The sequence below is a fragment of the Streptococcus sp. HMSC061D10 genome, from assembly GCF_001808865.1.
Classification (GTDB): Bacteria; Bacillota; Bacilli; order Lactobacillales; family Streptococcaceae; genus Streptococcus.
In genome coordinates this window covers 66,290-123,960 of the sequence record NZ_KV794997.1, presented here as the reverse complement: position 1 = coordinate 123,960, position 57,671 = coordinate 66,290, and the positions used below count along the sequence as shown (strand labels likewise).

Sequence of the window (57,671 nt, the reverse complement as noted above, 5' to 3'; positions counted from 1 at the left end):
TGTGATTCTCCTATTTTCGTATAGATGAAAGGAGTGAGTATGGAAGTAATGCAATTATTGGCTATGTTTCGTGGAACAATTCCAAAAGATAGGGAGAAAATGGACCTATTTCTTCGTTATCAAGCTCAACATTTTGATGAGAAATGGCAGGATTTGGTAGTGAATTTTTTGACTGAAGAGGGCAAGATAGAAGAGATTCCTCACGTATATTCTTTTGATCAAGATATTGTTTCTTTCCTAGAGGCCAGTTCTGAAAATAATGACCAAGATTTAGAAAGTTACACAAGAAATTTTGGACAAGCAGGTCTAAGTAAATTATCTCAATTAAGTAATTTTGAGAAAAACTTGGTGCTAGAAGTCGCAACCTATAATCTTTTCACTCGATTTTACATCCAATCTGAAAAAGAGAAGCTAACACCATTAAGTGAGCTTGTATTTCATCAGAATCAGGATGTCAATTTAGTCAATGTCTATCGGGTTGCGAATAATCTATCTGATCGCATTAGTAGAGATATAGAGGAGTTTCTTCTAATGGTTGATTCCAAAGAACTAAAAAAAGAAGTTCTTGAGATTCATTTTGAAGAAAAAGAAGGAGATGTTCTAGCCTATTTGGGCTCAGAATTGACGGCTACTTTAGATATCGTTACGGATCTTGTCCATCATGAAGAAAACTACACACAACTCCCACTGACACAAAAGCTGAAGATTATTACTTATTTTGATGAAGTAAAGGCTATAAGAGAAAAGTCTAAGCAAGTAGAGGAAGCAGTCTTACCTTTAGATAATATTGACCAGGTAGAAGAAAATGTGGAAGTTCATTCCCTAACTAAAGTAGATAAAATTGTAGAAGAAGCTTTGAGGGAATATCCGATTGGTTCACAAGTAAGTTATAAAGGACAAGTATTTCAGTTGGTTTCAATTGAAAATGCACAGATAAATGACTTAGTTCGCCTAGAGCTATTCAATGATTCCAACCAGTTATTTGAAGAAAATCCTATTTTATATTTGAACAGTTTGGAAGAGATTGAACAAGTATTGTCTCTGGTAGAACTTGAAAAAGAAAATTCAGAGATTGAGATGGATTCATCAAGTGAAAGTCTGGAAATAGATTTGTATTCCTATCTGGAAGAAGAAAATGAAAATGAAAAGGAAAAAGATAAGGAAACAGAAACGCTTATTTCAGATATAGAAGAGACGGATGTCCCCGTTAAAGATTTTGTTTTTCCAGATGATTTAGAGGACTTTTACCCTAAGACAAATCGAGAAAAAATTGAAACGAATATCGCCGCAATTGAAATTGTTAAAAGATTAGAAAAAGATGGACGACAAGCGAATCCAGAAGAACAAGAGCTACTAGCCAAGTATGTCGGCTGGGGCGGTCTTGCCAATGAATTTTTTGATGAACTCAATCCAAAGTATGAAGCAGAACGTTTAACTCTTAGGAGCTTAGTAAGTAAGTCAGAATACTCCACCATGAAACAAAGTTCCCTCACAGCCTATTATACAGACCCAATGATTATTCGCCAGATTTGGCAAAAATTACTGGATGATGGTTTTGAGGGAGGAAGGATACTAGATCCTTCTATGGGGACTGGGAACTTCTTTGCGGCTATGCCTAGAAGTATACGAGAGAGGTCAGAACTCTATGGAGTTGAATTAGACAGCGTGACAGGCGCAATCGCAAAACAACTCCACCCCAATACCCATATTGAAGTGCGAGGATTTGAAGAAGTGCCCTATCAAAATAATAGTTTTGATTTAGTCTTAACGAATGTTCCATTTGGAAATTTTCGCATTGCAGATAAAAACTATGATAAACCTTATATGATTCATGATTACTTTGTCAAACACTCACTTGATTTAGTAAGAGATGGAGGACAAGTTTCGATTATCTCTTCTATTGGCACAATGGATAAACGGACAGATAATGTCTTACAAGAGATTAAATCCAACACTCATTTTTTAGGGGGAGTTCGTTTGCCGGATACGGCTTTTAAAAAGATTGCAGGTACCCGAGTAACTACAGATCTCCTCTTCTTTCAAAAGGACCAAGCAAAGAATCTTAATGAAGATGAGCTTGTCTTTAGTGGCTCTATTCCCTTTGAGGAGGATAAGCGTGTCTGGATCAATCCTTATTTTGATGGGAAATACAATACACAAGTTTTGGGTGAATATGAGGTACGTAATTTTAATGGAGGAACCCTCAATGTTAAGGGGGTATCAGAAACATTAGCTACTGACATTATGGAAGCGTTAGAAAATGTGGAAGAACCTAAACCAATTGACAATTCTTTGAAAGCACCTGTTTTTATCCAAGAAGAAGTGGATAATTCGATCCCAAGTCGTATACGTGAGGACTTAGCGCTCTATTCTTTTGGATATGAGAGAAATCAAATTTATTACCGAGATACGCATGGCATTCGGAAAAGTTCAAAAGTAGACGAAATTAGTTATTATGTAGATGAAAAGGGAGATTTTAAAGCTTGGGACAGTTCTTTGTCTGAACATAAAATAGACCGATTCGTGCAACTTCATTTGACAGATGAGGAAGCACTAGATGTTTACAAGTCAGAAGAAGCGAGTAAAAGAGGGAAATATAAGGGACTGTTCAAAAAAACTGTCTTTTATGAAAGTCCCTTATCGGATAAGGATATTAGTCGCATTAAGGGCATGGTTGATTTGAGAGAGACCTATCAATCCTTAATTGAAATTCAACGTCATCAAGATTATAGTCGGGCTGATTTTCAGGTGTTACTTAGTAAACTCAATCATGACTATGACCGCTTTGTAAGTCAATTTGGATACTTGAATGCCTCAGTCAATCGGAACTTATTTGATAGTGACGATAAGTATTCTTTACTAGCAAGTTTAGAAGATGAATACATTGATTCTAAAAGTCAGAAAGTAAAATATAAAAAATCTTTAGCCTTTGAGAAAGCATTGGTTAGGCCGGAGAGAGAGATTACAAGAGTTTCAACGGCTTTAGATGCCTTAAATTCCAGTTTATCGGATGGTAGAGGGGTTGATTTAGACTATATGGTATCAATTTATCCCGAACATAGCCAAGCTGCTATTTTAGATGAGTTAGGAGACCAGATTTTAATGGATCCAGAAAGCTATTTAAGAGGAGAAAGAAAATATCTTTCTAAGAATCAGTTTTTATCAGGAGACATTCTCAACAAGATAGAAGTAGTTCAACTATTAGTGGAGGAAAACAACCAAGAATATGATTGGAACCATGCTTTAGATTTGTTAGAATCTGTTCGCCCTCCGAGGATTCATCTGGCAGATATTGAGTTTAAAATAGGGTCACGTTGGATTCCTCAATCCGTTTATGGTAAATTTGCCTTTGAATGTTTTACCAATCGTGAATTTGAATTGTCTTCGCCTGATGTTGAACAAGTCATTGAAGTGAATCCTGTCGATGGCCAAGTTCATTTAAGGACATCATTTGCTTATCGCTATCCAAGTGCTAAAGATAGTAGTCTTGGAGTCAGTGGGTCACGTTATGATACAGGAAGAAAGATTTTTGAGAATTTACTAAATTCAAACCAACCGACGATTACCATGACTGTTACGGAAGGAGAAAAGAAAAAGACCATCACAGATTTGGAAAAAACCTCTGTTCTAAGAGCAAAAGAGCAGCATTTACAAGAGCTCTTTCAAGAATTTGTCTCACGGTATCCAGAAGTCCAACAAGTCATTGAGGAAAGCTATAATCGTCTTTATAATCGAACGGTTAGTCGAGAGTATGACGGTAGTCATCTAGTCATTGATGGCTTGGCACAAAATATCAGTCTTCGTCCTCATCAAGAGAATGCCATTCAAAGAATCGTAGAAGAAAAAAGAGCCCTATTAGCTCATGAGGTAGGTTCAGGAAAGACCTTGACCATGCTTGGTGCTGGGTTTAAATTAAAGGAGTTAGGGATGGTTCATAAGCCCTTGTATGTAGTGCCCTCTAGTTTGTCTGCTCAATTTGGCCAAGAGATCATGAAATTTTTCCCTACTAAAAAAGTCTTTGTGACCACTAAAAAAGATTTTGTGAAGGCGAGAAGAAAACAATTTGTGTCACGTATTATTACAGGAGATTACGATGCCATTGTCATTGGGGATTCTCAATTTGAAAAAATACCTGTCAGTAAAGAAAGACAGATGAATTATATCGAGGATAAACTCAATGAACTACGAGAGATTAAAACATATTCTGAAAATAAGTATACTGTTAAAGAAGCAGAACAATCAATAAGTGGTCTAGAGAAACAATTGGAAGAACTCCAACGCTTTAATCGTGATAGTTTTATTGATTTTGAGAACTTAGGAATTGATTTTCTCTTTGTGGATGAAGCACATCACTTTAAAAATATACGTCCAATTACTGGACTTGGAAATGTAGCAGGGATTACCAATACAACTTCTAAGAAGAATGTGGATATGGAAATGAAGGTTCGACAGATTCAGGAAGAACATGATTTTAAAAATATTGTCTTTGCGACAGGAACTCCTGTTTCCAATTCTATTAGTGAGTTATATACTATGATGAACTATATTCAACCAGATATTTTAAAACGCTATCAAGTTGATTATTTTGACTCTTGGGTAGGTGCTTTTGGAGAAATTCAAAACTCTATGGAATTAGCTCCTACAGGGGATAAGTACCAGCCTAAGAAACGATTTAAAAAGTTTGTCAATCTACCTGAGTTGATGAAAATCTATAAAGAAACAGCCGACATTCAAACACAAGATATGTTGGATTTACCTGTTCCAGAAGCTCATATTATCCCTATTGAGAGTGAGTTAACTGAAAACCAGAAACTCTATTTAGAAGAATTAGTTATGAGGTCAGATATGGTCAAATGTGGAACAGTTGATCCGAGTCAGGATAACATGTTAAAGATAACAGGTGAGGCACGGAAACTAGCAATTGATATGCGTTTGTTGGACTCTAGTTATAGTCTAGCAGACAATCATAAACTGCTTCAGGTAGTGGATAATGTTGAAAGAATTTATCGTGAAGGAATGGAAAATAAGGCTACTCAGATGATTTTTTCAGATATTGGAACACCTAAGAAAAAGGACAATGGCTTTGATGTTTATTCTGAGATTAAGGCTTTATTAGTTGATAGAGGAGTCCCTAGTAAGGAAATTGCCTTTGTACATGATGCCAATAGTGATGAAAAGAAGAATAGTTTGTCTCGAAAGGTCAATGCAGGAGAGGTGCGGATCTTACTTGCCTCAACTGAAAAAGGAGGAACAGGTTTAAATGTTCAGAGCAAGATGAAAGCAGTTCATCACCTGGATGTACCGTGGAGACCAAGTGACATTCAGCAACGTAATGGACGGATTATCCGACAGGGAAATGAAAACAAGGAAGTGGATATTTACCACTACATTACCAAAGGTTCATTTGATAATTATCTATGGGCAACTCAGGAGAACAAACTTCGTTATATTAAGCAGATTATGACTTCTAAGGAGCCGATTCGTGCTGCGGAAGACATTGATGAACAGACCATGACAGCTTCTGATTTTAAGGCACTAGCAACAGGTAATCCTTATCTCAAATATAAGATGGAACTAGAGAATGATCTAACTCTATTAGAAAATCAAAGACGCGCCTTTCAACGCAGTAAGGATCACTATCGTCATACAATCTCTTACTGTGAAGAAAATATGCCCATTCTTGAGAAACGATTAAGCAAGTATGAAGGCGATATTCAACAGTCTGAAATATCGAAAGACCAGGCATTTTCTATGACAGTAGGCAAGCAAGTTTTTGAGCAACGAGCTGAAGCAGGTGAATCTCTACACCGTCTTATCCGTCATAATCAAGCTGACATCAAAGAATTCCGTACCCTAGCAAGCTATCGAGGATTTGACATTAAAATGCTTAGTCTTCCAATAAATCAGCCTCTTCCTGAAACCTTCTCTGTTAAGATTGTAGGAGAAAATCAATATTCTGTCAGTTTAGATTTGTATTCTCCTTTGGGGACAATTCAAAGGCTCCAGCATACGATTGATTACATTAAAGAGGACCAAGTGAAAACTCAGAACTTATTGGATGAATTAAAGGATAAATGGACTACTGCTAAGGTAGAAATTGAGAAAAATTTTCCAAAGGAAGAGGAGTATCAAACTAAAAAGGCCGAATACGATGTACTCGCACCATTGATTGAAACAGAAACGGATTTAGATATTATTGATCAGGCATTAAGGCAATTCCACGAAAAAGGAAACGAAAAGCAGGAACAACTTTCTTTTGAATTAGATTAAAAAATATATAAAAATAGCGGACAAGAAAAGAAAAGCGCGGTAGAATAAAGATAGAAAGAAACGAGGTAACGATTATGATGGAAGATACCTATTATCAATTAGAAGAGGCCTTGGTACAGGGATTTCAAACACCTGAAGAATACCAAGCCTACAAGGAACTAAAGGAACATTATGAGGAAGTTACTGGGGATTACAGTTTTTCTAAACGAGAACTCACTAGTCAATTGGAAATCTCTCTTCAGAATCATCGAGGTGTGGATTTTGAAGAACATGAAAAAGAGGAGTATTTGGACTTAGTTCAAAAATTAGAAGAGTTTGATTCCTCTCTTGCCACCCATTATCGTCAATTGATTAACTAGAAAGGAGAAAGTTATGAATGATTTACTCCTTATCCCAGTAATTTTTTTAGCAGTTGGAGGAATTCTCATTCTTTTATGGAGACTCTTTCTTATTGCCAGTGGACTTTTCCTGATTGGTTTTGTCAGTTTTCTTATTTTCGTGGAGGTTTATGGAATTTATTTGTTCTTTACTGAACCTACTTTATATTTTGATGATATCAGACAACATGGTTTAACTAGTTTTACAGCTGTGTACCTTTTCATCAATCTGATGTTGGTTCTAGGATTTAGTTGGCGCTTCATTAACTCCATAAATAAGAATAAAATGTGAACTTTTTAGATAGTTAAAAGACTTTATTCAAAGGTAAGTTTGAATAGAGTTTTTTTTATTGATGTGCTTATAATCCCGTCCTAGTACTTAGTGTGAGAAATAAAAAGAGATGAATTAAAATTAAAGTGTACAGAATGCTTTAGAGTTTCTATTTTTCTTATAATATATAGTAATTTCGGTACAAATTAACTTGTATATTCTATCTGGTTTAGTGTGATATATTCATTGTTAAATAAAAATATGAGTTCTCCTCTTATTTTAAAAAATAATTATTTTATAATTTTTTTTTATATTTAGTGTAAACCATTCATTGCGTCCCAAATACGGGAGGTTTGTTTCTGATTTTCATATTTGGATTATAATATTCTCATCAGAGTTACTTAAGGAGTAAGATATGAACCAGATTATGAAACAATATAAATTACTATATTTCTTGATTATTTTATTAAGTTTGACAAGTGCTCTTTTAATGACATTCTTCTCTATTCAATTAGGAAGAATACTTGATAGTATATCTAATTCAAATAGTGGATTACTCTTTCATATCACTATTTCTGTAGGTTCTATTTTACTGTGGTTCTTTATCTCTTGTTCTTATTCCTATCTTAAAAATCAATATGTAAAAAAAGTTATTATAGATCTAAAAAAGGGTCTCTTATTACATTATTTATCGCGTGAATTTAACCAAATTGACAACCGTAACCATTCAGATTTCTTAAATAATATCACCAAAAATAGTGACCTTATTCAAGAAAATTTATTGATTCCTAGAATCTCTCTAATTGCAAATTTAGGGACCCTTATCATGAGTGTGGTTGCTATTATCTATATAGAATGGCGATTAGCATTAGTCTTTCTTTTATTGTCAAGTATAACGATTTTTCTATCTCAAATTCCTGGAAAGTTAATGACTAAAGCAACTAATAATTATTCCCTACAAAATAGTGACTATTTATCAAAAATGACAAACTTTATTGATGGTTTTGAACAAATTAAGTTATTAAATGTTCAAAGCTGGATTCAAGAAAAAATTCAAGGAATCAGTTTAGAATTTGAAGAGTCCAGAAAAACTTATCAATTTTTAAAAGACATAGCTTCAACTACTGGAACCTTACTAAGTTTTTGCTCTCAACTATCCTGTATGGTTGCTGGTATCTTTTTTGTAAGAAATAACTTACTGACTATTGGATTACTCGTAGCAAGTATTCAATTATTAAACGGTGTCTTTGCTCCTTTACAATCTATTCTTTACAATAAAAATTTAATCAACAGTTGTAAGTCCATTATTGATAATATCCAAGAAAATCTATATGAGACGAATCATGAAATTTTTCATAAAACAACTACAATTAATTGTGATAATATTTCGACCATTTCTATTAGCCAATTATATTATGAAATTGAAAATAGAATATTATTTGATTGTTTTTCCTATGAATTTAAAAAAGGCAAGCGCTATGCTATTATCGGTGCTTCAGGAGCTGGGAAAACAACTTTAGTAAAATTAATACTAAATTATTATCCAAAAAATCTTTATGATGGAGAAATAAAAATCAACGGAAAACAGAATATTGATATTCCCTCAGAGGAGTTATATAAAGATATTGCGTTTGTGCAAAAAAATGACTTTCTGATTGAAGGCAATATTCTAGAGAATATCAAATTGGCTAGAAACCTTCATTTAACTGAAAAATTAAGAAAATCCTTAGGTTTTAATGAAGACTTCCTTCGTAAAAACCTAGCTCAATCAAACCAAATCATTTCAGAAGGAGAAAAGCAACGAATTGATTTAGCTAGGTTTTTAGTCAAAACATATTCAGTTTATATATTTGACGAACCTACAAGTAACCTTGATCCAATAAAAGCAAAAGAAATAATGGACTACATTCTATCCATTAAAGATGCAATTGTTATTGTCATTACTCATGATCAAAATCCAGAAATATTGGAAGAGTTTGATCAGATAATTGTTTTATAATAGAAAGGAGGTGATGATCATGATTATGGAAGATTTCAACATTTTGGAGTTAGAATTTGAAGAAATTCGTGAAGAAGATACAACTAATTGGTACTTTATCTAAGATAATTTTAGATTTAGTTAATTTAAACTCTTAAAAAGAGAGTTTAAATTAGTTTGTATTAATAAAAAAGAAGTCAATAATATTAATTGACTTCTCGTGTATAACAAAAGCATGCATGTTCATCTTGCATGCTTTTATCAAATAGTTGAGGATATAAAATGGATAATTATTTCCCAAAATGGAACCAGGATAGAATCGTTTACCAATGGAAGAACGATAGATTAAGAATTGGAGCTGACGATGTTGATGTATTAGAAATTACAGGATACTCAGATTTTTGGTTAGATTTAATTTCTTGTTGCAATGGAATTAATAGCTTTGAAGAAATTAAAGATTTATTAAGAAAAAAATATGATATATCCGAAAATATTATAGAAAAATATATATCTAAATTTTCTGATCGTAATTTATTAGAAATATTAGATAGACCTGTAAATCAAATTGATCACTATTTAATTAATGAATCACTGGAAACTTATTATTCTAGTGAAGGTATTGGTGGGATTAAATTACTTGAAAAATTGAGTAATTTAAAAGTTACCATACTAGGATGTGGAGCCGGTGGTTCTCATATCGCATTACAATTAGCCCAATTAGGGGTAGGGCGACTTCATTTAGTCGATGATGATATTGTTAAAGAAAATAATATAAATAGGCAATCTATGTTTACCTTTAACGATATTGGTAAATATAAAGTTGACTGTGTAAAAGATTGTATTCTAAAACGTAATTATCAGTGTGTAGTCACAAAAAGAAAGTTAAAAATGAGCACTGTTGATGCTGTAAAAAAAGAAATTTCTGAAAGTGACTGGGTATTTTGTTGTATGGATGAACCTCCTTATATAGCACAAAGATTAGTAAATAGAGCATGCTATTTATTTAATATCCCTAGTATATACTGTTTTAGCCAACGTAGCGCAGGTAAACTCTTATTTTGTAATCCTAATATTCAAAATATAGGCTGTGTTGATTGTTTACTTTATGAACAAGATAGTGATAACTTTCAAAATTTAGTTAAAAAATTTTCAAACTATGATGGAAAATTAATAACTGCAAATATTTTAACTAATATTCTATTATTGTCATCATGGGTTGTGAAGAAATGGTTAGATTGTGTAACAGAGAAAAATAGTAATGTTTGGAATACTTTATTTAGATTTGATTTTTATAGTTTTAGGGAAGATGAATTCAAGCACTTCTCTAAGCAATCTCATTGTCCTACATGTGGTCATGATTTCAATAAAAGTAAACTCTGGGAGATTCTAAAAATTGATGAATAAGAAAATTATATTTAAAAAAAATCAAGCAAGTAAATTTGCATATTTTTCATTGATGTTTGTTGCAGGTACTAGTATTGAGCAAGTAAATGAATTAGGATTTTCACATCTTATTGAACATTTACTAATACGAGCAGGGAATGAACAATCACTAAATGAATTGTTTGATATGAATGGTGCAGCTATTAAAGGAGAGACATCTAGAGATTATATTAATTTAAGTGGTTACTGTCTAGCTGAAGATTTCTATAAAATTTTTAAAATACTGATAAGTAGGATTTTCAATCTTTCTATTACTGAAGATGAACTATTGAGGGAAAAGAAAATAGTCTTAATTGAATTAAATCAGTATGAAAATAGTAAAAAATCTATTAATGATAATCGAGTAATTTTTAAAAATAGTTCTTGGTCAATAGATATTATTGGTACTAGAGGTAATATTGAGTCTGTTACTTTAGAAACTATATATAAATTTTATAAAAATAAAATTCAAGCAGGAGAATTCCAGATTGCTATTTCTGGTCCAAGTTTTCTACAAAGTGAAATCATATATATTGAAAATATGTTACCTTTAAGTGGATCATCTGTAGAAATTAACTTTCCGACATTTTCAAGTGGTTTAACAGAATTAGATAAAATACAAGAACTCTCTGAAATTTCTATGTATCTTGATATATCTGGTATGGTAGCATCATCTCATGATATGGCAATGTTAAGTATCTTAAACTCGATGTTAACTGGTATTAAAGATTCATTATTAGGCCATAAGTTAAGGACACAAAAGCAATGGATATATAATATTGTATCATACCCAATATTTTATAGTAATATGACTTTACTAAAAATCGTAACTATAACACCTACAATCTATAAGAAAAAATTGATTAAAACACTAGAGAACAATCTTGTTAATGAATCCGATTTATCTGATGAACTATTATTTTATAAGGCTAAAAAAAGAGTAATCAATGAATTGTACATAAATTGTGAAGTTAATAAAAATGAATATTTAAAAACAATTTGTAGAGAAAAATTATTTGATATTCCAAGTTGGGATAGTATTGCTGAAGAGCTAGAGTTGATTTCTTTAGATGAGTTCAAGAGATTTTCAAAAAAAGCAATTATTCAAAATAGGAATTACCACATTGTATTAAATTGATAATATTTTTTTCGAAGTATTCTTTATAATTTTTGTATATTGTTTTATTGAATAATTCAAAAATTTTTAAAGCATCTTCTATTTTTAAAATTGATTTTTGATTATGATGAAATTTAAGTTCAAAATATCCATCTAAATACAAAAAAATAGTTTGTTCAAAAAAATCTGTGGAATTAGATAATATATTCTTAGTAGCTTGTTTTAAAAATAAAGATTCCTCATATAAGCTATTTTCAATCATTATAATAAGTGAATTAAGAAGTAATTGAACGAGAGATTGTTTATTTCTAGGTATGGAACTATACAACTTTCCTTTTTTTAGTGCCTCTTTAGCATATCTAAATAATAAATTTGGTAATATTGCTCGACAGCAATTTCCAAGAATAAGAATTTCGTAATATCCCCAGTTTTCAACAGAAAATAAATAATTTGTAAGGTAAGAGGTGTCTTGATTACTCAATTTATGATTATTATCAATTCCATAGACAATGCTTTCAATGAAAATAGCATTTAGCTTATGATAATGAGAATTTGTCTCTCTAAACAGTGCTATCTCTTTGTTTGCCATATTAAGTAATGATTTAATTTCTTGATTGTAGGCAGCCTGTTGAACTAAGCGGATCAAGCTATTGAAGTCTGAAGGCTCATAATTATTACAGGAAAGTAAAAACTCTTCTAGTGTTACACCTATTTTTTCAAGTAGATATAATAATTTAAAAAATGAAATTTCTGTCTCTCCTAATTCAAATCTAGAAATTTGAGACTTTGAAATTTCTGCACCTGCTAATGAAGAAATAGAAATACCTTTTCCTTCTCGTATTTTTCTATAAGTTTCACCTAAAATCATATTTACCTCCCTTTACCATAAAAAATTATTAGAAAGTGTGACAGATTATGAAAAAATACTATCAAATTCTTTTATTACTATTTGATATTATCATTATTATTGGATTATATCAATAAAATTAATGAGTCTGGGTAAAAACTCAATTTCAGGAGAAAATAAAATGAATATTCCCACGATAAAACGCATTATATCAAGTTTTTTGGACAGCCTTTGTTCGAAAATTATTTTAACTCATAGTTGATGATTCCATAAATTGAAAAGTTTTATACTTAGTATTAAAATGCTCGATTTTAATACGTATTACAAGTATCTCTATTAAACCTCTTATCCTCTTCAGTCAATGGATGCTTTTTAGAACTTTTAACAGGAATGAAGGTTATCTTATGAGTATTCACAATGCATAAATAATCCAAATCCAGAAAAACAAGTGATTGCTCTGGCAAACTTGACCTATCCTTTCTTAAAAAGAGTAAAATCATGTGTATGACCTTCTTAAAAAACTAATTAGCAGGCATGAAGTGGTGTTAAATCGAGTATGATTTGTGTCTTTATGTTATGTCTCTTTTTTCCTGAATAATTTTACTTTGGTTTCTTTTAACGTTGAAATAGGATTTTCTATTACATCAATAGCTATAGTGACACTTGTTGATTTTAAGTTTTCTAAGTCAAATAGACTTGAGGAATGGAGAGTATATTCTACGAATGTTAATGTTCAGTGACTGTCGCTAATCCAAGACCAAAATCAAAAGCTAGGAGACGTAGAGTTGGTCAATAGAATAAATAACGCAAGTTTAGCATCAACTGTTTTTATAGACTTAGCGTTTTTGGACGTCCTCCTTTATAGTGTTTGGCTTTATAAGCTTTATTTAGACAGGATATCTTCGTTGGGAAGGTGTCCTTTTTTACACTAATAAATAATTTAAAGTTCTCAGAAGTTAGTTGCATGATCTTTTGTAAATAGTTTTCTTAACTATAGTATAGCATAGTACAGTATGCATTTTATTTTTTTCCAATAAGTCTATTATACTCCAAAGACAGCTAGTTTTATTTTTTTCTCTGAACTGTACGATTTTGCGCCTGAAATGTAGGAATCACCTTTAGTTGTTGTGTGATAAAACTTACAAGTTCTTTTTGTTATTCTTGACCTAGTTTTTATAGAAAGAAGGTCTAAGATGTTAAATAAAGTCAAAACTAAAGCCTTAATTAGTGTTGGAGCAGTAGCCGCAACTAGCTTTATTCTCATGATGGGATATACTGCTGGTCAACATTCTACTGCTAAACAAAGTCGCAAAGAGATTGAATTGGCTGCAGCTAAACTTGTGGAAGATAAACAAGCAGAAGATAAAGCCAGTATTTTGTCATCGGATACTGTAAAAGAATTTTTGACACAGTACTATACGAAAGAAAAGCTCGGAGAAAATAATACACGCATTCAACCTTATATGACTGAATCAGCTTATTCTCAAGAATTGACAAGTCAAAACGATGCCATGAACCAAGTGTATAAGGACTATATTTTGGATTATCATTTTGAAAAAGCTGATATCTTTGTCAATCAGACTACGAATCAAGCCATTGCCATGGTCTCTTATAATGTAACCTATGTATCTGATTTAAAGAATGCCAACCAATCAAAGACTAATCAGACAGAAACAAGAACAGTTAAGTTATCCTATTCTAAACTACCTGGTAAGTTATTGGTCAACCAAGTACAGGTTTGGAAATCTGGGTTGGATGATTTAGATAAGGAAACTCCTAAAACTTTAGAAGAATCATCATCAATACCATCACTGCCAAATACTACGACAAAATGATGATATTGCATGGAAATAGAAGAATGTAAGCAAATTTCAATTCTTGATGTAGCAAGTCGTTTAGGTATCTCCTTTAAACAAGTTTCTAGCAGTGTCTATGAACATCCTGAACATGATTCATTTCGGATTTTTTCAACTACCAATACTTTTAAATGGTTTTCAAGAGATATTCAAGGTGATGTCATTGATTTTGTTCGACTAGTTAAGGGAATATCCTTTAAAGAAGCTCTAGCCTTTCTTTCTGAAGAACCTTTTCAAAAAGGCATTGTTCAAGACAATATAGAGAGACCATTTTATTATCCTTTAAAGTCAATAGAAGATTCTGACTGTCGTTTGACCAGATATTACTTAACAGAATGTAGAGGAATTTCAGAAGAAATCGTACAAAAGATGATTCAACAAAGTTTGATAGCACAAGCCAGTTGGAAAACAAATGAAACAGTTGAACCTGTTATTGTATTTAAAAGCTTTGATCATCGTCATAAGCTGCAGGCAGCAAGCTTACAAGGGATATATAAGAATCACTCTCTTCCTAGAGAGAGGTTAAAAACGATTCTAAAAGGAAGCCATGGACATGTTGGAATATCCTTTGACATTGGTAAACCAAATAGACTGGTCTTTTGTGAATCGTTCATCGACTTAATGAGCTATTACGAACTTCATCAACAAAGTCTATCTGATGTTCGTTTGGTATCTATGGAAGGATTAAAAAGGTCTGTTGTTGCTTATCAAACTTTACGACTGATAGCTGAAGAAAATCAGAAATTGGAATTTTTAGATACAGTAATACCTTCAAAGTTATTGCCTTTAATCAATACAATTCGTGATACCACCAGCTATTTTGATAATCATCCTGATTTATTGACACTGGCGGTAGATTGTGATGATGCAGGTAAAGATTTTTCTGATAAGTTATCTCAATCAGGATTTCCTGTTTTACTGGACTTACCTGATAATGAATTTGGGAAAGAAAAAATAGACTGGAACGATACTCTTCGAGAAAACAAATCAGATTTACAATTTATGATTGAGAATTCAAAAGAGATGTTTGGGAATCCACCAGTAAGACAAGCCTCTCAATGTTTAGAATTGTGATAACAAAATCAAGATGTTTTAGCTAATATTAGAATGAAGGAGGATCGTATATGACCATAATCGAACGCTTAGAAGAAAAGGTCACTAGGCAAGAAAGCAAGGTAGCAAGAGAGACAGAAAAACTAGCTGCTTACAAAGAGCAACTGGAGACAGCGATGTTTGCGACGTTCAAAAGGCGTCAAAGCATTAGTCACATGAGTTTTGAAGAAGCTCTTGACCATGCCTTTGGTAAAGAAAGACAATTCGATGATTCTGAATTTAGAAAGGATGAAATGAGTGAATGACAAAAGATTGGAATTTTAATCAACCATTAGAGAGTAAATCAGAAAATCAAGAAGATCCAGATAAAATTGCGGCCTTATTTGGAAATCATCAAGGAGGTAATAATGTAAATTATGAAGCAGCTTTTCAAAAGCGTAAACAAGCACCTGTGACGGAATCAAATTCTAGTTCTAAACCCAAAGTTATAGAGGTTAAAACAGGGAAAGAGACAGATATCACTACAAGTTATCAGCAACATCTTAAAAGGCTGATTGCGGATAACAATAGTGATATTCAAAGTAGTCAAAAGAAAATTGAAGAGCTACATACGTTGATTGACACAAAGAATAAAGATAATAAGAAATTGCAGTCAATTTATGATGCGATTTCCGAATTACACTAAGCAGTCCTGGTAGGCTGCTTTTTTGAGAGGTTATAGATGTTTACAGCATTTTTTAAGAAAAACCAAGACAATGGTGATATATTTAAGAAGCTAATTCATCGACTATCTGATATGTCTGTCCAAGATCTTGAAAAAATAGACCGATTGCTAGATATCATTTTCACTACAAATCAAGAATCAGAACAACTAAAAACAGAATCAACTTACAGAGAAGAAACTTTGGACGACACATTAAAGGAAGCTAAGAATCAACTTCATAAGGAACAATTGGAGAAGAATTTAGAGAGATTTAGGAAAGATGGAATGAAATAAATGGTTTTATAAAATTTTCTTTTACTTGCATAAAGTCTTGTGTTATACTTTTAGTATAGACTAGAGAAGGAAGTAAATATTTTGGAGTTGACTACCAAGCAGGAAAAGCAACTAGGTCAGACTCAGTGGTTCCATGCGACATTGTTCCGACATTTAGAATCGTTAAAAAAAGGTATCAATGTTCAATTTAACTTAGGGAGTGAGCTAGATTTTGGACCTGGTTTCTATATTACGCCTGACTTTGAACAAGCTAGAAAATTTATCAATAAACAAGTTGAAGTTCTAAATAACATTATGGCGAATAAAGATATTTTTGAGTCAGAAGAAGAATTCGGAATTATATTAGAATTTCGTATTTCAAATTTTGTAGAAATTTTTAAGAACCCAGACTATCATTGTCACTATTTTGCAAAACATAAAAAATCAGAGTCAGATTTAGATTTTGCGGAATTTGTCTTTCAAAATCGGGAAAATCCAGATGAATTACAACACCATTTTGATTTTATCTATGGTGTTCAGACTGATGACAATCCAACCCAAGCTTTAGCTCGTTTTCGTCAGAATGAAATTACAAAAGAAGAAATGCTTTCTGAGTTTAGAAAACCCTATTCTTTTAAACAATTATCCATTCACAACCAATCTTTTTGTGATATAATGAAAATAGAGAAGGTTTATCAATCAAAGACAGGAGAGGAGTTACAAAAATGGCAGTAGTATCATTGGAAAATAATATTAAACTATATAGTTCAGAATTATTTCAAGCACTATTAAAAGCCTCTAATTATAAATTGGATGAGCGTATTGCTCAGACTGTTGCAGAAGGCTATGCTCGTAATCTAGATTATTCTGATCCTGAACTGATGCATGTTGGTGTAACTTCGGTTGCTAACAATCTGCTTACAAAAATTAAACAAGAGTATTTTATTGTATAGGATTTTGAAATAAGCGACCTCAAAAGAAAGAAATTACTCTTAGCCAAGTTGATAGCTAGCAGTTCAGTTATCAGGGTTAATAGTAGCGAGTCAGACGGACTGACTCGCTTTTTCATTATTTTGTTTTTTTCCCGATGAAATCGTAATAAATGTCTATCTGAATAATTCAGTTGCGTTTCGTGTCAATCGGCTTGTGAATCATTTTCTGTCAAGTTAGAAATGAAACTCCTGTCGGAATGAGTTAGACTGACAAATCTAGACGAAGTTTTCAGTATTTAATGTGATAGATTAGGCTTAAAAATCTCATTTTACAGAGTTGAAAGAAGTTGCTTCATCGACACAATTCAAAGATCGATTGGAATGATTCTCATTTATAAAGTAATTTGAGTACGCATCCTGTTTTATGCTATGTCTATATGATATAATGAAAAAGAGGTATAAACTATGTCAGATTTAGAGATTAAAAAAATTGATATCAAAGATTTTGGTTGCTATAAAGATTACAAACAGCATAGTCAATCAGGTATCGGTAATGATTTTAATGATGGAAGAATTAATATTTTTTACGGTAGAAACTATTCAGGAAAAAGTACTTATTCGAAAATTTTTCAAAGTATTGAACTTAAGCAACTTCCAGAAAAGTATGAAAATATAGATTTTGAAGTCAAACTAGCTAATCATAGGATTATTAAGTCAAACGAAATAGGTAGCGACTTACCAATAGATTGTAAAGTTTTCAATCAGCAATTTATTGACGATAATATTTATCTTCACAATGACAATAAATTAAATAGTTTCCAAATTTCGATAGGTAGTGATACTAATGAAACCTTGAAGAAAATTGAAGATATACGATTAAACGAACTTAAACCCAGAAATGAAAAATTGTCACAGGTTGAATCGGATATAACTAAAAAACAAAAAAAGCTTAAGAGTAGTGAAAATGGTTTGAATTCAAAACTGAGAACAACTGCATCAAAAATCAAGAATTTAAAGAATCCCTCGGTCGTAGTTGGTAATAAATATGATATACGAGATATAAAGGAAGAGTTTAAAAAATATTCAGCTCATTTTCCTATTTTACCATTACAAGATGATGAGAAGGCTGTAGCTGAGTTAGAAAAGAATGTTGAACAAGCCAAAATACGAATTCTCGAAAAAAACATAAATAAACCACAAAAAATTGATTTAGTTAGTTTTGATAAAAATTTTAATTTCACATTATTTTTAGAAAATACGAAGAAGCTTTTATCTAAAGTTGTCTCAGTAAGTAATATTCTAGATGAATATAAAGATAGTCCAGATAAAATAAATTGGATTAAGCATGGTGTTGATATCCATGGAGATAATCCAGAAAAATGTGTATTTTGTGGTAACGGCATTGATGGTGAGCTTATTAAAAATCTAAAGTTGGCTTTTTCTGATGAGTTAAGCTCTCTGGAAAACGAATTAGTGCTGCAAAATAATAGGATAAAATCAGAAATCCAAAAATTAGATGCTATTCCAAATATTAATAAGGAAGATTATTTTAAAGACTCTGTATCTGATATTCAAAATATAAACAAAGAGATTGAAAATAATATTAATAATAGAAAAAGAGTTCTAGAAATACTAGAATCAAAAATTTCAGAAAAACAACGAGACATTTTTTCTAAAATTGAAATTAATGATTTAAATTGGATTGATTTTTCCGAAATTCAAGTTGAGATTAACTCACTATATGATGGTACTATTAAACAGATAGAACAATTTGAGGATAGGAAAACTAAAAGCATAGATTTTCTTCGAAGATATTATATCGTAAAAGAGTTCCCTGTATCTGAGTTCACTAAACTATCTCAAGAAGTTGACCAACTTGAAGAATATATAAATGAGAATTCCAAAGAACAGAAAAAATTAAAGGAAGAAAAAGAAAAATTTGAGCAAGATATTATTGAACTTGAAGGTAGTTTAAAGTCAGAATCTGAAGCAGCAAAACGTATAAATATGATACTTCAAAATTCTTTAGCACATTCAGAGATGTCCCTAAAATCAGTCGATGATGAGGAAGGTATATATTTCGAAGTTTCTCGTAATGAAGAAAGAGCATATAATCTAAGTGAAGGAGAAAAATCATTAATAGCCTTTGCTTATTATATTACAAGATTAGAAAGTTTGTCGACAGAAGAAAAGTCAAAAACAATCTTATTTATTGATGACCCTGTCTCTAGTCTGGATGAAAATAACATTTTTTATATCTACAACCTAATTTTTTGTCTTCTAGAAAAGAAAGAATTTTTACAATACTTCTTGTCCACTCATAATCTAGATTTCTTGAAATATACAAATAGATTTTCTAATAAAAAAGATTATTACTTAATAGAAAAGATAAAAGAAGCTGAAAATATCCCGTCAAAAAGTTATATAAAAAAATTGCCTACGCATTTATCAAATAAAGTCACAGAATTTGTATTCCTGTTTGAACAAATATATAGAGTGGCAACAGAAGATGAACACGAAAATAATTTTTCTGTTTTTTATAATTTTCCAAACAACGGTAGAAAATTTATTGAAACTCTTTTATACTTTAAATATCCTGACTATAAAACAAAGAATGACGATAAAATTATTAATTATTTCGGAGATGAGAATGCTCCATTTATGCAACGTATAAATAATGAGTACTCTCATGGAGAAGATAGGTTTGATAGAACTCGCAATCCCATTAATACATGCGAGTTTAAGCATGATGCTAGAATAATATTAGGCGCCTTACATCGAAATGATCCAGAACAATTTAAATCATTTCTCAATAATAGTAATTTAACTCACCCCGATTTTCTGGAAGATAGATAAAAATAACGACATTTCATTAAAGAGATGTACTTATACTAAACGAAAATCAAAGAGCAAACTAGGAAGCTAGTCGCAGACTGTACTTAGGTACGGCAAGGCGAAGCTGACGCGGTTTGAATTTGATTTTCGAAGAGTATTATCTCTATACTGTTGAGTGTTGTGCTCCCTTTTAGGTGGCTTTTTTAGAAGTAAAGTTTAGTATAGAAAAACAAGACACAACTCACCAAAATTGGTGAGTTATGTTTTTTATGTTATAATGGTATTATCAAATGAAGGGAGTTTGCCATGATTGGAAAAAACATAAAATCCTTACGTAAAACACATGACTTAACACCACCCGAATTTGCCCGAATTATAGGAATATCTCGAAATAGCTTAAGTCGTTATGAAAATAGAATTAGTTCAGTCTCTACGGAACTAATAGATATCATTTGTCAAAAGTTTAATGTATCTTATGTAGATATTGTAGGAGAAGACAAAATGCTCAATCCTGTTGAAGATTATGAACTGACTTTAAAAATTGAAATTGTGAAAGAAAGAGGTGCTAATCTATTATCTCGACTCTATCGTTATCAAGATAGTCAGGGAATTAGCATTGATGATGAATCTAATCCTTGGATTTTAATGAGTGATGATCTATCTGACTTGATTCATACGAATATCTATTTAGTAGAAACTTTTGATGAAATAGAGAGGTATAGCGGCTATTTGGATGGAATTGAACGTATGTTAGAGATATCTGAAAAACGGATGGTAGCCTGATGGAAATTCAAGATTATACCGATAGTCAATTTAAACAGGCTTTAGCAAGGAACCTTCGCTCACTGACAAGAGGAAAAAAGTCCAGTAAGCAAACTAATATGTCTGCTGATATTGTTTATTTAACTGCTTCTCACAACGAATTAAGAAGAAAGAGAGAACTGTTTCCAGAAAATGATAATTTTATCTGCTATGTACAATATGATAGAAGTAAAAAATTTCCAATTCATAACATCATAGTAGATTCATATTAAAAAAAGAATAGAGAGGGATATTTGGAATTCAATTGGAATCCAAATTATAGAGGGCCTTTACTATGGATGTTATTAAGGATTTAGCAACAGTAATTTCTATGATTGTTTCTACGATTACTATAGCAGGAATATACTATTCTGATAATGGAGAAGTTGAAAAACGTAAAAAAATATTTTTAAAAAATATTGCCTTAATAATTGTCTTTACCATTTTATTATGGATATTTAGTATCTATTTATTAAGAATATATTTTCAAACAGATTTATTGACAGTTTTGTCATTGGTTAATCCAACTTTAGTTTTTTTCTTTATCTTATGTACTGTAACAGTCAGTATGAATTCCTTTATTTATTCAAGAAAAAAATTTTTATCTAACATCAAGAATGATGAGATAATTTATGTTTTTTACAAAAAATATCTTACAATTCACAAAAAACTGAATAGAGGTAAACTTTGGAAATATAGTCAATCTTATTTGTTCCCATTTATTAAGTCAGTTCTAATAGGAGTGTATATTTTATTAGGAATTCTTTCTATTTTTATTATTTTTATTAATCATTTTGATAACGAGGTAAAACAGTTCCCGTTTCAATCTCTCGAAAGGTTCTATTTAAAAAATATCAGTGATGGTAAAGTTTATTCGATTGATACTGAAACTGACTTTGATATAGTTATGACTTCTGAAAACAAAATCCCACAGTCACTATACAGTATTGAAGATAATATTTATAGTTTACCTATAGATAATCAGAGAATAAAGTTAAAAAAAGGAACAAAGCTATTTGAGTCATCAGTTGAGAAAATAAAAATTTATAGGAATAACAAAGAAAGTGTTACAGTGAATAAAGCTGAAGGTAAAACATTCTTAATATTAGAACAAGATGATGTTTTTGATTTGGTTTCGGATAGTAAAGATTCTACGAAAAAGAAATCATATTTATTTTTATCAAATCAATACAGGAAACTAGAAAAGGAAATGCAAACGGTAAAATCCTTAATCCTACCTGGTATAATAGGATTTATTATATTTGGTTTAACATTTTTGCTAACCAATTTTTATTTTTTCCCATTAATCATTGTAATATTTGGTGGATTTGTTGATATGTTATTACTTCAAATTAATAATAACAATTCATTTCATATAGCAATGGTTCTTTCGATTTTAGTAGCTCTTTATTTTCTAATTTGTATTGTTATTTATGATTGTTGTGTGGTGAATCTCCATGAATCAAAGGATACAATAAAACTGATAAGGTATCATTATAAAAAATTTTCATATCAAATCAGAAAGCAAGATTTAATCGAAAATTTATTAAATGGCAAGACATGCGGGTGTCATGTGGTTAAATTTCCTTATTTAGTAGGTGAAAATAGAACAGAACCTAAAATTATTTTTTTCATCTATAAAAACTATTGGGATATTTTAAGGTTACCTATTTTATACTTTAAATGTAAAAAGCACTAGAGAGCCAGTTCTGTCTCTCTTTTTTCTTACTCTCATCTTCATGCTGTGATACCTTTTCCAAATTTCCTCTGATATACTTTTTTCAACTTTAAAAAATCCAACTAAGATTTTTCTACTGGGGGTTTGGGGGCGAAGCCACCAAGTTATCTTATCGTTAGCTGTCAAAACTAGAAGTTTTTGATCGGTTGGCGATATGATTTTTGGGATATTGTGGACACAATATCTGAGCTCGCAAAGACCGAACAAGAACCAAGTGAGGTCTTTAGGAAGCGTACTGACAATGTGAGGTAGACTTACACTGTCAGACAAGTAGAATATTGAAGGGATATCAGAATGGGACAAGAAATTAAGTCAATCCGAAAGCAATTTAGAATTACGAGACAAGAAGAAAAACAGATAAAAGAAATGATGAGGGAACAAAAAGTGGATAGTTTCTCAGAATTTCTTCGTCAAAATTTATTGAAAAAGAATTATCAGGATAGAATTTTTGAAAGTTGGTTCTCCCTCTGGCAGTCTCAAAAGTTTGAACAGATTAGTCGAGATGTGTATGAAGTTCTGGTTGTCGCAAGAGAAAATCATCAAGTGACTCAAGAGCACGTCTCAATCTTATTGACTTGCGTTCAAGAATTGATTGCAGAAGTGAATCAAGTGCAGCCACTCAGTCGTGAGTTCCATGAAAAATATATGGGTTAGGAGGATGTAATGGTTTATCGCTATCGTACCAATCTCAAAAAAGTATTTCTAACTGATCCAGAATTACACCAATTGAATGAACGGATTGCTAAGAGCAATTGTCAAAATTTCTCAGTCTATGCCAGAAAAGTTTTGCTTAATCCCAATATGTCATTTGTCACGATTAACACAGATACTTATGACCAGTTAGTTTTTGAATTGAGACGGATTGGAAATAACATCAATCAAATTGCGCGTGCGATTAATCAAAGCCATCTGATTTCTCAGGACCAATTACAAGAATTGAGTAAAGGAGTCGGAGAGTTAATTAAGGAAGTGGACAAAGAATTTCAAGTGGAGGTGAAAAGACTGAAGGAGTTTCATGGTAGTTACTAAACACTTTGCGACGCACGGTAAAAAATATCGTAGGCGTTTGATTAAGTATATCCTCAATCCCGATAAAACAGATGATTTGAAATTGGTATCTGATTTTGGCATGAGCAATTACTTGGACTTCCCTAGTCATGCAGAAATGGTAGAAATGTACAATGTCAACTTCACCAATAATGACAAGTTGTACGAATTCAGAAACGACCGACAAGAAAAACACCAACAAACTATTCATGCCCATCATCTCATCCAATCATTTTCTCCTGAAGATAATCTGACACCTGAAGAAATTAATCGTATTGGTTATGAGACCATGATGGAATTAACAGGAGGACGTTTTCGTTTCATCGTGGCAACTCACACAGACAAAGATCATATTCATAATCACATCCTAATCAATGCTATAGATCGTAATTCAGATAAAAAATTGATATGGAACTATGCTATAGAAAGAAATTTTCGTATGATTTCTGACCGTATTTCAAAAATAGCTGGTGCAAAAATTATTGAGAAGTGTTATTCCTATCGTGATTATAAAAAATATAGGGAATCTAGTCATAAGTTTGAATTGAAACAACGTCTCTATTTTTTGATGCAGCAATCTAAATCGTTTGATGATTTTTTAGAGAAAGCAAAGCAGTTGCATGTTCAGATTGATTTTAGTCAGAAGCATAGCCGTTTTTTGATGACGGATCGTGCAATGACAAAATCAATTCGAGGACGCCAACTCAGCAAACGAGATCTATATGATGACGAATTTTTTAGAATGCATTTTGCTAAGCAAGAGATTGAAAGTCGTTTAGAATTTTTGTTGAACCGTGTCAATTCTTTAGAAGAGTTAATAACAAAAGCAAAAGAATTGAATTTAACCATTGGCTTAAAACAAAAAAATGTAACTTTTATCCTGGAAGAAGATAATCAAAAGATAAGTTTGGGTCATCAAAAAATAAGTGATAAGAAATTATATGATGTCAAATTTTTTCAAGATTATTTTAAAAATAAGGAAGTCGGTGTTTCAGAAGGATTAGAGAATTTACAGGAACAGTACCATGCTTTCCAAGAAGAACGAGATAAGGATAAAGTATCCACTGAAGAGATTGAGGAAGCCTTTGAGACATTTAAGGAAAAACGAGATACCGTTCGTGAATTTGAAGTGGAACTTGCAGAGAACCAAATAGAGAAGCTAGTTGATGAGGGCATTTATATCAAAGTATCTTTTGGTATTAAGCAGAGTGGTCTCATTTTCATTCCCAATTATCAATTAGATATTCTAGAAGAAGAGAATCAAACAAAATATAAAATTTTTATACGTGAGACAACCTCATACTTTGTATATAACAAAGAACATTCGGATAAGAATCAGTATGTCGAAGGACGAACATTGATAAGACAGCTAACCAACGATAGTCGAGTAATACCATACAGAAGATCTACAGTTAAGAGTCTACAGGAAAAGATTACTGAGATTAACCTCTTCATTGAATTAACTGAAGCAGATAAGAAATACCAAGACATTAAAGATGAGTTAGTAAAAGAAATAGCAGAGATAGATATAAAACTAAATCAAATTAATGAAAAAATCGCCAACTTAAATAAGATGGCGGAAGTACTTATCAATTTGAAGAGTGAAGATATAAGCAGTCGAAAGCTTGCAAGATATGACTTTTCAAAATTGAACTTGACAGAATCAGCGTCGTTAGAGTATGTGAATGAAGAAATAAGAAAGCTACAAGAGGAACTCGGTCATTATCTTGATGAGTATGAGGATTTGGTGAGAAGATTAAAAACATTTGTAAGAATTTTGAATATGAATGGAGAAGCAAATCAGAAATTACAAACTGATATTACTATAGAATAGAAGATTCTATAACTATAGAAAATACTACATTTCTAGATCTAAGGTTATTCAATTACATTTACTCATTCGTTAACTGGTTTCTTATAAGCAACATCAGACACAAGTCAAAAACGAAAATCATAATCTCTTACAAAGGGCCAACACTAAATTGACTAGTTATCTTTCCGACATCTTCTCCAAGATAGGACAGTATCTCTTGACTCTCTTTATTAACGGGGAAGTCATCGACTGTGATAACGTGATTCCTTACATTCATAAGCATGTCAAAGAAAGTCCTGGAGAATTAGCTGAAGCTATGAATGTGAAGTTATCACTAGACGATCGCTTTCTCTTGGAACAGAGCTTAGAAGAATAACGGATGTATCAGGATCTCATTTAAAAATTGACCTGTGAGATTCAGGCTTATATCGAAAAGGAGTTTCCCTGAAGAAAAAAGATACCTTCAAACAATTACTGGTGTGAGCGAAGCAAGTGCAGCCACTGTTTTAACCGAGATTGGATCAACAGTAACAGATGGACACTTAGCTGCTTCTTAGTAAGAGAGATGTTCTTAACATCTCAGTAGTTGTAAAGAAAGGAGAAGAATATTATGGATTCTTATAAAAAAGTTTCGATTTCTTTATTCACCACAAAGAAAATGTCCAATTCAAAAAGTTTATACGAGGTCGTGACTTAATTCGTCAGATTTCTCATGGCAGAAAATACATTCCTAAACGAAAAGGCAGAGAAGAAAATGGGCTCAACACCCAACTAACTTGGTTGCATAATTTCTCAATGAAGCCAGCGGTTCACAGTTTCCCAATCTTGAAGTACGTGAATTAACAAAACTAGTCTTTCGATTTGTACTGACCCCCAAAAGTTGGACAAATAATTATTGAAAGGATTTAGTTCTGTATTGCACAGGGCTAAGTCCTTTTAGTTTGACTTTGATTCGTTTGTTGTTGTAGTAATCAATGTAGTCCACAATAGTTTGTTCAAGGTCTTCTAAAGACCTAAAGTGCTTTTCATAACCATAAAACATTTCGGATTTTAAAATTCCAAAGAAGGACTCCATCATACCGTTGTCTGGGCTGTTTCCCTTGCGTGACATAGATGGCTGAATTCCCTTACTCTCTAGAAACCGATGATAAAAATCGTGTTGGTATTGCAAGTCTTGATCGCTATGGAGAATCGTATTTGTGTAATGATCCTCACTGAAGGCCTGGTTTAACATAGCTTTCACCTGTTCTAAATTTGGTGAAGTTGAAAGATTATGGGCGATAATTTCGCTGTTAAAGCCATCTAAAACAGCTGATAAATAGAGTTTTTGACTAGATTAATGATATTTCCTACTTGTTCCTTAGACAGTTTTCGTTTTCTCGACAGTGATTCTGTGATTCGTTCCTTGAGTCTTTTTTCTGAGTAATCTTCTCCAATTGTTTTTCCTCTGGTGAATCGTTCATTATACTTATGTCTGAAGGCAATATATTTCCCATGCTTGATTTCATAGTCTATTTTTTCCATTTTAGACAGGAAATCATCCCAATTTTTTGATTGTCTAATTACTCTATCAATATCAAATTGCAGTTTACTTTTCCAAGATGTTCCTTGCTTTCGTTGATTATCTTCATACTATGATTTACCTTTTGGTTTGTATTTTTTCTTAAAGGTTTCGTAGTACTTATCTATAATAGATAGCCCTTTTTCCTTACAGATTAGATCGCTTTGATAGCGGATTAGATGACAGGTTTTCTTATTGGATTGATAACATTTTCCTGTCACCATATTGACGTTATTGAAGATGATATGATTATGGATATGCCCTTTATCAATATGAGTACTTAGTACAAATTCGTATTCATCTTTTAAGACTCTTTTACAGAGTTCCAGTTCATTTTCGTGAGCCAATTCTGGGGAGATTTCTTCAGGCAAAAAAGATTGTATGAGGTGTCTTGCTAGAACAGTTCCATGAACTTGTTCTTGTTCTCGTCTTTTTAAAAATTGAGTATGCGCTATTGTAACGTGACACTTATGCGTGCTAATAAGAATTTCTTGGTCTGTCTTTTCGTTATTTGTGATGTAGTCGATAGCAAGATTTAACGTTGATTTGATAGGGTGAATCTTAGTGACTGCCATTTTGCTTCTCTCCTGCCTTATGTGTTCTTGAGAATAAAAGAGAGTGTATTTGCCAGATTTCTTTTGAGAGGGAGTCTATTTTTTCCTTCATTGTTTGTATGTCATCTTTATAGATAACAGCAGTGGTATTGACACGTTTTGCAATTTGATTGATGTTGTTAGTTGCATTATAGAGGAGTCCTTGTAAGTCTACGAAGGGTTGTAAGTCTATCACAAAAATATCTCCTTCCAAGACAGATTTACGTATAAAATGACTCATGGTTTTACATTTGGTAAGTTTCATTTTTTTCTCAAAAATTTATTTTTCTTCTTCGTTAAGGCATATTTTGAGCTGAATATTTCTTGTTCTGTTTGCCATAGTTACTTTCTCCTTGCAGTGTATTTCGGGGTCTTAGGGGATTCCCTAACAAGTTTAAATTGATAAAAAAGAAGCAGTTCCACAAGGGGCTGCTTCATCAATTTGTCGTAAGTGTGTACACACTTACTGTGCTTGCTACTAAACAGTAGATAGCGGTAAGCTAATTTATATTTATATTATAGATAATTAATTCACTATTTTATTGTAGTGCTCAATATAATTTTTATAGAATTTATCTTCACTTAAAATTTTAAGAACTTTTAAAGCATCTAGCATTTTATCTTTACCGTCTAAGTTGCCTTCTTTATAAAGTAAATAGCCAGAAGCATAGATGAATACGGTTTTCTCATAAAAACTGGTTTCATTATTTAAAAGATATTCGACTTCTTTTAAAAGATACCTCGCATTTTTGAAGTGACCCTTGTCAATACTAACAATTAGACAATTAATAGTAAGTTGAATAACCAATCTTTTATTACTCTCTGCTCGAATGTAGTATCTAATCTTGTTTAATAATTCCTTTGTTAATAAAAAGATAGTTTGATAAGTTAATTGTCTAAAACAGTTACCAAATAGAGAAATTTCATAGTAGCCCCAATGTTCGACTTTAAACAGATAATCAACGAGCTCTTCTAATTCACTTTTGGAGGGATATATATCTTTAGAGTAATTATTAAGAATAGATTTTAAAAGAGTGATTTCAAAGTTTTTTAAAGTGCTTTTGTCTTTGTTTTGATAACTCTCTAAAATTTTTATTATATTCTGAATATCATTTGAAGCAGTAGAATCTCTTACTTCATTTATCATGATTTTAAAATCATAATCAGAAAAACCTCTATTAATAATTAAAAATTCATCGAAGGAAGTATTTAACTTATTTAAAAGATAATTCAACTTAGAACAAGATATTTCAGACTCACCTCTTTCAAATCTTGAAAGTTGTGATTTTGATATAACATCATCGGCTAATTTATTTATACTAACTTGCTTACTCGTCCTGATAAAGCGTAGTGTTTTCCCAAAATCGTCCATAAATCATCCCACTTTCACAACAAAAAATTGGTTTTTCTAATATTAGTTTACAATAAGTCTAAAATAAAGGAAAGGAAAAAGTTTATGAAGAGGCTCATAAAAATTTTACTGTTTATTATATGTGACATATTAATCATTGTAGGTGGTTAATCCTAAAAGCAATAAGGATGGATGAGTCCTTATGTACATAAGGGAGAGTAGATACTAATCTACTCTCCCACTCCTAAACGTACAGAAAAAATTACTGAAGGAAGGTTACTTATGAAAAAAATAGGAAGTATCTACAGACATTATTCAAATCGAAAACTCATTTCACTGACAGTTATTTTTACACTGATATATGCAATTTTACCAGTATCTAGTGTTATGTTTTTAAAGGGGTTTTTAAATTATATTGAAGGAGTAAGTAATCTTCAACTAACGATTGTAAGTTCTGTATTCTATCTCCTTCTGAGCTTCTTGGGTCCCCCACTATCACAAATTTTTGAAACAGAGTTAGCAGAATTTCGATTATCCTATTTGGTAACTTCTTATTTTGAAAAAACAATAGATCTACCAATTGAAAGTACAATCTCAGAGAAAGATTTAACAACAAATAGGAATGGGGAACTATTTTCTGCTCAAAGTTGGAAAGGATATCAGCGATTGATGAAGTTAGTCCCATCCTCTCTCGCAATTATTTCTTCATTAGTTTTAATCGCAATCATGAACGATAATTTGACTAGAGTATTTATGATTGTCATGACTTTACTAGCTTTGTTGGTTCACTATTTTAATGGTAAAATTCCTGAATTAAATCTAGCGATTGATGTATTAGCACAAAGTCAAAAGAATTATACAGGATTTTATTCCAGTGTTTTAACGGATAGCAAAATGCTACGTGAAGTTAAATCATCGAGTTATGAAAATTTTGTACAGAAAAAGTTGTCTGACAGACTTTTACAGTTTTATGAATTGAGTACGAATAAAATTAATCAGTATGGTTTGAATTTATTGTATATTAGTGTGTTATCTGCTCTTCCTTATCTAACAGGAATCATTTTGATTTTACTAGGTGTTCATAGTGGATATCTGAGAGTTACAGACGGAATCTTTTATCTATCAATGATTAAAGTGGTTCAGGATAATATAAGCAAACTATTGAAAAATGGAGAAAAAATAAAAACAGATATTCGTCTATATGACTTATATGAAGACTTTTTATGCTTGACTACTACTTATCAAAATGAAGTTCAAAAAGTAAGTATTGGAGAAATTAACAAGGTAGAGTTTGTAGATGTTTCTTATAAATATCCCAATAGTGACCAGTATGTTTTGAAGGATATAAAATATTGTTTTGAATCTCCCAATCGAGTAGCAATTGTTGGCGAGAGTGGTTCTGGTAAAACAACTCTAATTAAATTATTATGTGGTTTTATAAGGCCAACTGTCGGACAGATTTTAGTGAATGGGATTGATTTAAACAAAATCGATTTGAAAAGTTATCACCAGCAACTTGCAACTGTTTTTCAAAAAACTGATTTTCTTGCCTTTACATTTCGAGAAAATGTATTACCGAAATTTGATTGCTCACAAATCAAACGATTAGATACCTTGATAAAAGAATTAGAAATACAGGATATGATTAGAAATCTACCACAAGGAATTGATAGTCACTATACCAAATATTTATCAGAAGAAGGAGTACAACTTTCTGGCGGACAGGTCCAAATGCTGTTATTACTTCGTTCTATGATGAAAGATTCAAGTTTATATATCTTAGATGAAGCCACTTCAGCCATGGATATTAATAATGAAGTAAAAACAATTAGGGAGTTTTTGAAAATAACTTCAGAAAAGATGTCTATTATAGTAACACATCGTTTGTTGGCTACTAAATTTTCTGATGATATTTTAGTATTAGATAATGGTGAACTTGTTGAAACAGGCAAGCACCAAGAACTTTTAGAAAATAATGGATATTACGCTGATTTATACAAACTACAGAACAAGGGATATGGGGAGGAATAATCCATGGATTATATCAAAAGAAAATTCATGCCAGTATTTATTCTCTATGTGACTTTGTTAGTGATGACAAATACACTTTTTAACCTTTTTCCTACAGTATTAGTCTATCTCCTTACGGCCTACAGTGATCAATTTAATTTGTTTTTTATCTTAGTTATTATACTGTTCTATTTAATTTGTCGTTTAATATCAGATTTCGCAACTAAAAAGGCTGAAATGTTCTATCAGGTGTTATCTGAGTCAAAGAAGACTAAGATTGTATCAAAAATGTTGAGCCATACTTACTCAGAATTACAATCATCAGAGATTAGAACAAAGTTATCAAATACCTTATTTGCTATCGATAACCAGTCTCTTTTCATTCGATATTATGAAATTATTACTACACTAGTCTACACATTTGTAACATTGCTTTTTAGTGCTGCTATTCTTAGTAAGATCAATCCTTTTGTGGCACTAACATGTGTAGTGATAGTTGGGCTGTCTATTGGCATAAACGAGTTAAAAAAGAAAATACTATTGATGAGAACAAATAAGTTATTAAACATCAATAAGGGACTTAACTATTTTGAACAATTAGCAAAGAATGGACTGTTTTTAAGTGATAATAAAGTTTATGATCTATCTATTTTAGTAAATTCACAATTTCATCAGTATATAGCAAAGACAAATAAGACACTCCGAAAAGGGATGTATAGAGTTGCCTTTTTTGATGGTGTCAGTTCATTTTTAGGTGTGGCTAGTCTAGTTATCGGTTCAATCATGTTAATCACTCTATCAAAAAATCAAGCCTTTTCTGAACTTAGCCTCGCTATTACCGCACTATTTACTTTTGTTGGCATGATTGAAAACTCTTTTGCAGCTTACTTACAATTATTGACCGTCTGCACCCAACTTTCGTCTTATTATAGCCTAGATAAATTAAAATGTGTACCAAGTAATTTTGATGACACCAGTGAGTACGCTATTGAGATGAATAATATTTCTTACGCCTATACAGGAAGTAATAAAGTCATTGATAACCTTACAATGAAGATTAAAAAAGGAGAAACAGTAGCTTTAGTAGGTGAAAATGGAAGTGGAAAAACAACCTTAATTGGTATTATTGCCGGGATTCTAGAACCACAAACTGGATCTGTTTCTAACGGAGTAAATCATAATTATGCGTTTGTTCAACAAGAGTCAATCCAATTTCCAGAAAGTATAATAGATAACATTATTATTGATAAGGAGAAGGAGAGAAGCAAAATTGAGTCCGTTATTCAATCAGTGAATTTAGAGTCAATATTGTTGCAGGATGAAAATTTTTTAGGGAAAAAACTAAATCCCACTGTGAATGCTGACGGTATTAGCTTATCTGGTGGTCAATTCCAACGCTTAACAATTGCACGAGGATTATATCAAGATTCTCAACTACTTATTTTAGATGAACCAACTGCTTCATTAGACATTGAAAATGAGCATACCATATTTGAAACAGTCTCCAAGTTGCATGATATTGAGACAAAGGTATTTATTTCTCATCGACTTGCTAATTGCCAGATTGCAGACACTATCTATTTTCTAAAAGGTGGCAAAATCATTGAGACTGGTAGTCATGATGAGTTAATGACTAAAAAAGGTGCTTATTATGAATTGTTTAGCAAGCAGAGCAAAATTTATGTGGAAAATGACATAAATATTTTAGAGACGCACATAACTTAATTGGAGGGGAAACAAACATGAAGAAAATTATAGTACTTTTTGGACATAAAGCAGTTGTAAAGGCTGCTAAAGAACAAGGATTTTATGTTATCAATATACTTCAATCCAATATGTTACACAGTACATTTATTAAAGCATGTAATTTTGCAGATGAAACTGTGATCATAAATAATTTATCAGAATTAGATGGCTTAATTGATAGAATTGTATCTACTAACATTGTAGCTGGTATTGTTTCGTTTACTGATACTAGGGACGGAGTCTTAAAATCAGCTGTCTATTCTGAAAAGCTTTTATCTGAAAATCGGTTTGTAACCAAAGAATCGGTAGATATACTTATAGATAAAAAGAAAATGAGAGATTTTTTAAAGTCAATCAATTTAAAACTAGTGCCTAATATCGTTCCCAAAACTGTTGACGACGTGAGACAATTTTTAAAGGTCAATGGAAAATCAATTATAAAACCAGTTGCAGGTCAAGGAAGTCAAGATATCCTTTTGATATCACCTGAAGATAGATTCGAAGATATTTTTCCAAAACAACTTAATGAGTCGTTATCCAATGGATGGTTGATTATGGAAAAATTTATTGATGGTAAAGAAGTAAGCGTTGAGACATTAACTTATGATGGAGTTACACAGATATTTGGGATAACAGATAAGTATAAGATTCCGAAAGGGACACCTCACTCACAATTTGTTGAGAGTGGTCATGTCTTCTGTGCAAATTTAGAATCTTACCTTGTCAATGATATTTATAATAATGTTAGGAAAATCTTTAATCACCTTAACGTCAATACTACATTGGGACACACAGAAATGATAATTGAGAAGGGAACTAATGAGGTATATGTCGTGGAATCTCATCTAAGAGCTGGGGGAGATTGCATACCAGATTTAGTCGAAAATGTATCAGGTTATAATCCATACTATTTATTTTTTAAAGCGTTAGATGGTGAACAGCTGCCTTTAGTAACAAATAAAGGGAGGTCTGGAATATTTTATTATATCCCTGAGGTTGGTAAAATATCATCTGTTACAAAGCATTCTCATACTTTTTCAGATGATATTTATGTAAAAGATAGGCTTGATTTTACAACAATAGATGTCAACCCTATACAAAATTCATTTGATAGAAAATGGGGCTATATTATGTTGTCGGGAACTGATATAGAAGAGGCAGCTAGAAAATATTTTAGTGAGATCTGTATTGAGTATGAAAGAGAGTAATAGTTAAATGGATAACATTATATACATGAAGTACGGTGTACATGCCGGTGAAACAGTTGATAGTATAGTGAGGCGTAAACAAGATGAGATAGCAAAAGTTGGATATACTTTTTGGGGGTATGGGGGAAACTTTTGTCACCCTTTAACTCAAGTTCAACCTTTTGCAGAGAATGTCTATAAAAAAGGAGAAAAGCTTTATCTAGTTATGTCTTTAACAGAATCGAAGTTGAATAATACTCCCGATAAGAGTCATCACTTCTCGATTGATAATGTAGATTGGTCTCCCATAGATGAAAAAATTAATGTATTGGGTTCAAAATTTGCTTTGTGCATCAAAAATTTAACAGTTTGCAATTTTGATTTATCTTTGGATACATATTCTGTTGGAATCGGAAATAAATGTGGAACGATTTTGAGTGATTATATCCGTTATCGAGTGGATAAAGCGTGTGCAGTTAAAACAGATAGTTACACCACTAATCATAAGACGGTAAAAATTACACTGCTTGCAGAAGTAATAGCCCCCTTCGCAGTTTTTACAAAATAAAAAATAAAATAGGAGAAATGTTTTGAAAAATTTATTTGCTAACTTAAATCCTTCAATTTCACAACAAATGGTTAACTTGGCAGACCAAGTAACATATAGAAGGCCATCAGCTAACAGAACCTTTGACCAGATTTTTATGCATGGTGGTGATATGATACAACAAACAATGCTAATGCATAGTTTTTTAAGTGATAAAGATGTGCTATTTCTTGGTGATGGTGATGGAATGAGCATGATGTTTGGGTTGTTTGCAACACAAGGACTTACCTCTAAACCTAAGAGCCTCACTGTTCTTGACTTTGATGAGAGAATGGTCAATAACATTGATAAATTTTCTAAAGATTTCGAGTTTTCAGTTCCAGTGAAAGCTTCCATTTATAATGTCATTGATAAAGTTGATCCAGATCTAAAACAAAAATTTGACTTTTTCTATATAAATCCACCTTATGGTTCTAAAAATAAAGGATTAAGTACGATTGCTTGGTTACATAGATGTATGGAGTTATGTAAACAAGAGTCGTCTGGATGTTTGGTTATACCCTATGATGAGAATGTTTTATGGACTGTTGAAGCTATGAGAAATATTCAAGATTTTTTAATCAAAAGTGGTTTTGTAATTCGTGATATGGTTACGGGTATGCACAGTTATCACTTGCCTGAAGCACCAGGATTAACTTCAGCAACATTAATTGTTGATAGGGTTGAAAACACTTCATCTGAATTTGAAGGTCATATTCTTCCTAAAGAGTACGTAATAAATCTTTATGGTAAGGAGCGCGAAATTCCTAAAAATATAAGCGATGATGGAACGATTTATGGTTATCCAAATTATGATTGGATTTATGGAACAAAGTTTTGGTAATGTTAGAATTAGGAAGGAAACTTAATGAAAACATCAATATTTATTTTATTGGGTTTAAATAATTTTTTAGATTTTATCATAAAAGAAGCCCAGAATGTAGATCGAATACATATTATAACACCTGTAGAGAGTCTAGAATACACAGAGGACTACTTGGAAAATTTACTTACAGTTGAAACTGAAGTCACTATTTCAACCAATGTAAAAATAAAAAAACTAGAAGAATTAATCAGTTGTATCGGTTCAAAAGCCACTATTGAGCATATTTTTGCTTTTGAAGAATACTGCTTATTAAGTGCCGCATACTTACGGCAACATTTCAAAATTGATGGAAAAAAGCCAGAGGATGTTATCACTTTTAGAGATAAGAAGCTCATGATTGATGTGCTTGAAAATAGTGGTATAAACTCTGTTAAAATTCCATATACAGAGGACTATATAGATTATAGTCAGGTTGTGAGACTGCTAAAAAAATTTAAAAAAGTTATAGCGAAAAGAAAGGATGGTATGGGCTCCAAAGATATGGCAATTTTTACAAGTGATTTGTCTGATTTAGAGGTGAAAGAACTTGCAGAAAATATACGTAAAGATAAAAGCTATATAATTCAGGAATTTATAGAAGGTCAAGTGTTTCACTATGATACATTTGTTATTAATAAGACCCCAATAATTAATAACTTGATGATGTATCAAGAAAATCAATTTGAGTTTAAATCAAATAAATCTTTATCTGCAGTGTCAGTTAGTGATAGTCAACTTAGAGATAAACTTATAGATGCGGCTCATGAAGTTATAGCGTGCTATGGGATGGACAAAGTGACACTCCACTTAGAGCTTATAAATTCAGTCAATGGTATCTATTTTTGTGAGATTGGGGTCAGGCCGGGAGGGGCGGGAGTTGTCCCAGTCATTGAATCGTTATTTGGAACAAATCTTTTTGAAGTTGAGTATAACCTCCAATCAAATCATGAGGAACTAATTCCTAATGAAATAATTAGTCAAGTCAACCAGGGAGGATGGACTATAGTTTATCCTAAAAAGGGTAAAGTGACATTTGTGTCTGATGTTGATGAAATTTTAAAATTGGATGGAGTAAAATCAGCTGATGTATATATTAAAGCCGGGGACTCTTTAGGGCTTGGGAAACACTGTGCCACTAAAGTATTTCAATCTGTATATACTGCAGAAAATATTGATGATGTCCTTTCTTTAAAAGATAAAATACTAAATGAATTTAAATTTGAAACAGAATAAGGGGATAATGATGGATGCTACGTATTTTCCACTTTTAGGAATGAACTATATTTTAAATGATACTACACAGATTGTTGACTTAAAGATGGATGGAGTTAATAAGGTCAATATACTTTTGTGTGCGCAACCAAATAGTTACCCTCATTTTGGTACTTTAATTAACTTTATATTTGGATTTGCATATGCAGATATTTTAAGAAAAAAATATGGGGTAGAAGTTGAAGTAACATTGGATCTCTTAGAACATGCTAAAGGAGAAAAAGTAGTTCATGAGGAAAGTGTATATTTCAAGCCCTTAAACCATACGTATAGTAAGGATAGTAAGTTAAGTGATTATGAATTCTATCGTGTGTTTTTTGAAGAATTGTTGTCAGAATTAAGTGAACTCTCTGGTGTTGATTATAAAATCAGAACATTCAATGAGTTTCAAAAGGAACGTCATGCACGTCGGGCGCTGATTGATATGTATAATAATCATGATAGGATTGCCAAAATTATTACACCAAAAGAAAATAAACTTCGTACTAGACTAGCGTGTCCCCAGTGTGGTTTGTACAGCACAAATACTAAAGATACTAAAATCACAGTTTATAAGGATAAGTTAGAATTTAGCACAGAATGTCCAGAACATGGTTTCTGTGAATTGACATTTGATGAAACAAATGAAGTGGAAGTCAATCCCAATGTACCAATGAGAAATCTTATGAAAGGGATCTCTATCATTGAGAATGATGCCCAAAATAATACACTGAGTATTGTATTTGAAGGCGCTGATTGGGGTGGCGTATGGCCTCTGCGTGTCTATTATGAAGGATTGAAGGAAATGGGATATAACCAGATTCCGGCACTTATATATACACCACAAATTTTAGATCGTTCAGGTTCAAAACTTTCAAAACGTAAATATGTTGGAGGAGATTCAGCATATCGTGGCATGTATGATGAGTATATTGTTAATATCTCACTGATTAAAGATGAGCTAGGAGATGATGCGATTAAAAAGTTATGGAATGTCTTTTCACCTTGGGCAAGTGATCCAAAGTATTTCTTTAGAGATTACACTGTAAATTATTTGCTAGAGGTAATGAAGGAGGAGTTTTAATTGAAGAAAATTATTCTGAGTTTTAAACCGGAGTTCTTTAGAGCCTTATTAACCCAAAAGAAACATTTTGAATATCGTTCAAGAATTCCTGAACAACAAACGGTTGCTTACCTTTATTTATCTGCACCTGCTAAAATGATTGTTGGAAAAATGGTTATGGGGAAACGAAATGAGATTAAGTCATTCTTAAATGATTCTGATTTAAATAATGACTATTGTTTGAATTTAAACAATCATTATCGAGAAGGAGCCAAGTATTTTTCCGCTATTCATTCATTATCGCTTTTAGATAGCCCAGTTCTACTAGAGGAAGCTAAAAAGATGTCTCCTAATTTTTCTGCACCTCAGGGATATAGTTATATAAAAAATTATCAAGAACTTCATGATTACCTTGAAAAAGCTGATTATTCATTGTTTGAAATAAACCCGAATGAGAGTCTGGAGTTTCTCGGTTTATTTACTAGAGATATAGTTAACAAATTCAGTCAAGAAATTGAAACTCCCAGTTTTTTAGAAAAATTTATATAGATTTAAAGAGACCGAAACAGACCTTGTCAGATACATACAGACTGGCAAGGTCTTTTAGGTTCGAATATTTTTAATAAATCAAATATGTGAAACTTTTTACCTTACTTACTTTGTTCACTCCCTATAAAAATTCACTAATACAGTGAAGGCTATTGAAGTCATTTTATTCGGAGCAACAAGATGGAAAAAGATTATTACATTTTAGTAAATGGTAAGAAAGTTGAAGTATCAGAGAAAGTCTATAAGGCTTATTGGCAGTTAACAAATCGTGAGAATTATTTGAAACGTTTAGATGCAAAATATAATGTATTGCCGTTTTCAAGTTTTGGAGATTATGAATATGACATCCTTGATAAACTAGCAGACAAGTCCATAGATATTGAGAAAATTGTTGAGACTAGGGAGCTGTTGAAACTTCTTGAATTAGCTTTGTCAAAGTTAAATGATGAAGAGTATACCCTAATTTCGGATTTATATTTTAAAGAACTATCCATTAGAGCGTTAGCAGAGAAAAAACATATTCCTCCAAGTAGTCTGGCCTACCTGAGAGACAAGATTTTGAAAAAACTTAGAAAATTTTTTGAACAGTAAGGCATATTTTTCACTTAAAGAGTAAGAGACAAAAATGCCTATTGTTCATTGAAAATTGAATAGACCACGGTGGGACTTTCCTAGTTTGCCGAGCAATCTCACAAGACGCCAAGACCGTAAGCGAGCGATAAATCTTGATGAGACAATAGACCGACACTCTATGCCAAGACACATTCTAGGGACAATGATACTTCTAAACGTTGTTGCTTCTCAATCGTTAATAGAGGAGAGATGAGATTTCTATGTTGTGCGTCAGCACACCTGCCAATGTCGTAAAACTATAGTTTGATTTTAACTAGGAGAAATTTTATGGAGGCAATAATTGATTATTGTTTATTTTGTAGTATGTTAAATAGACTTTTAAGTCTAAAATTAATAACAAATGACGAATATCGTTTACTTTCAGAGATGTTACAAAAAAAAATTAAAAATAGTACAAATGTTAGTACTAAACTGGCTGACAAATTGATATAAGAGCGATTTTTAAACGATCAATAAAATAGAGCGATACTTTATATGCCATGATACGAATGATATACAATGATACTTCTGACCGTTCAGACTGCCACCGTAAAAGAGCAGCAAGTGAAATTCTTATGATGACTTCATCAGTCATGCCATGGATGTGAAAAAATCTAAGAAAGGAAGTAGTAAAATCATGGAAACAGTAAACTATAAAGATTTAGTTGCGATTGGTTTTCCAGAGCACACATCAAGAAATATTATTAGACAAGCAAAAAAGATTGCTGTAAAAAAGTTTGAAGAAGCTAGAAAAAATGATAAGAATGCGGTACAATTAGGATGTTCACCTTTCGATAATAAAAGGTTAGGCATTGCTCCTAAAAATATTGTAGAAAATTTAATTGGTATTTCTTTTTCAGATATAGAAGGTGAGAAAAATGGTTATATCAAAGACAAAGAAATATAAAGGTGTATACAAAGATTCAAAAGGAAAAATTTATTTTCAAATTGAATTAGGAGTTGATCCAATAACTGGGAAAAGAATCCAAAAGAAAGGAAGGAAAAATCAACAAGGACTACCGTTTAATTCTTTTAAGGAAGCATATGAAGAGATACTTCGTTTAAAACATGAATTTGTGAACTCTACTACTAATAATAGTTTTCTAACTTTTAGAGAGTTTATGGAAGAGATTTATTTAAAATATTATCAACAAAAAGTTCAATTTGTAACTTATCAGACCGCTTTACCACATCATCAATTATTTATTAAGCAATTTGGTAGTAAAAAATTATCAGATATTAGTACTATTGACTGTGAAAGATTTCGCTTAGCTATTATAGACAAGTATTCTAGTAACTATGCTAAAAATATGTGGTCTAGATTTAAAGCATGTCTGGGCTATGCAGAAAGATTGGGTTATATTGATAGAGTTCCTTTTAAAGGATTAGATAATCCTAGAGGAAAACACCCTGATACAAAATTTTGGACATTTGATGAATTTAAGAAGGTAATAAACTCTTTTGATATTAGTGAGTATGAGGGACTCCATAATTACATGACGATCTGGTTATATTTTATGACTGGTTTAAGAGTTAGTGAGGGTATTGCTCTTAAATGGGAAGATATTGATTTTGAACGTAAATGGATTCATGTTCATTCGACAATTGAGAAAGACAAAAACGGTGTATGGTATGCTAAACAACAAACAAAGACAGTAGCAGGGAATCGTAAAATTGATTTAGATGATTTTACGATTACAATACTTAGAAAATGGCGAGAAGTTCAAATCAAGAATGATGAAAAAGATTATGTAATATCACGTTTTGGTGCCCCCTTGTGTAAGTCTACAATTTCTAGGATAATAAAAAGGCATGCTAAGATTACTGGTGTACCAGAAATTACGGGGAAAGGATTAAGACATAGTCATGCATCTTATCTTATAAATGTGTTACATAAGGATACTTTATATGTTTCATATCGATTAGGACACGCTGATAAGTCAACTACGTTGAATACATATAGTCATTGGTATTATTCAGGTGATTCAACAATTTCAGAAGAGATTACAAACAGTTTAGATAATCTTGGATTATCAATTTACCTACCAAATTCCTGCCAGAGTTGAAAATTGAGGAATTAACCCACTAATACTGGGAGAAAATAGGATTTGCAAATTGTTACTCTTAAATAATAGAGCAACTACATTTGTAGCTTAAAAACATGATTAAACCGTTATTCTTAGGAGTAGCGGTTTTTCTTTTTGTTCAAAAAGGGGCACAAATTGGGGCTGTTAAATTTTGGCTAAGAAATATATAGGACTAGTGATAAAATAATTTTACTTTTTTATTCCTTTTTGATATAATAGACGACAAGAAAGAATATCTTATCAGTAAATCCCAAGCGAGCCTGAGATAGTGAGAGTCAGGTGGTTGAGAGATGAGTGTGGCGCTTTTGGTAAATTTTAAAAAATAATGAAGTAATAAATTAGGGTGGAACCGCGTTTCTGACGCCCCTAGTCGCAAGGCTTGGGTGTTGAAATTCGGTTCTTTTTGAATTCGTCTAATGCCTAAGTAGAAAGGAGCATAATGCTTAAAGGATCTTGTTTATGTAAAGCAGTGACCTACACTCTAGATGAGGAATTATCGGAATTAGTTTTTTGTCATTGCTCATTTTGTCGGAAAGCAACTGCGTCTGCCTATACAGTTAATGCTAAAGTTAGCAGTGAAAAGCTAGTATTGCATGGAAAAGAAAAGCTTGTTTCCTATAGTTCTTCTCCAGGAAAACAGCGTTATTACTGCCAGAACTGTCATAGTCAAATTTTTACTGTTCAAGAAAATATACCAGAAGTCTGTGCTTTGAAATTAGGTACAATAGATGAATGCGATCAGAATTTACAAACTGTTCCTAAACGTCATATTTTTCAGGACCCAGCCTTTTCTTGGTTGCTTGATAAATAAATCTAAGAAGATAATATAAATTAAAGGAGTAAACAATGTCTAAAAAATTGACTTTCCAGGAAATCATCCTTACTTTGCAACAATACTGGAATGACCAGGGTTGTATGCTCATGCAGGCTTATGATAACGAAAAAGGTGCGGGAACCATGAGTCCTTACACTTTCCTTCGTGCTATTGGTCCTGAGCCATGGAATGCAGCTTATGTAGAGCCATCACGTCGTCCAGCAGACGGTCGTTACGGGGAAAATCCAAACCGTCTTTACCAACACCATCAATTCCAAGTGGTGATGAAACCATCACCATCAAACATTCAAGAGCTCTACCTAGAGTCATTGGAAAAATTGGGTATCAATCCTTTGGAACACGATATTCGTTTCGTTGAAGATAACTGGGAAAACCCATCAACTGGATCAGCAGGTCTTGGTTGGGAAGTTTGGCTTGACGGTATGGAAATCACTCAATTCACTTACTTCCAACAAGTCGGTGGCTTGGCAACTGGTCCGGTTACAGCTGAGGTTACTTATGGTTTAGAACGTTTAGCTTCTTATATCCAAGAGGTAGACTCAGTTTACGATATCGAGTGGGCTCCTGGTGTTAAATACGGAGAAATCTTCCTTCAACCTGAATACGAGCATTCAAAATACAGCTTTGAAGTTTCAGACCAAGACATGCTTCTTGAAAACTTCGAAAAATTTGAAAAAGAAGCTGGACGTGCATTAGAACTAGGTCTTGTGCACCCAGCCTACGACTACGTTTTGAAATGTTCACATACCTTCAACTTGCTTGATGCTCGTGGAGCAGTTTCAGTTACAGAACGTGCTGGTTATATCGCTCGTATCCGTAACTTAGCCCGTGTCGTAGCTAAAACATTCGTAGCAGAACGCAAAAAACTTGGATACCCACTTCTTGACGAAGCTACACGCGCAAAACTCCTAGCAGAAGAGGAAGAATAAAGAGAATTACAGGAATAAATGACTGAAAGTCGACCGTTGGTCGCTAAATAAAACAAGACCGCTGTAGTGAAAGTCGGATAAGAAGTTTCTTATCCGACTGGGGAACTGACGAGACTTAAGGCTTGGCAGTTAGCAATGAAACCGAAGGTTTGCTTGCGTCCCCCACTACTAAAGGTCTTGTTGAAGAAAATTAATTGATTGTGTAAAGGAAAAAACATGACAAAAAACTTATTAGTAGAACTAGGACTCGAAGAGTTACCTGCCTACGTTGTCACACCAAGTGAAAAACAACTAGGCGAAAAAATGGCAGCCTTCTTGGATAATAACCGTCTTTCATACGAAGGAATTCAAACCTTCTCAACTCCACGTCGTTTGGCTGTTCGCGTACTTGGTTTGGCTGACCAACAAACGGATTTGACTGAAGATTTTAAAGGACCTTCTAAAAAAATTGCTTTGGATGCAGAAGGAAATTTCTCTAAAGCAGCGCAAGGCTTTGTCCGTGGTAAAGGCTTGACTGTAGATGATATCGAATTTCGTGAAATCAAAGGTGAAGAATATGTCTACGTAACTAAGCATGAGGCTGGAAAACCAGCTGAGGAAGTTTTGGCTGGAATTCCAGAAGTTTTGGCTAGTTTAAGCTTCCCAGTAAGTATGCACTGGGCAAACAATACCTTTGAATATATCCGTCCAGTCCATACGTTGACAGTTCTTTTGAATGATGTGGCACTCGATATGGATTTCTTAGATATTCATTCAGGAAGAGTTAGCCGTGGACATCGTTTCCTTGGTCACGAAGTAGAAATTCAGCATGCTGACAGCTATGAAGAAGACCTGCGCAAAGTTTATGTTATTGCTGATAGCATTGAGCGCGAAAATATGATTCGTGAGCAAATTAAGGCTATTGAAGCTGAAGAAGGTGTTCTGGTACAAATTGATGAAGGACTCTTGAATGAAGTTCTGAATTTGGTTGAATACCCAACTGCCTTCATGGGAAATTTTGACCCTAAGTACCTAGAGGTTCCAGAAGAGGTTTTGGTCACTTCAATGGAGACTCATCAACGCTACTTTGTAGTTCGTGACCTTGATGGAAATCTAAAACCAAACTTTATTTCTGTTCGTAACGGAAATGCAGAGTATTTGGATAATGTCATCCGAGGAAATGAGAAAGTCTTAGTTGCGCGTCTTGAAGATGGTGAATTTTTCTGGCGTGAAGACCAAAAATTGAAGATTGAAGATCTTGTAGCTAAATTATCACATGTAACCTTCCATGAAAAGATTGGTTCATTACGTGAACACATGATTCGTACTGGACAAATTGCTATCCTTTTGGCAGAAAAAGCAGGTTTATCACTTGATGAAACTATTGATCTTGCTCGTGCTGCAGCTATTTATAAGTTTGACCTCTTGACTGGTATGGTTGGTGAATTTGATGAACTTCAAGGGATCATGGGTGAGAAATATGCTCTTCTCGCTGGTGAGAACGCAGCAGTGGCACAAGCTATTCGTGAGCACTATCTTCCTGATTCAGCAGACGGTGCTCTTCCTGAATCTAAAGTTGGAGCAATACTTGCACTAGCCGATAAATTGGATACTCTTTTGTCCTTCTTCTCTGTTGGCTTGATTCCATCTGGTTCAAATGACCCTTATGCCCTTCGTCGTGCAACACAAGGGATTGTCCGTATCTTGGAAGACTTTGGATGGAATATTCCAATGGACGAATTGATTGCTAGCCTTTATGCCTTATCATTTGATAGCCTAACTTACGATAATCAAGAAGAAGTGCTTAACTTCATCAAAGCTCGTGTTGATAAGATGATGGGTTCTACTGCAAAAGATATTAAGGAAGCTGTTCTTGCAAGTTCAAACTTTGTTGTTGCAGATATGATTGAAGCAGCAGAAGCCTTAACTGAAGCTGCAAAAACTGAAAACTACAAATCATCAGTTGAATCCTTATCTCGTGCCTTTAACCTAGCGGAAAAAGCAGAAGGCTCCGTCAAAGTTGATACTAGCCTCTTTGAAAATGAACAAGAAAAAGAACTAGCTCAAGCTGTCGAAAGTCTTGAATTGAAAGGTTCAGCTAACGATAAATTGACGCAACTATTTGCCCTTAGTCCTGTTATTGATGCTTTCTTTGATAATACTATGGTTATGGCAGAGGATGTTGATGTTAAGAATAATCGTCTAGCTATTCTAACTGAACTTGTGAATAAAGCGAAAACAGTTGCTGCTTTTAATCTTCTTAATACAAAATAAAAATTAAAAAGTAGATTGGAGGTCCAAATATGACACCAGAAAAAATCGCTCGTATTAATGAGCTTGCGAAAAAGAAAAAAACAGAAGGCTTGACTGCAGAAGAAAAAGTAGAACAAGCTAAACTTCGTGAGGAGTATATCGAAGGCTATCGTCGTTCTGTTCGTCATCACATTGAAGGAATCAAAATCGTTGATGAAGATGGAAATGATGTGACTCCTGAAAAACTTCGTCAGGTACAACGTGAAAAAGGTTTGCATGGTCGTAGTCTTGACGATCCAAATTCATAAGTTGAATAAATTAAATACTCGGTTAGCCTATGCTAATCGAGTATTTGTTTTAAAAAAAGGAACCTAAAGAGGTTCCTTTAGTATTAAGTTTTATACTCATCGAAAATCAAATTCAAACCACGTCAGCTTCACCTTGCCGTACTCAAGTACAGCCTGCGGCTTTTCCTAGTTTGCTCTTTGATTTTCATTGAGTATTAGTTACTTGCCCCAGAAGTAGCATCCGCATCTCCATGGCCTCCGTCAGCTGAGTCAGAAGCACCAGAAGTAGCATCGGCATCTCCGTGACCTCCAGCAGGAGCAAACGGACCGCTTCCTCCTACCAAGCGTTGACCTGTTTCTTTCAAGTACCAGTCAAGCCATGGTTGGAAGTTAAAGACAATTTCATTGATACCAGCATATGAACCATCAGGATAGTACATTGCTTGGTAGTTGTGAGTATTGATAACACCAGCAGGTGAACCTGGAACAATGGTACGTACGTATTCTTGGTTACCGTTTCTAAGAGTTCCAATAACCCACTCAACGTTTTTCATACGTGCAGGTGGAAGTGATCCATGAACTGTTGACATACGGCTACCAGATTGAGATGGTACACGTTTTGCAAACATGGTGTCTGGATCTTGGTGAGCATTGTTGTAGTAGAGGAATTGGTTGTTATCGTCAGCGTATGTCAATTCAAAAGGCATAGCTTTCAAGAACATATCAATTTGGTTAACAGTCAAGATACCATGGTCAAGTTTAACATATGTATCACCAGACACAGCGCCTGTAATTTCTGCAACTTTTTCTACCCATTCTGGATCATCAGGGTCAACTTCTGTAATAGTTGTAGCGATTGGTTTTCCACAATCCAAGTCTTCTGGTTCAATTGGTTTTGGTTTTTTCAATTTAGAAACGACTCCTACGTATTTGACAAAGTTATCTAAACAAGTTTCAAGGAATTTAACAGTTCCTTCGTTGATAATATTTCCATTAGCATCAAAAGCTTCTTTAGCTTTTCCAAGAAGGAATTCATTCCCTGGAAGAGTATAGGCATTCACCCCTGGTGCGTCAAGGATTTTACGAAGGTGAACTTGGGCACGAGAAGTTCCTTGGTCGTAGTAAGAAGCACCCACGATCATCACTGGTTTGTTTTCAAATGGATGTACTTCATATGAAAGCCATTCAAGAACTGACTTGAGTGAAGCAGAAATTGTATGGTTGTGCTCAGGAGTAGCAATAATCACACCATCAGCACGAGTAATTTTATTGTAAAGAAGGCGCAATTGGAAACTTTCGTCCCATTTTTCGTCTTGGTTAAACATTGGAACTTCATCGATTTCAAGAACTTCTAATTCAAATTTCAGTTTGAAATTACGACGGATGAATTCCAAGAGTTTGCGGTTATATGATTGGTCGTAGTTTGATCCAACAAGTCCAACAAATTTCATTCTTTCGATCTCCTATCTTACAAATTTTCCCAGTCAAATTCTTCTGCATCTTTACGAAGAAGTTCTTGTGCATTACGCAATTTTTCTGTAATCTTGACAAAGATACGGAAGTCATCAAAGATGGCATCCAATTTCTTGATAACATCAAGATCTACCAAGTCACCATTCTTATCGAATGCTTGAAGAGAATGAGAGAGCAAGAACTCATCTGGGAGAACATTTGCTTTAATTTCAGGCGCATTTAGGATTTGACGGAGTTGCAATTGAGCACGTGAAGAACCGAGTGTACCGTATGAAGCACCTGTGATCATCACTGGTTTGTTAAGAAGTGGAAATACTCCATAAGAAATCCAAGCAAGAGCGCTCATAAGAACAGCAGGAATTGAGTGATTATATTCAGGAGTGCCGATAATTACACCATCAGCTGCTTCGATTTTTGCAACAATTTCTAAGGCTTCTGCAGGAATAAGTTTATCTGCAGGTTTGTTGAAGACTGGTAGGTCTTTAATTTCTACCAATTCGATTTCTGCTTTATCAGCAAAGTGTTTTTGCATATATTGAAGCAGTTGGCGGTTTGTGGAACGTTTAGAGTTAGTTCCTACAATAGCAATAAGTTTTAGCATGAGCTTTCCTTTCTCTTTTTGCATTATTTATTAATTATCTTTGGATACCGGATGAACAAGCGATATGTCCATCTTTATCAATAAGGATGGCTTCGATTCCATCGATATTTTCGATTTGCCACATGATAGAAGCGCTGCGCTCACCAAACAATCGTGTGGTCCATATCTCACCATCAACTGAGCGGTCAGATATAATCGTTAAACTAGCCAAATCCGTTTCAATAGGATAGCCAGTTTCACTATCGAAAATGTGATGATAATCCTTTCCATCAATTTTAAGATGCCGTTCATAAATTCCAGATGTAACAACTGACTTACCAGTAATAGACAAGGTCATCAGGTGATTACCGCGTGGGTGATTAGGATCTTGAATACCGATTTGCCACGGTCGATCATCTTTTGATTGGTTGTTTCCAATTGTGAGGATGTTTCCTCCTAGATTGATAAGAGCAGAAGTGATGCCATTTTCTTTTAAGAAAGTTGCAACCTTATCTGCGCTATACCCCTTTGCTAAACAACCTAAGTCAATTTTCATCCTTTTTTTTTCTAAAAAAACAGTAGAATCAATTGAATCAAGCTTGATAAAACGGGGATCTATCAATGGTAAAACCGTAGAAATTTCTTCAGGACTAGCAACTTTTGCATCGGAAAAACCAATACGCCAGGTTTGTACCAAGGGACCAATGCTAATGTTGAGATGACTTCCAGGAGCTAGACTGTGTTCTAATCCTAAAGAAATCAGTTCAAACAAATCAGGATGGACCTTAACTGGAGCAATTCCCGCCTGATAGTTAATTTCCATCAATTCTGATTCGGTGCTATTCGCATTAAATCGAAATTCAAGTTCCTTGAGCAAATCAAAAGCTTGACGGAGAAGATTATCCGCTTGTTCATGTACCAAGGAAATAGTAATCGTAGTTCCCATTAACCGTTCAGATAATGAACTGAGAGGCAAAAAATCAACTCCCTTCAAATCAATTGGAAATAGTTGTAAATCCAGATTTGAAAGCAATCTGAAGATTTATATTTCATTTCCATATAAATAGAATATCATAAAGTCAGCGTTTTCACAAATTATTTTTTACAAAAAGTCAAGAAATATGCTTGAAGAAATAAAAAATGTGCAAAAAACTTTGAAAAGGTTGAAAATAAATTGATATATATTTCAAAAAAATTTCAAAAAAACAGTAAACTAGTCAAAAAGCTTGTAAACGCTCACAGATAATGATATACTAGAAAGGTAAATAAAAAATTAAAGGTAGGAATTATCTAATGAGTAAAATCGTAGTCGTGGGTGCTAACCACGCTGGAACTGCATGTATCAACACTATGTTGGACAACTTTGGCAACGAAAACGAAATCGTTGTATTTGACCAAAACTCAAACATTTCATTCCTTGGATGCGGAATGGCTCTTTGGATTGGTGAGCAAATCGACGGTGCTGAAGGATTGTTCTACTCTGACAAAGAAAAATTGGAAGCAAAAGGCGCTAAAGTTTACATGAACTCTCCAGTTCTTTCAATCGACTATGACAACAAAGTTGTCACTGCAGAAGTTGACGGAAAAGAACATAAAGAATCATACGAAAAATTGATCTTTGCAACTGGTTCTACACCAATCTTGCCACCAATTGAAGGTGTTGAAATTGTTAAAGGTAACCGTGAGTTCAAAGCTACTCTTGAAAATGTACAATTCGTTAAATTGTATCAAAACGCTGAAGAAGTTATCAACAAACTTGCAGATAAGAGCCAAAATCTTAACCGTATCGCTGTTGTTGGTGGTGGATACATCGGTGTTGAGCTTGCTGAAGCATTCGAACGTCTTGGAAAAGAAGTTGTTCTTGTTGATATCGTAGATACAGTCTTGAACGGATACTACGACAAAGACTTCACTCAATTGATGGCTAAAAACTTGGAAGACCACAACATCCGCTTGGCACTTGGTCAAACTGTAAAAGCTATCGAAGGTGATGGTAAAGTTGAACGCTTGATCACTGACAAAGAAAGCTTTGACGTTGATATGGTTATCCTTGCAGTTGGTTTCCGTCCTAACACAGCTCTTGCTGATGGTAAGATTGAACTCTTCCGCAACGGTGCTTTCCTTGTTAACAAAAAACAAGAAACATCTATCCCAGGTGTATTTGCTGTGGGTGACTGTGCGACTGTTTATGATAACGCTCGTAAAGACACTAGCTACATCGCTCTTGCATCAAACGCAGTTCGTACTGGTATCGTAGGTGCATACAACGCTTGTGGACATGAACTTGAAGGAATCGGTGTTCAAGGATCAAACGGTATCTCTATCTACGGTCTTCACATGGTTTCAACTGGTTTGACTCTTGAAAAAGCAAAAGCTGCAGGCTACAATGCAACTGAAACTGGCTTCAACGATCTTCAAAAACCAGAATTTATGAAACATGACAACCATGAAGTAGCTATCAAGATTGTCTTCGACAAAGATAGCCGTGAAATCCTTGGTGCTCAAATGGTATCACGTGATCCTGGAATCGCTATGGGAATCCATATGTTCTCACTTGCTATCCAAGAACACGTCACAATTGAAAAATTGGCCTTGACAGACCTATTCTTCTTGCCACACTTCAATAAACCATACAACTACATCACTATGGCAGCATTGACAGCTGAAAAATAATGATTTTTGAAACGGAAGATTTATTTCTTCCGTTTTTATCATCAAAAAAATGAGAGTGGGACAGAAATCGGTAATTCGTTAGAATTCGATTTCGTCGTCCCACCTCCGCACAGTTGAGTAGGGCTGTAAAAGCTGATGAAATCAGCGTAGTAGAGCCCACTCAACCACTGCGTCTTGCTCGACAATCCAAAGACAATTGAGAGGCTAGGACTTTTGTCCCAGCCTCATTTTTGATATTTAGATGTTATGAAGTTTCTTCTTTTACGAAGGTGAACCCTTCTCCTAAAATTTCGTGTGCTTCAGTGATGGTAATAAAGGCCATCGGATCCACGGTATGTATCATTTCTTTCATCTTAATCATTTCATTTCTTGCTACGATACAGTAAATAATTTTCAAATCTTTTTGACTGTAGTAGCCTTGCCCAGAAATGAAGGTGACACCTCTACCGAGCTCTTCATTGATTTTATCAGCTAACTCCATAGGCTTTTGGGTGATGATCATAAATCCTTTACCAGCATATCCGCCTTCACCAATCAAGTCAATAACTCTAGAGACGATGAAGTCAAATAAAAGTGTATAGGTTACGAGACGAAGGTCTTGGAAAATAATTAAAATGAGCATTAGGATAAGGAAGTCTAGTGCAAAGAGTAATTTTCCAACGGAGATATTGGTGTACTTGTTGAGAATTCGAGCGACGATATCTGTTCCACCAGTGGTACCACCAGCATTGAAGATAACACCTAGACCAAGTCCCAAAAGAACACCCGCAACCAAGGCAACGATAACCAAATCTCCTTCAAGATTAAAGTGGAGAGGAATCTTTTCAAAGATTGCTAACCAAATGGATAAGGAAATGGTTCCGAGCAAACTTGTGTACAGAGTCTTTGAACCAAATATTTTCCAGGCTAGAATAAAGAGCGGGATATTGATTAACAGGTTCATCAAGGAGATGGGAATGTTAAAGAGATAATAGGTAATCAAGGTGATCCCAGTTGCTCCCCCCTCGAATAAGTGGTGGGGCACAACGAAATACGTGAGTCCGAAGGCATAGATGGCAGCTCCGAATATAATGGTTAAAATAGACTTGATATGCCGTAGCATTGAGCTTACCTCCCATTTTTATTTGAGTCTATAGCAGTAACAGCCCACCAGTATACAAGACTTTATTTGATTTTCATGGACTGAATTTTTTCAGGGTCGGGTGTAACACGGAGTGTCTTTTGTCCAGTATAGGTGACAAAACCAGGTTTTCCACCAGTTGGTTTGTTGAGTTTTTTAACTTCAATCATATCCACCTGAACGAGGTTTGAGAGACGTCCCTTAGAGAAGTAGGCTGCAAGTTCTGCAGCGTCTGTTTTAACCTCATCAGTAGGATTGAGATTGCCTGAGATAACAACATGACTTCCAGGGATATCCTTAGCGTGGAACCAGAGTTCTTCTTTACGGGCCATTTTAAAGGTCAATTCCTCGTTTTGTATGTTATTGCGCCCCACAAAGATGATCGTTTTTCCATCACTAGCTAGATACTGCTCAGGTTTTTGTCGTTTCTGGATTTTTTCCCTTTGTCTTCGACGGATAAATCCTGTTTGGATCAATTCTTCACGAATTTCAGCAATTTCATCGAGTCCGGCTTGATTGAGTACCGTTTCGACACTTTCTAGATAGAGAATGGTTTCCTTGGTTTCTTCAATCAGGTCAGTCAAGTATTTAACAGCTTCTTTTAATTTCTGATAGCGTTTGAAGTAGCGTTGAGCATTTTGGTTTGGCGTTAATGCCTTATCAAGTGCAATTGTGATAGGTTGATTGGTGTAGTAGTTTTCCAAAATGACTTGATCTTGGTCATTGGGAACTTGATGAAGGAAAGTGGTTAGTAACTCACCTTTTTGACGAAATTCTTCTGCATTTTCGGTAGCCAGAAGTTCTTTTTCCTGTTTCTTTAGTTTTTGCCGATTCTTTTGTAGTTCGTTTTCGACGCGACGTATTAGTTCGCTAGCCTGCTGTTTCACTCGGTCACGTTCGGCTTTATCCTTATAATAGATATCAAGTAATTGTGAAAGACTGTCAAAATTCTCCGCTGTTTTACTAGAAAAAGGCACACAAGAAAAGGATTTATCTGTTAGGTAAGGGTTGGTTTCTTGTCCAAAGAAGTTCCGGAAAGTGGCTAGTTTATCATTAAGCAGTTGTCTTTCTAACTCGGTTGCTGTATCTCTTCCCAAACCTTGAAAGAGGTTTTGAAGATTTTTAGCAGTTAACTCTTGGGTTTGTAGAATTTCAAAGAGTTTTTCGTCCTTGACCATAAAAGGATTGAGCGCCTCTGTACTTGGAGGAGCGATATAAGTAGCACCTGGTAATAAGGTACGGTAGCTATTTTGAGAGAAACCGATATGCTTGATAACTTCAAGAATTTTGTGACTAGACTTATCTACAAGGAGAATATTGCTATGTTTGCCCATAATCTCGATAATAAGCGTGGCCTGGATATGGTCCCCAATCTCGTTTTTATTGGAAACCGTGATTTCCACGATACGATCGTTTTCAATTTGCTCGATTGACTCAATAACTGCTCCTTGAAGATACTTTCTCAATACCATAATAAAAGTAGATGGCTGAGCAGGGTTTTCAAAGGTGGACTCTGTTAACTGGATGCGTCCAAAAACTGGATGGGCAGACAGGAGCAAACGATGACTTTTACGATTGCTACGGATTTGCAGGACCAATTCTTGGTCAAAGGGTTGATTAATCTTTTGGATGCGACCATTTAGTAGTTCAGTTCGCAATTCCTCAACCATGTGGTGTAAAAAAAATCCATCAAATGACATGGTTCTCTCCTCGTGAATGTATTCCATAGTATTATATCAAAAAGGTAGAATAAAATCATAGAAATGTGATATAATAAAGCCAAGTAAAGAGAATCGAGAAGCACATGTATATTGAAATGGTAGATGAAACTGGACAAGTTTCAAAAGAAATTTTAGAACAAACACAGGAAATTTTAGAATTTGCTGCAAAAAAAATTGGAAAAGAAGACAAGGAAATGGCGGTCACATTTGTGACCAACGAACGAAGCCATGAACTCAATCTAGAGTTTCGTGATACCGATCGTCCAACAGATGTTATCAGTCTTGAATATAAGCCGGAGTTAGAGATTGCCTTTGATGAGGAAGATCTGGAAAATGATCCCGACTTGGCAGATATGATGTCAGAATTTGATGCTTATATCGGTGAGCTTTTCATTTCCATTGATAAGGCACATGAGCAAGCTGAGGAGTACGGTCATAGTTTTGAGCGTGAAATGGGCTTCTTGGCAGTGCACGGCTTTTTACACATTAACGGCTATGATCACTACACTCCCGAGGAAGAAGCGGAGATGTTCGGTTTACAAGAAGAAATTTTGACAGCCTATGGACTCACAAGACAATAAACGAAAATGGAAAAATCGTGACCTAATCTCCAGTTTAGAATTTGCCATTACAGGGATTTTTACTGCGATTAAGGAAGAACGTAACATGAGAAAGCATGCAGTGACAGCTCTAATAGTTGTCCTTGCAGGTTTTGTTTTTCAGGTGTCACGAATCGAATGGTTATTTCTGCTTTTGAGCATTTTCATGGTAGTAGCTTTTGAGATTATTAATTCAGCTATTGAAAATGTAGTAGATTTGGCAAGTCACTATCACTTTTCTATGTTGGCAAAAAAAGCTAAAGACATGGCGGCTGGTGCCGTGCTTGTGGTCTCACTTTTTGCCGCTTTGACAGGTGCACTCATCTTTCTCCCACGGATTTGGGATTTATTATTTTAAACAGTAAGAGGAAATTATGACATTTAAATCAGGCTTTGTAGCCATTTTAGGACGTCCAAATGTAGGGAAGTCAACTTTTTTAAATCACGTTATGGGGCAAAAGATCGCCATTATGAGTGATAAGGCGCAGACAACTCGCAATAAAATCATGGGGATCTACACCACTGATAAGGAGCAAATCGTTTTTATCGATACACCAGGCATTCACAAGCCTAAAACAGCACTCGGAGATTTCATGGTAGAGTCTGCCTATAGCACCCTTCGTGAAGTGGACACCGTAATTTTCATGGTGCCAGCAGATGAGGCGCGTGGTAAGGGCGACGATATGATTATCGAACGACTCAAGGCTGCTAAAGTTCCTGTAATTTTGGTGGTCAATAAAATTGACAAGGTTCATCCAGACCAACTCTTGGCTCAAATCGATGATTTCCGCAATCAGATGGACTTTAAGGAAATTGTTCCTATTTCAGCCCTTCAGGGAAATAACGTTTCTCGTCTAATCGATATTCTCAGTGAAAATCTTGAGGAAGGTTTCCAGTATTTCCCAGCCGATCAAATCACAGACCATCCAGAGCGTTTCTTGGTTTCTGAGATGATTCGTGAAAAGGTCTTACACTTAACTCGTGAAGAAATTCCACACTCAGTTGCAGTAGTGGTGGACTCTATGAAACGAGACGAGGATACAGACAAGGTTCATATTCGAGCAACTATCATGGTCGAACGTGATAGCCAAAAAGGGATTGTCATCGGTAAAGGTGGTGCCATGCTCAAGAAAATTGGGACTATGGCCCGTCGTGATATCGAGCTTATGCTAGGGGACAAGGTTTTCCTAGAAACTTGGGTCAAGGTTAAGAAAAACTGGCGAGATAAGAAGCTAGATTTGGCTGACTTTGGCTATAACGAAAAAGAATATTAAGAAGAGGTGGGCAGTAGCCTGCTTCTTGTTTTTAGAGAAGGAGGAGTTATGCCTGAATTACCTGAAGTCGAAACGGTTCGACAAGGTCTTGAAAAACTGATTCTAGGGAAAAAGATTTCGAGTATAGAAATTCGCTATCCCAAGATGATTAAGAAAGATTTGGACGAGTTTCAAAATGAAGTGCCTGGTCAAGAGATTCAATCGATGGGGCGCCGTGGCAAGTATTTACTTTTCTACCTGACAGATAAGGTCTTGATTTCTCATCTAAGGATGGAAGGCAAGTATTTTTATTACCCAACCAATGTTCCTGAGCGTAAGCATGCTCATATTTTTATCCAGTTTGAAGATGGTGGTACTTTGGTGTACGAGGATGTACGCAAGTTTGGAACTATGGAATTGCTTGCTCCTGAACTCTTAGATGCTTACTTTGTATCTAAAAAGCTTGGACCAGAACCTACTGAACAGGATTTTGACTTAGAGAATTTTATAGCTGCCCTGAAGAAATCTAAAAAAACTATCAAATCGCATCTTCTCGACCAGACTCTCGTTGCAGGATTGGGTAATATCTACGTGGATGAAGTTCTCTGGAGGGCCAAGGTTCATCCAGCTAGTCCTTCTCAGAGTTTGACAAGAGCTGAAGCGACAGCTATTCATGAACAGACCATTGCAGTCTTGGGGCAGGCTGTTGAAAAAGGCGGTTCAACCATTCGCACCTATACTAATGCTTTTGGTGAAGATGGAACCATGCAGGATTTTCATCAGGTCTATGATAAAGCTGGACAAGCTTGTTCACGTTGTGGATCCATCATCGAAAAAATTCAGCTTGGCGGTAGAGGAACCCATTTTTGTCCAAAATGTCAAAGGAGAAAGTGATGGGAAAAATAATTGGAATCACTGGTGGTATTGCAACTGGGAAATCCACTGTCACAAATTTTCTAAGACAACAAGGCTTTGAAGTGGTAGATGCGGATGCTCTTGTCCACCAACTTCAAAAACCTGATGGTCGCCTTTATCAGATTTTAGTAGAGCATTTCGGTGAAAAAGTCCTTCTAGAAGATGGGGGGCTGGATCGTCCATTACTTGCCAGTCTGATCTTTTCTAACTCTGAGGAGAGAGAATGGTCTAAAGAAACTCAAGGACAAATCATCCGTGAAGAATTGGGCTCTTTGAGAGACAAGTTAGCTCAGACTGAGGACGTATTTTTCATGGATATTCCATTGCTTTTTGAACAGGACTATGCTTCATGGTTCGATGAAACTTGGCTAGTTTATGTAAGCCGAGATACTCAGCTGGATCGCTTAATGAACCGTGATCAGTTATCCAAAGAGTCAGCTGAAACTCGTTTAGCTTCACAGTGGCCTTTAGAAGAAAAGAAGAAATCTGCTACTTATATATTAGACAATAACGGCAGTCGAGAGCAGCTTTTGAGTCAAGTAGTGACCTTACTTGAAGGAGGCGATGCCCATGCAAGAGATTAGTTGGAAGGATAATCTTCGTATTGCTTGGTTTGGTTGTTTTTTAACAGGAGCCAGCATTTCTCTTGTTGTTCCTTTCATGCCTATTTTTTTCGAACAGTTAGGAATTGAAGGGGATCAAGTTACCTTTTATTCAGGTTTAGCTATATCAGTCTCAGCCATTTCTGCAGCCTTTGTATCACCAATTTGGGGAATATTAGCAGACAAGTATGGTCGAAAACCCATGATGATTCGTGCAGGGCTAGCCATGACTATTACTATGGGAGGTCTGGCATTTGTTCCAAATGTTTTCTGGCTCTTGTTCTTACGCTTTCTTAATGGTGTTTTTACAGGATTTGTACCCAATGCGACAGCTTTAATTGCAAGTCAAGTTCCCAAAGATAGGTCAGGATACGCTCTAGGGACTTTATCAACTGGTGTTGTCGCTGGAACTTTGACTGGTCCATTTGTAGGTGGTTTCATTGCTGAAATTTTTGGCATTCGGAATGTCTTTTTATTGGTTGGTAGTTTCCTGTTCTTGGCAGCTATCTTAACCATTCTTTTTATCAAAGAAAACTTTCAACCAGTGCCAAAAGAAAAAGCACTCCCTACAAGAGAGCTCTTTACTTCTGTTAAATATCCTTTTCTCCTGATAAATTTATTTCTAACTAGCTTTGTGATTCAATTTGCTGCCCAATCTATCGGTCCCATCCTTGCCCTGTATGTACGAGATCTGGGACAGAAAGAAAATCTTCTCTTTGTCTCTGGTTTGATTGTATCCAGCATGGGATTTTCAAGTATGATGAGTGCAGGTATCATGGGGAAACTAGGTGATAAAGTGGGCAATCATCGACTCCTTGTCCTAGCTCAGGTATATTCAGTTTTCATATATCTATTATGTGCAAATGCGACTAGCCCATTCCAATTAGGCTTCTATCGTTTTCTATTTGGTCTGGGGACAGGAGCTCTGATCCCTGGTGTAAATGCACTCCTTAGCAAGATGACCCCCAAATCAGGCATTTCAAGGGTATTTGCCTTTAATCAAGTATTCTTTTATCTAGGAGGAGTGATAGGTCCCTTAGCAGGATCAACAGTAGCGGGACAATTTGGCTATCACTCAGTATTCTATGCAACAGCTCTTTGTGTAGCTCTCAGTTGTTTATTTAACCTTATCCAATTTAGAACATTATTAAAAGTGAAGGAAATCTAGTGCGAGTAAAAATCAATCTCAAATGCTCCTCTTGTGGTAGCATCAATTATCTAACCAGTAAGAACTCCAAAACCCATCCAGACAAGATTGAGGTCTTAAAGTATTGCCCAAAAGAAAGAAAAGTGACTCTACATCTTGAATCTAAGTAGAAATTATGGTAGAATAATAGGGATTTTAAGGAGTTTGATATGTATAACCTATTATTAACCATTCTATTAGTATTATCTGTTGTGATTGTGATTGCAATTTTCATGCAACCAACTAAAAACCAATCTAGCAATGTATTTGATGCCAGTGCAGGTGATTTGTTTGAACGTAGCAAAGCGCGCGGTTTTGAAGCTGTAATGCAACGTTTGACAGGAATTTTAGTCTTTTTCTGGCTAGCCATTGCCTTAGCATTGACGGTATTATCAAGTAGATAAGAAAATAATGGGCGGGACTAGGTCTTTGCCTATTTTTATTTTTATACTCTTCAAAAATCTCTTCAAAC

General features: G+C 34.0%; 52 protein-coding genes and 3 pseudogenes. 45 read left to right on the top strand and 10 right to left on the bottom strand.

Annotation, left to right across the window (positions count from 1 at the left end):
* Nucleotides 1-39: 39 nt before the first annotated feature.
* The 6 genes from HMPREF2728_RS02025 (at nucleotide 40) to HMPREF2728_RS02000 (ending at nucleotide 11,456) form a co-directional block, all read left to right on the top strand.
* On the top strand, nucleotides 40-6,270 hold the full coding sequence (locus HMPREF2728_RS02025) for a DEAD/DEAH box helicase family protein (protein ID WP_186822181.1): 6,231 nt from the start codon (nucleotides 40-42) through the stop codon (nucleotides 6,268-6,270).
* Between the two features lie 74 nt (nucleotides 6,271-6,344).
* Entirely contained in the window at nucleotides 6,345-6,629 is a 285-nt protein-coding gene (locus HMPREF2728_RS02020; RefSeq protein WP_049525940.1) for a DUF5962 family protein, read from the top strand.
* Nucleotides 6,630-6,642: 13 nt separating this feature from the next.
* The gene (locus tag HMPREF2728_RS02015; protein ID WP_049525938.1) at nucleotides 6,643-6,939 is read left to right on the top strand and encodes a DUF5966 family protein; all 297 of its coding nucleotides are present in this window, start codon (nucleotides 6,643-6,645) and stop codon (nucleotides 6,937-6,939) included.
* A 394-nt stretch (nucleotides 6,940-7,333) separates the two neighbouring features.
* The gene (locus HMPREF2728_RS02010; protein ID WP_049525936.1) at nucleotides 7,334-8,917 is read left to right on the top strand and encodes an ABC transporter transmembrane domain-containing protein; all 1,584 of its coding nucleotides are present in this window, start codon (nucleotides 7,334-7,336) and stop codon (nucleotides 8,915-8,917) included.
* A gap of 261 nt (nucleotides 8,918-9,178) precedes the next feature.
* Nucleotides 9,179-10,300, top strand: coding sequence for a HesA/MoeB/ThiF family protein (locus tag HMPREF2728_RS02005; RefSeq protein ID WP_049525935.1), 1,122 nt, complete (start codon nucleotides 9,179-9,181; stop codon nucleotides 10,298-10,300).
* The gene (locus HMPREF2728_RS02000; protein WP_049525933.1) at nucleotides 10,293-11,456 is read left to right on the top strand and encodes a M16 family metallopeptidase; all 1,164 of its coding nucleotides are present in this window, start codon (nucleotides 10,293-10,295) and stop codon (nucleotides 11,454-11,456) included. The genes HMPREF2728_RS02005 and HMPREF2728_RS02000 overlap by 8 nt, the downstream gene beginning before the upstream one ends.
* On the opposite strand, the gene HMPREF2728_RS01995 is transcribed toward HMPREF2728_RS02000, so the two are convergent.
* Entirely contained in the window at nucleotides 11,419-12,303 is an 885-nt protein-coding gene (locus tag HMPREF2728_RS01995; protein WP_049525931.1) for a helix-turn-helix domain-containing protein, read from the bottom strand. The two genes, HMPREF2728_RS02000 and HMPREF2728_RS01995, sit on opposite strands and share 38 nt — an antisense overlap.
* 1,172 nt (nucleotides 12,304-13,475) lie before the next feature.
* Here HMPREF2728_RS01995 and HMPREF2728_RS01985 point away from each other — a divergent pair.
* From HMPREF2728_RS01985 to HMPREF2728_RS10510, 15 genes and pseudogenes are all read left to right on the top strand, one after another.
* On the top strand, nucleotides 13,476-14,117 hold the full coding sequence (locus HMPREF2728_RS01985) for a hypothetical protein (RefSeq protein WP_049525930.1): 642 nt from the start codon (nucleotides 13,476-13,478) through the stop codon (nucleotides 14,115-14,117).
* Nucleotides 14,118-14,126: 9 nt separating this feature from the next.
* Entirely contained in the window at nucleotides 14,127-15,212 is a 1,086-nt protein-coding gene (locus HMPREF2728_RS01980; protein WP_049525929.1) for a toprim domain-containing protein, read from the top strand.
* A 50-nt stretch (nucleotides 15,213-15,262) separates the two neighbouring features.
* Nucleotides 15,263-15,496, top strand: a complete 234-nt coding sequence (locus HMPREF2728_RS01975; protein WP_000152419.1) for a DUF5965 family protein — start codon at nucleotides 15,263-15,265, stop codon at nucleotides 15,494-15,496.
* Nucleotides 15,493-15,876 (top strand): DUF5945 family protein, encoded by a 384-nt coding sequence (locus tag HMPREF2728_RS01970; protein ID WP_049525926.1) that lies wholly within the window; start codon nucleotides 15,493-15,495, stop codon nucleotides 15,874-15,876. Before HMPREF2728_RS01975 ends, HMPREF2728_RS01970 begins: the two co-directional genes overlap by 4 nt.
* A gap of 36 nt (nucleotides 15,877-15,912) precedes the next feature.
* Nucleotides 15,913-16,188: a hypothetical protein gene (locus tag HMPREF2728_RS01965; RefSeq protein WP_049525925.1), complete on the top strand. Its 276-nt coding sequence runs from the start codon at nucleotides 15,913-15,915 to the stop codon at nucleotides 16,186-16,188.
* Between the two features lie 81 nt (nucleotides 16,189-16,269).
* Complete coding sequence (locus tag HMPREF2728_RS01960; RefSeq protein ID WP_049525923.1) at nucleotides 16,270-16,902, top strand: DUF3990 domain-containing protein; 633 nt, start codon at nucleotides 16,270-16,272, stop codon at nucleotides 16,900-16,902.
* The gene (locus tag HMPREF2728_RS01955) at nucleotides 16,893-17,120 is read left to right on the top strand and encodes a hypothetical protein (protein WP_000301902.1); all 228 of its coding nucleotides are present in this window, start codon (nucleotides 16,893-16,895) and stop codon (nucleotides 17,118-17,120) included. The genes HMPREF2728_RS01960 and HMPREF2728_RS01955 overlap by 10 nt, the downstream gene beginning before the upstream one ends.
* Before the next feature lie 444 nt (nucleotides 17,121-17,564).
* Nucleotides 17,565-19,955 carry an AAA family ATPase gene (locus tag HMPREF2728_RS01950; protein ID WP_049525921.1) on the top strand — a complete coding sequence of 797 codons (2,391 nt, stop codon included), beginning with the start codon at nucleotides 17,565-17,567 and terminating at the stop codon, nucleotides 19,953-19,955.
* Between the two features lie 285 nt (nucleotides 19,956-20,240).
* On the top strand, nucleotides 20,241-20,717 hold the full coding sequence (gene pezA, locus HMPREF2728_RS01945; protein WP_049525919.1) for a type II toxin-antitoxin system antitoxin PezA: 477 nt from the start codon (nucleotides 20,241-20,243) through the stop codon (nucleotides 20,715-20,717).
* Nucleotides 20,717-20,809, top strand: a pseudogene (locus HMPREF2728_RS10215) (toxin PezT); the annotation flags it as partial. The gene pezA and the pseudogene HMPREF2728_RS10215, both read left to right, overlap by 1 nt.
* Before the next feature lie 221 nt (nucleotides 20,810-21,030).
* Nucleotides 21,031-22,434 (top strand): hypothetical protein, encoded by a 1,404-nt coding sequence (locus tag HMPREF2728_RS01935; RefSeq protein ID WP_049525915.1) that lies wholly within the window; start codon nucleotides 21,031-21,033, stop codon nucleotides 22,432-22,434.
* Between the two features lie 333 nt (nucleotides 22,435-22,767).
* A complete protein-coding gene (locus HMPREF2728_RS01930; RefSeq protein WP_049525913.1) occupies nucleotides 22,768-23,127 on the top strand; it encodes an SAG1252 family conjugative relaxosome accessory protein in 360 nt (119 codons plus the stop codon).
* Between the two features lie 9 nt (nucleotides 23,128-23,136).
* Nucleotides 23,137-23,502 (top strand): plasmid mobilization relaxosome protein MobC, encoded by a 366-nt coding sequence (gene mobC / locus HMPREF2728_RS01925; RefSeq protein ID WP_000263039.1) that lies wholly within the window; start codon nucleotides 23,137-23,139, stop codon nucleotides 23,500-23,502.
* Nucleotides 23,489-25,354: an SAG1250 family conjugative relaxase gene (locus HMPREF2728_RS01920; protein WP_049525912.1), complete on the top strand. Its 1,866-nt coding sequence runs from the start codon at nucleotides 23,489-23,491 to the stop codon at nucleotides 25,352-25,354. The genes mobC (HMPREF2728_RS01925) and HMPREF2728_RS01920 overlap by 14 nt, the downstream gene beginning before the upstream one ends.
* A 196-nt stretch (nucleotides 25,355-25,550) precedes the next feature.
* Nucleotides 25,551-25,709: a hypothetical protein gene (locus HMPREF2728_RS10510; RefSeq protein WP_161800918.1), complete on the top strand. Its 159-nt coding sequence runs from the start codon at nucleotides 25,551-25,553 to the stop codon at nucleotides 25,707-25,709.
* Nucleotides 25,710-26,225: 516 nt separating this feature from the next.
* Here the strand turns inward: HMPREF2728_RS10510 and HMPREF2728_RS01910 are convergent.
* The 4 genes and pseudogenes from HMPREF2728_RS01910 to HMPREF2728_RS01895 all read right to left on the bottom strand — a co-directional run.
* A pseudogene (locus HMPREF2728_RS01910) lies at nucleotides 26,226-26,669 on the bottom strand (IS3 family transposase); the annotation flags it as partial.
* 52 nt (nucleotides 26,670-26,721) lie between these two features.
* A pseudogene (locus tag HMPREF2728_RS01905) lies at nucleotides 26,722-27,469 on the bottom strand (relaxase/mobilization nuclease domain-containing protein); the annotation flags it as partial.
* The gene (gene mobC, locus HMPREF2728_RS01900) at nucleotides 27,456-27,767 is read right to left on the bottom strand and encodes a plasmid mobilization relaxosome protein MobC (RefSeq protein ID WP_239682077.1); all 312 of its coding nucleotides are present in this window, start codon (nucleotides 27,765-27,767) and stop codon (nucleotides 27,456-27,458) included. The pseudogene HMPREF2728_RS01905 and the gene mobC (HMPREF2728_RS01900), both read right to left, overlap by 14 nt.
* A gap of 246 nt (nucleotides 27,768-28,013) precedes the next feature.
* Nucleotides 28,014-28,859: a helix-turn-helix domain-containing protein gene (locus HMPREF2728_RS01895; protein ID WP_022524918.1), complete on the bottom strand. Its 846-nt coding sequence runs from the start codon at nucleotides 28,857-28,859 to the stop codon at nucleotides 28,014-28,016.
* 261 nt (nucleotides 28,860-29,120) lie between these two features.
* Here HMPREF2728_RS01895 and HMPREF2728_RS01890 point away from each other — a divergent pair, with 261 nt between their 5' ends.
* The 15 genes from HMPREF2728_RS01890 (at nucleotide 29,121) to HMPREF2728_RS01820 (ending at nucleotide 45,098) form a co-directional block, all read left to right on the top strand.
* Entirely contained in the window at nucleotides 29,121-30,869 is a 1,749-nt protein-coding gene (locus HMPREF2728_RS01890; protein WP_049525909.1) for an ATP-binding cassette domain-containing protein, read from the top strand.
* Between the two features lie 3 nt (nucleotides 30,870-30,872).
* Complete coding sequence (locus HMPREF2728_RS01885; protein WP_022524916.1) at nucleotides 30,873-32,573, top strand: ATP-binding cassette domain-containing protein; 1,701 nt, start codon at nucleotides 30,873-30,875, stop codon at nucleotides 32,571-32,573.
* A gap of 17 nt (nucleotides 32,574-32,590) precedes the next feature.
* Nucleotides 32,591-33,802 carry an ATP-grasp domain-containing protein gene (locus HMPREF2728_RS01880; protein WP_049525908.1) on the top strand — a complete coding sequence of 404 codons (1,212 nt, stop codon included), beginning with the start codon at nucleotides 32,591-32,593 and terminating at the stop codon, nucleotides 33,800-33,802.
* Nucleotides 33,803-33,827: 25 nt separating this feature from the next.
* Nucleotides 33,828-34,349 carry a hypothetical protein gene (locus HMPREF2728_RS01875; protein WP_148130240.1) on the top strand — a complete coding sequence of 174 codons (522 nt, stop codon included), beginning with the start codon at nucleotides 33,828-33,830 and terminating at the stop codon, nucleotides 34,347-34,349.
* A 22-nt stretch (nucleotides 34,350-34,371) separates the two neighbouring features.
* Complete coding sequence (locus HMPREF2728_RS01870; RefSeq protein WP_049525906.1) at nucleotides 34,372-35,211, top strand: bis-aminopropyl spermidine synthase family protein; 840 nt, start codon at nucleotides 34,372-34,374, stop codon at nucleotides 35,209-35,211.
* A 24-nt stretch (nucleotides 35,212-35,235) separates the two neighbouring features.
* Nucleotides 35,236-36,465 (top strand): ATP-grasp domain-containing protein, encoded by a 1,230-nt coding sequence (locus HMPREF2728_RS01865; protein WP_022524912.1) that lies wholly within the window; start codon nucleotides 35,236-35,238, stop codon nucleotides 36,463-36,465.
* Nucleotides 36,440-37,567, top strand: coding sequence for a hypothetical protein (locus tag HMPREF2728_RS01860; protein ID WP_049525904.1), 1,128 nt, complete (start codon nucleotides 36,440-36,442; stop codon nucleotides 37,565-37,567). The genes HMPREF2728_RS01865 and HMPREF2728_RS01860 overlap by 26 nt, the downstream gene beginning before the upstream one ends.
* Entirely contained in the window at nucleotides 37,568-38,095 is a 528-nt protein-coding gene (locus HMPREF2728_RS01855; protein WP_049525902.1) for a hypothetical protein, read from the top strand.
* A gap of 180 nt (nucleotides 38,096-38,275) precedes the next feature.
* A complete protein-coding gene (locus HMPREF2728_RS01850) occupies nucleotides 38,276-38,686 on the top strand; it encodes a hypothetical protein (RefSeq protein ID WP_022524909.1) in 411 nt (136 codons plus the stop codon).
* A gap of 658 nt (nucleotides 38,687-39,344) precedes the next feature.
* The gene (locus HMPREF2728_RS01845) at nucleotides 39,345-39,614 is read left to right on the top strand and encodes a DUF3173 family protein (RefSeq protein ID WP_000450956.1); all 270 of its coding nucleotides are present in this window, start codon (nucleotides 39,345-39,347) and stop codon (nucleotides 39,612-39,614) included.
* Complete coding sequence (locus HMPREF2728_RS01840; protein ID WP_049525899.1) at nucleotides 39,586-40,773, top strand: tyrosine-type recombinase/integrase; 1,188 nt, start codon at nucleotides 39,586-39,588, stop codon at nucleotides 40,771-40,773. The genes HMPREF2728_RS01845 and HMPREF2728_RS01840 overlap by 29 nt, the downstream gene beginning before the upstream one ends.
* A gap of 460 nt (nucleotides 40,774-41,233) precedes the next feature.
* Nucleotides 41,234-41,605 carry a GFA family protein gene (locus HMPREF2728_RS01835; protein WP_000912012.1) on the top strand — a complete coding sequence of 124 codons (372 nt, stop codon included), beginning with the start codon at nucleotides 41,234-41,236 and terminating at the stop codon, nucleotides 41,603-41,605.
* A gap of 35 nt (nucleotides 41,606-41,640) precedes the next feature.
* Nucleotides 41,641-42,558 carry a glycine--tRNA ligase subunit alpha gene (gene glyQ / locus HMPREF2728_RS01830; protein ID WP_000038760.1) on the top strand — a complete coding sequence of 306 codons (918 nt, stop codon included), beginning with the start codon at nucleotides 41,641-41,643 and terminating at the stop codon, nucleotides 42,556-42,558.
* Nucleotides 42,559-42,774: 216 nt separating this feature from the next.
* Nucleotides 42,775-44,811, top strand: coding sequence for a glycine--tRNA ligase subunit beta (glyS, locus tag HMPREF2728_RS01825; RefSeq protein ID WP_075226906.1), 2,037 nt, complete (start codon nucleotides 42,775-42,777; stop codon nucleotides 44,809-44,811).
* A 29-nt stretch (nucleotides 44,812-44,840) separates the two neighbouring features.
* Nucleotides 44,841-45,098, top strand: coding sequence for a DUF896 family protein (locus tag HMPREF2728_RS01820; RefSeq protein ID WP_000187071.1), 258 nt, complete (start codon nucleotides 44,841-44,843; stop codon nucleotides 45,096-45,098).
* Nucleotides 45,099-45,292: 194 nt separating this feature from the next.
* On the opposite strand, the gene HMPREF2728_RS01815 is transcribed toward HMPREF2728_RS01820, so the two are convergent.
* The 3 genes from HMPREF2728_RS01815 to HMPREF2728_RS01805 are packed head-to-tail and all read right to left on the bottom strand — an operon-like array spanning nucleotide 45,293 to nucleotide 48,106.
* Nucleotides 45,293-46,528, bottom strand: coding sequence for an NAD(P)H-dependent oxidoreductase (locus tag HMPREF2728_RS01815; RefSeq protein WP_049525810.1), 1,236 nt, complete (start codon nucleotides 46,526-46,528; stop codon nucleotides 45,293-45,295).
* 17 nt (nucleotides 46,529-46,545) lie between these two features.
* Entirely contained in the window at nucleotides 46,546-47,151 is a 606-nt protein-coding gene (locus tag HMPREF2728_RS01810; protein WP_075226905.1) for an NADPH-dependent FMN reductase, read from the bottom strand.
* Between the two features lie 34 nt (nucleotides 47,152-47,185).
* Entirely contained in the window at nucleotides 47,186-48,106 is a 921-nt protein-coding gene (locus HMPREF2728_RS01805) for an FAD:protein FMN transferase (RefSeq protein WP_075226935.1), read from the bottom strand.
* Nucleotides 48,107-48,423: 317 nt separating this feature from the next.
* Here HMPREF2728_RS01805 and nox point away from each other — a divergent pair, with 317 nt between their 5' ends.
* The gene (nox, locus tag HMPREF2728_RS01800; protein ID WP_075226904.1) at nucleotides 48,424-49,803 is read left to right on the top strand and encodes a H2O-forming NADH oxidase; all 1,380 of its coding nucleotides are present in this window, start codon (nucleotides 48,424-48,426) and stop codon (nucleotides 49,801-49,803) included.
* A 244-nt stretch (nucleotides 49,804-50,047) separates the two neighbouring features.
* On the opposite strand, the gene HMPREF2728_RS01795 is transcribed toward nox, so the two are convergent.
* Both HMPREF2728_RS01795 and HMPREF2728_RS01790 read right to left on the bottom strand, forming a co-directional pair.
* A complete protein-coding gene (locus tag HMPREF2728_RS01795) occupies nucleotides 50,048-50,905 on the bottom strand; it encodes a YitT family protein (protein ID WP_075226903.1) in 858 nt (285 codons plus the stop codon).
* A 62-nt stretch (nucleotides 50,906-50,967) separates the two neighbouring features.
* Complete coding sequence (locus HMPREF2728_RS01790) at nucleotides 50,968-52,623, bottom strand: Rqc2 family fibronectin-binding protein (RefSeq protein WP_075226902.1); 1,656 nt, start codon at nucleotides 52,621-52,623, stop codon at nucleotides 50,968-50,970.
* 104 nt (nucleotides 52,624-52,727) lie between these two features.
* Here HMPREF2728_RS01790 and ybeY point away from each other — a divergent pair, with 104 nt between their 5' ends.
* Genes ybeY through secG form a run of 8 tightly spaced genes read left to right on the top strand, consistent with a single transcriptional unit; the run spans nucleotide 52,728 to nucleotide 57,603 of the window.
* Nucleotides 52,728-53,225, top strand: a complete 498-nt coding sequence (ybeY, locus tag HMPREF2728_RS01785) for an rRNA maturation RNase YbeY (RefSeq protein ID WP_000275150.1) — start codon at nucleotides 52,728-52,730, stop codon at nucleotides 53,223-53,225.
* Nucleotides 53,206-53,601: a diacylglycerol kinase family protein gene (locus HMPREF2728_RS01780; protein ID WP_000378151.1), complete on the top strand. Its 396-nt coding sequence runs from the start codon at nucleotides 53,206-53,208 to the stop codon at nucleotides 53,599-53,601. Before ybeY ends, HMPREF2728_RS01780 begins: the two co-directional genes overlap by 20 nt.
* 16 nt (nucleotides 53,602-53,617) lie before the next feature.
* A complete protein-coding gene (era, locus tag HMPREF2728_RS01775) occupies nucleotides 53,618-54,517 on the top strand; it encodes a GTPase Era (RefSeq protein WP_070459472.1) in 900 nt (299 codons plus the stop codon).
* Nucleotides 54,518-54,565: 48 nt separating this feature from the next.
* Nucleotides 54,566-55,390: a DNA-formamidopyrimidine glycosylase gene (gene mutM / locus HMPREF2728_RS01770; RefSeq protein WP_075226901.1), complete on the top strand. Its 825-nt coding sequence runs from the start codon at nucleotides 54,566-54,568 to the stop codon at nucleotides 55,388-55,390.
* Entirely contained in the window at nucleotides 55,390-55,995 is a 606-nt protein-coding gene (coaE, locus tag HMPREF2728_RS01765) for a dephospho-CoA kinase (protein ID WP_075226900.1), read from the top strand. The genes mutM and coaE overlap by 1 nt, the downstream gene beginning before the upstream one ends.
* Nucleotides 55,982-57,181 (top strand): multidrug efflux MFS transporter PmrA, encoded by a 1,200-nt coding sequence (locus HMPREF2728_RS01760; protein WP_075226899.1) that lies wholly within the window; start codon nucleotides 55,982-55,984, stop codon nucleotides 57,179-57,181. The genes coaE and HMPREF2728_RS01760 overlap by 14 nt, the downstream gene beginning before the upstream one ends.
* Complete coding sequence (gene rpmG, locus HMPREF2728_RS10210; protein WP_001809104.1) at nucleotides 57,181-57,330, top strand: 50S ribosomal protein L33; 150 nt, start codon at nucleotides 57,181-57,183, stop codon at nucleotides 57,328-57,330. Before HMPREF2728_RS01760 ends, rpmG begins: the two co-directional genes overlap by 1 nt.
* Nucleotides 57,331-57,369: 39 nt before the next feature.
* Entirely contained in the window at nucleotides 57,370-57,603 is a 234-nt protein-coding gene (secG, locus tag HMPREF2728_RS01755) for a preprotein translocase subunit SecG (protein ID WP_000282514.1), read from the top strand.
* Nucleotides 57,604-57,671 lie beyond the last annotated feature (68 nt).

Coding starts and splice junctions, on each gene's coding strand:
- HMPREF2728_RS02005 (WP_049525935.1), top strand. CDS start 9,179: ATGGATAATTATTTCCCAAAATGGAACCAGGATAGAATCGTTTACCAA.
- glyS (WP_075226906.1), top strand. CDS start 42,775: ATGACAAAAAACTTATTAGTAGAACTAGGACTCGAAGAGTTACCTGCC.
- HMPREF2728_RS01820 (WP_000187071.1), top strand. CDS start 44,841: ATGACACCAGAAAAAATCGCTCGTATTAATGAGCTTGCGAAAAAGAAA.
- HMPREF2728_RS02025 (WP_186822181.1), top strand. CDS start 40: ATGGAAGTAATGCAATTATTGGCTATGTTTCGTGGAACAATTCCAAAA.
- HMPREF2728_RS01860 (WP_049525904.1), top strand. CDS start 36,440: ATGAATTTAAATTTGAAACAGAATAAGGGGATAATGATGGATGCTACG.
- glyQ (WP_000038760.1), top strand. CDS start 41,641: ATGTCTAAAAAATTGACTTTCCAGGAAATCATCCTTACTTTGCAACAA.
- HMPREF2728_RS01850 (WP_022524909.1), top strand. CDS start 38,276: ATGGAAAAAGATTATTACATTTTAGTAAATGGTAAGAAAGTTGAAGTA.
- HMPREF2728_RS01845 (WP_000450956.1), top strand. CDS start 39,345: ATGGAAACAGTAAACTATAAAGATTTAGTTGCGATTGGTTTTCCAGAG.
- HMPREF2728_RS01815 (WP_049525810.1), bottom strand. CDS start 46,528: ATGAAATTTGTTGGACTTGTTGGATCAAACTACGACCAATCATATAAC.
- HMPREF2728_RS01840 (WP_049525899.1), top strand. CDS start 39,586: ATGGTTATATCAAAGACAAAGAAATATAAAGGTGTATACAAAGATTCA.
- pezA (WP_049525919.1), top strand. CDS start 20,241: ATGATTGGAAAAAACATAAAATCCTTACGTAAAACACATGACTTAACA.
- era (WP_070459472.1), top strand. CDS start 53,618: ATGACATTTAAATCAGGCTTTGTAGCCATTTTAGGACGTCCAAATGTA.
- nox (WP_075226904.1), top strand. CDS start 48,424: ATGAGTAAAATCGTAGTCGTGGGTGCTAACCACGCTGGAACTGCATGT.
- HMPREF2728_RS01885 (WP_022524916.1), top strand. CDS start 30,873: ATGGATTATATCAAAAGAAAATTCATGCCAGTATTTATTCTCTATGTG.
- HMPREF2728_RS01970 (WP_049525926.1), top strand. CDS start 15,493: ATGACAAAAGATTGGAATTTTAATCAACCATTAGAGAGTAAATCAGAA.
- HMPREF2728_RS01810 (WP_075226905.1), bottom strand. CDS start 47,151: ATGCTAAAACTTATTGCTATTGTAGGAACTAACTCTAAACGTTCCACA.
- HMPREF2728_RS01995 (WP_049525931.1), bottom strand. CDS start 12,303: ATGATTTTAGGTGAAACTTATAGAAAAATACGAGAAGGAAAAGGTATT.
- HMPREF2728_RS02015 (WP_049525938.1), top strand. CDS start 6,643: ATGAATGATTTACTCCTTATCCCAGTAATTTTTTTAGCAGTTGGAGGA.
- HMPREF2728_RS01865 (WP_022524912.1), top strand. CDS start 35,236: ATGAAAACATCAATATTTATTTTATTGGGTTTAAATAATTTTTTAGAT.
- HMPREF2728_RS01880 (WP_049525908.1), top strand. CDS start 32,591: ATGAAGAAAATTATAGTACTTTTTGGACATAAAGCAGTTGTAAAGGCT.
- HMPREF2728_RS01950 (WP_049525921.1), top strand. CDS start 17,565: ATGTCAGATTTAGAGATTAAAAAAATTGATATCAAAGATTTTGGTTGC.
- HMPREF2728_RS01760 (WP_075226899.1), top strand. CDS start 55,982: ATGCAAGAGATTAGTTGGAAGGATAATCTTCGTATTGCTTGGTTTGGT.
- mutM (WP_075226901.1), top strand. CDS start 54,566: ATGCCTGAATTACCTGAAGTCGAAACGGTTCGACAAGGTCTTGAAAAA.
- ybeY (WP_000275150.1), top strand. CDS start 52,728: ATGTATATTGAAATGGTAGATGAAACTGGACAAGTTTCAAAAGAAATT.
- HMPREF2728_RS01955 (WP_000301902.1), top strand. CDS start 16,893: ATGGCAGTAGTATCATTGGAAAATAATATTAAACTATATAGTTCAGAA.
- HMPREF2728_RS01920 (WP_049525912.1), top strand. CDS start 23,489: ATGGTAGTTACTAAACACTTTGCGACGCACGGTAAAAAATATCGTAGG.
- HMPREF2728_RS02000 (WP_049525933.1), top strand. CDS start 10,293: ATGAATAAGAAAATTATATTTAAAAAAAATCAAGCAAGTAAATTTGCA.
- HMPREF2728_RS02020 (WP_049525940.1), top strand. CDS start 6,345: ATGATGGAAGATACCTATTATCAATTAGAAGAGGCCTTGGTACAGGGA.
- HMPREF2728_RS01985 (WP_049525930.1), top strand. CDS start 13,476: ATGTTAAATAAAGTCAAAACTAAAGCCTTAATTAGTGTTGGAGCAGTA.
- HMPREF2728_RS01790 (WP_075226902.1), bottom strand. CDS start 52,623: ATGTCATTTGATGGATTTTTTTTACACCACATGGTTGAGGAATTGCGA.
- HMPREF2728_RS01930 (WP_049525913.1), top strand. CDS start 22,768: ATGGGACAAGAAATTAAGTCAATCCGAAAGCAATTTAGAATTACGAGA.
- HMPREF2728_RS01835 (WP_000912012.1), top strand. CDS start 41,234: ATGCTTAAAGGATCTTGTTTATGTAAAGCAGTGACCTACACTCTAGAT.
- HMPREF2728_RS01895 (WP_022524918.1), bottom strand. CDS start 28,859: ATGGACGATTTTGGGAAAACACTACGCTTTATCAGGACGAGTAAGCAA.
- secG (WP_000282514.1), top strand. CDS start 57,370: ATGTATAACCTATTATTAACCATTCTATTAGTATTATCTGTTGTGATT.
- HMPREF2728_RS02010 (WP_049525936.1), top strand. CDS start 7,334: ATGAACCAGATTATGAAACAATATAAATTACTATATTTCTTGATTATT.
- HMPREF2728_RS01780 (WP_000378151.1), top strand. CDS start 53,206: ATGGACTCACAAGACAATAAACGAAAATGGAAAAATCGTGACCTAATC.
- HMPREF2728_RS01890 (WP_049525909.1), top strand. CDS start 29,121: ATGAAAAAAATAGGAAGTATCTACAGACATTATTCAAATCGAAAACTC.
- HMPREF2728_RS01965 (WP_049525925.1), top strand. CDS start 15,913: ATGTTTACAGCATTTTTTAAGAAAAACCAAGACAATGGTGATATATTT.
- HMPREF2728_RS01980 (WP_049525929.1), top strand. CDS start 14,127: ATGGAAATAGAAGAATGTAAGCAAATTTCAATTCTTGATGTAGCAAGT.
- HMPREF2728_RS01975 (WP_000152419.1), top strand. CDS start 15,263: ATGACCATAATCGAACGCTTAGAAGAAAAGGTCACTAGGCAAGAAAGC.
- coaE (WP_075226900.1), top strand. CDS start 55,390: ATGGGAAAAATAATTGGAATCACTGGTGGTATTGCAACTGGGAAATCC.
- mobC (WP_000263039.1), top strand. CDS start 23,137: ATGGTTTATCGCTATCGTACCAATCTCAAAAAAGTATTTCTAACTGAT.
- HMPREF2728_RS01795 (WP_075226903.1), bottom strand. CDS start 50,905: ATGCTACGGCATATCAAGTCTATTTTAACCATTATATTCGGAGCTGCC.
- HMPREF2728_RS01875 (WP_148130240.1), top strand. CDS start 33,828: ATGAAGTACGGTGTACATGCCGGTGAAACAGTTGATAGTATAGTGAGG.
- HMPREF2728_RS01935 (WP_049525915.1), top strand. CDS start 21,031: ATGGATGTTATTAAGGATTTAGCAACAGTAATTTCTATGATTGTTTCT.